This is a genomic window from Pseudoxanthomonas sp. (assembly GCF_035999195.1).
Lineage (GTDB): Bacteria > Pseudomonadota > Gammaproteobacteria > Xanthomonadales > Xanthomonadaceae > Pseudoxanthomonas_A.
This window is the reverse complement of sequence record NZ_DASYGY010000009.1, coordinates 570,672-626,731: the sequence shown is the minus strand read 5'-3', so window position 1 is coordinate 626,731 and position 56,060 is coordinate 570,672. Positions and strand designations below refer to the sequence as shown.

General features: G+C 68.8%; 53 protein-coding genes, 1 tRNA gene and 1 pseudogene (2 of these 55 cut by a window edge). 30 read left to right on the top strand and 25 right to left on the bottom strand.

What is annotated here, in order from left to right; genetic code table 11:
* The 7 genes from argC to VGN58_RS10050 form a co-directional block, all read left to right on the top strand.
* Nucleotides 1-569: the 3' portion of an N-acetyl-gamma-glutamyl-phosphate reductase gene (argC, locus tag VGN58_RS10080; protein ID WP_327483112.1), read on the top strand. It extends 397 nt beyond the left edge of the window; 569 of the gene's 966 nt are visible here — the last part of the coding sequence; the start codon falls outside the window, past its left edge; the stop codon is at nt 567-569.
* A gap of 155 nt (nt 570-724) precedes the next feature.
* Complete coding sequence (gene argH, locus VGN58_RS10075) at nt 725-2,017, top strand: argininosuccinate lyase (RefSeq protein ID WP_327483111.1); 1,293 nt, start codon at nt 725-727, stop codon at nt 2,015-2,017.
* Nucleotides 2,018-2,031: 14 nt separating this feature from the next.
* Nucleotides 2,032-2,271, top strand: a complete 240-nt coding sequence (locus tag VGN58_RS10070) for a YciI family protein (RefSeq protein WP_327483110.1) — start codon at nt 2,032-2,034, stop codon at nt 2,269-2,271.
* Between the two features lie 9 nt (nt 2,272-2,280).
* A complete protein-coding gene (proB, locus tag VGN58_RS10065; RefSeq protein ID WP_327483109.1) occupies nt 2,281-3,429 on the top strand; it encodes a glutamate 5-kinase in 1,149 nt (382 codons plus the stop codon).
* Between the two features lie 22 nt (nt 3,430-3,451).
* On the top strand, nt 3,452-4,738 hold the full coding sequence (locus VGN58_RS10060; protein WP_327483108.1) for a glutamate-5-semialdehyde dehydrogenase: 1,287 nt from the start codon (nt 3,452-3,454) through the stop codon (nt 4,736-4,738).
* A 120-nt stretch (nt 4,739-4,858) separates the two neighbouring features.
* Nucleotides 4,859-6,283, top strand: coding sequence for a glycosyltransferase (locus tag VGN58_RS10055; RefSeq protein WP_327483107.1), 1,425 nt, complete (start codon nt 4,859-4,861; stop codon nt 6,281-6,283).
* Entirely contained in the window at nt 6,283-7,209 is a 927-nt protein-coding gene (locus tag VGN58_RS10050; RefSeq protein ID WP_327483106.1) for a hypothetical protein, read from the top strand. Before VGN58_RS10055 ends, VGN58_RS10050 begins: the two co-directional genes overlap by 1 nt.
* Nucleotides 7,210-7,286: 77 nt before the next feature.
* Here the strand turns inward: VGN58_RS10050 and VGN58_RS10045 are convergent.
* Nucleotides 7,287-7,363 (bottom strand) — tRNA-Pro (locus tag VGN58_RS10045).
* Between the two features lie 149 nt (nt 7,364-7,512).
* Here VGN58_RS10045 and hisS point away from each other — a divergent pair.
* Nucleotides 7,513-8,895 (top strand): histidine--tRNA ligase, encoded by a 1,383-nt coding sequence (hisS, locus tag VGN58_RS10040; RefSeq protein ID WP_327483105.1) that lies wholly within the window; start codon nt 7,513-7,515, stop codon nt 8,893-8,895.
* 1 nt (nt 8,896) lies between these two features.
* Nucleotides 8,897-10,786 carry an aromatic amino acid ammonia-lyase gene (locus VGN58_RS10035; RefSeq protein WP_327483104.1) on the top strand — a complete coding sequence of 630 codons (1,890 nt, stop codon included), beginning with the start codon at nt 8,897-8,899 and terminating at the stop codon, nt 10,784-10,786.
* Nucleotides 10,787-10,884: 98 nt separating this feature from the next.
* Here VGN58_RS10035 and VGN58_RS10030 read toward each other — a convergent pair whose 3' ends face one another.
* Nucleotides 10,885-12,714: a diguanylate cyclase gene (locus tag VGN58_RS10030; protein WP_327483103.1), complete on the bottom strand. Its 1,830-nt coding sequence runs from the start codon at nt 12,712-12,714 to the stop codon at nt 10,885-10,887.
* Nucleotides 12,715-12,944: 230 nt separating this feature from the next.
* On the opposite strand from VGN58_RS10030, the gene VGN58_RS10025 reads away from it, so the two are divergent.
* The 11 genes and pseudogenes from VGN58_RS10025 to VGN58_RS09975 all read left to right on the top strand — a co-directional run bounded on the left by VGN58_RS10025 (nt 12,945) and on the right by VGN58_RS09975 (nt 22,782).
* Nucleotides 12,945-13,268 (top strand): YerC/YecD family TrpR-related protein, encoded by a 324-nt coding sequence (locus tag VGN58_RS10025; RefSeq protein WP_327483102.1) that lies wholly within the window; start codon nt 12,945-12,947, stop codon nt 13,266-13,268.
* A 7-nt stretch (nt 13,269-13,275) separates the two neighbouring features.
* A complete protein-coding gene (gene hisG, locus VGN58_RS10020; protein ID WP_327483101.1) occupies nt 13,276-14,190 on the top strand; it encodes an ATP phosphoribosyltransferase in 915 nt (304 codons plus the stop codon).
* A complete protein-coding gene (gene hisD, locus VGN58_RS10015) occupies nt 14,187-15,500 on the top strand; it encodes a histidinol dehydrogenase (RefSeq protein ID WP_327483100.1) in 1,314 nt (437 codons plus the stop codon). Before hisG ends, hisD begins: the two co-directional genes overlap by 4 nt.
* Nucleotides 15,497-16,558: pseudogene (gene hisC, locus VGN58_RS10010) on the top strand (histidinol-phosphate transaminase); the annotation flags it as partial. The gene hisD and the pseudogene hisC, both read left to right, overlap by 4 nt.
* 83 nt (nt 16,559-16,641) lie before the next feature.
* Complete coding sequence (hisB, locus tag VGN58_RS10005) at nt 16,642-17,715, top strand: bifunctional histidinol-phosphatase/imidazoleglycerol-phosphate dehydratase HisB (protein ID WP_327483099.1); 1,074 nt, start codon at nt 16,642-16,644, stop codon at nt 17,713-17,715.
* The gene (gene hisH, locus VGN58_RS10000; protein ID WP_327483098.1) at nt 17,712-18,314 is read left to right on the top strand and encodes an imidazole glycerol phosphate synthase subunit HisH; all 603 of its coding nucleotides are present in this window, start codon (nt 17,712-17,714) and stop codon (nt 18,312-18,314) included. Before hisB ends, hisH begins: the two co-directional genes overlap by 4 nt.
* A complete protein-coding gene (hisA, locus tag VGN58_RS09995) occupies nt 18,311-19,048 on the top strand; it encodes a 1-(5-phosphoribosyl)-5-[(5-phosphoribosylamino)methylideneamino]imidazole-4-carboxamide isomerase (RefSeq protein WP_327483097.1) in 738 nt (245 codons plus the stop codon). The genes hisH and hisA overlap by 4 nt, the downstream gene beginning before the upstream one ends.
* Nucleotides 19,042-19,818 (top strand): imidazole glycerol phosphate synthase subunit HisF, encoded by a 777-nt coding sequence (gene hisF / locus VGN58_RS09990; protein ID WP_327483096.1) that lies wholly within the window; start codon nt 19,042-19,044, stop codon nt 19,816-19,818. The genes hisA and hisF overlap by 7 nt, the downstream gene beginning before the upstream one ends.
* Nucleotides 19,808-20,434, top strand: coding sequence for a bifunctional phosphoribosyl-AMP cyclohydrolase/phosphoribosyl-ATP diphosphatase HisIE (gene hisIE / locus VGN58_RS09985; RefSeq protein WP_327483095.1), 627 nt, complete (start codon nt 19,808-19,810; stop codon nt 20,432-20,434). The genes hisF and hisIE overlap by 11 nt, the downstream gene beginning before the upstream one ends.
* A 189-nt stretch (nt 20,435-20,623) precedes the next feature.
* Nucleotides 20,624-22,204, top strand: a complete 1,581-nt coding sequence (locus VGN58_RS09980; RefSeq protein ID WP_327483094.1) for a calcineurin-like phosphoesterase C-terminal domain-containing protein — start codon at nt 20,624-20,626, stop codon at nt 22,202-22,204.
* A 2-nt stretch (nt 22,205-22,206) separates the two neighbouring features.
* The gene (locus VGN58_RS09975) at nt 22,207-22,782 is read left to right on the top strand and encodes a YdeI/OmpD-associated family protein (protein WP_327483093.1); all 576 of its coding nucleotides are present in this window, start codon (nt 22,207-22,209) and stop codon (nt 22,780-22,782) included.
* Nucleotides 22,783-23,104: 322 nt separating this feature from the next.
* Here the strand turns inward: VGN58_RS09975 and VGN58_RS09970 are convergent, their stop codons facing one another.
* From VGN58_RS09970 to VGN58_RS09945, 6 genes are all read right to left on the bottom strand, one after another.
* Entirely contained in the window at nt 23,105-23,977 is an 873-nt protein-coding gene (locus VGN58_RS09970) for a DMT family transporter (protein ID WP_327483092.1), read from the bottom strand.
* A gap of 8 nt (nt 23,978-23,985) precedes the next feature.
* On the bottom strand, nt 23,986-24,687 hold the full coding sequence (gene mtnC / locus VGN58_RS09965) for an acireductone synthase (RefSeq protein WP_327483091.1): 702 nt from the start codon (nt 24,685-24,687) through the stop codon (nt 23,986-23,988).
* 150 nt (nt 24,688-24,837) lie between these two features.
* Nucleotides 24,838-25,395: an acireductone dioxygenase gene (locus tag VGN58_RS09960; protein WP_327483090.1), complete on the bottom strand. Its 558-nt coding sequence runs from the start codon at nt 25,393-25,395 to the stop codon at nt 24,838-24,840.
* A 95-nt stretch (nt 25,396-25,490) separates the two neighbouring features.
* Nucleotides 25,491-26,132 carry a methylthioribulose 1-phosphate dehydratase gene (locus VGN58_RS09955; RefSeq protein ID WP_327483089.1) on the bottom strand — a complete coding sequence of 214 codons (642 nt, stop codon included), beginning with the start codon at nt 26,130-26,132 and terminating at the stop codon, nt 25,491-25,493.
* A gap of 43 nt (nt 26,133-26,175) precedes the next feature.
* Nucleotides 26,176-27,468: an amino acid permease gene (locus tag VGN58_RS09950; protein ID WP_327483088.1), complete on the bottom strand. Its 1,293-nt coding sequence runs from the start codon at nt 27,466-27,468 to the stop codon at nt 26,176-26,178.
* Between the two features lie 73 nt (nt 27,469-27,541).
* The gene (locus VGN58_RS09945) at nt 27,542-29,011 is read right to left on the bottom strand and encodes an amino acid permease (RefSeq protein WP_327483087.1); all 1,470 of its coding nucleotides are present in this window, start codon (nt 29,009-29,011) and stop codon (nt 27,542-27,544) included.
* 184 nt (nt 29,012-29,195) lie between these two features.
* Between VGN58_RS09945 and VGN58_RS09940 the strand changes: the two genes are divergently transcribed.
* Nucleotides 29,196-29,744 (top strand): NUDIX hydrolase, encoded by a 549-nt coding sequence (locus tag VGN58_RS09940; protein WP_327483086.1) that lies wholly within the window; start codon nt 29,196-29,198, stop codon nt 29,742-29,744.
* Nucleotides 29,745-29,774: 30 nt separating this feature from the next.
* On the opposite strand, the gene serA is transcribed toward VGN58_RS09940, so the two are convergent.
* Complete coding sequence (gene serA / locus VGN58_RS09935; RefSeq protein ID WP_327483085.1) at nt 29,775-31,016, bottom strand: phosphoglycerate dehydrogenase; 1,242 nt, start codon at nt 31,014-31,016, stop codon at nt 29,775-29,777.
* 193 nt (nt 31,017-31,209) lie between these two features.
* On the opposite strand from serA, the gene VGN58_RS09930 reads away from it, so the two are divergent.
* From VGN58_RS09930 to VGN58_RS09920, 3 genes are all read left to right on the top strand, one after another.
* Nucleotides 31,210-32,598, top strand: coding sequence for an FAD-binding oxidoreductase (locus tag VGN58_RS09930; protein ID WP_327483084.1), 1,389 nt, complete (start codon nt 31,210-31,212; stop codon nt 32,596-32,598).
* Nucleotides 32,599-32,687: 89 nt separating this feature from the next.
* On the top strand, nt 32,688-32,987 hold the full coding sequence (locus VGN58_RS09925) for a DUF2388 domain-containing protein (RefSeq protein WP_327483083.1): 300 nt from the start codon (nt 32,688-32,690) through the stop codon (nt 32,985-32,987).
* Between the two features lie 29 nt (nt 32,988-33,016).
* Complete coding sequence (locus VGN58_RS09920; protein ID WP_327483082.1) at nt 33,017-34,795, top strand: DUF4105 domain-containing protein; 1,779 nt, start codon at nt 33,017-33,019, stop codon at nt 34,793-34,795.
* A gap of 212 nt (nt 34,796-35,007) precedes the next feature.
* Here the strand turns inward: VGN58_RS09920 and yeiP are convergent, their stop codons facing one another.
* The 8 genes from yeiP to VGN58_RS09880 form a co-directional block, all read right to left on the bottom strand.
* Nucleotides 35,008-35,574 (bottom strand): elongation factor P-like protein YeiP, encoded by a 567-nt coding sequence (yeiP, locus tag VGN58_RS09915; RefSeq protein WP_327483081.1) that lies wholly within the window; start codon nt 35,572-35,574, stop codon nt 35,008-35,010.
* A gap of 114 nt (nt 35,575-35,688) precedes the next feature.
* Nucleotides 35,689-36,459: an SDR family NAD(P)-dependent oxidoreductase gene (locus VGN58_RS09910; protein WP_327483080.1), complete on the bottom strand. Its 771-nt coding sequence runs from the start codon at nt 36,457-36,459 to the stop codon at nt 35,689-35,691.
* Nucleotides 36,460-36,636: 177 nt separating this feature from the next.
* On the bottom strand, nt 36,637-39,186 hold the full coding sequence (locus tag VGN58_RS09905) for a sensor domain-containing protein (protein ID WP_327483079.1): 2,550 nt from the start codon (nt 39,184-39,186) through the stop codon (nt 36,637-36,639).
* Nucleotides 39,183-40,097 (bottom strand): hydroxymethylglutaryl-CoA lyase, encoded by a 915-nt coding sequence (locus tag VGN58_RS09900; RefSeq protein ID WP_327483078.1) that lies wholly within the window; start codon nt 40,095-40,097, stop codon nt 39,183-39,185. Before VGN58_RS09900 ends, VGN58_RS09905 begins: the two co-directional genes overlap by 4 nt.
* Complete coding sequence (locus VGN58_RS09895; protein WP_327483077.1) at nt 40,094-40,648, bottom strand: hypothetical protein; 555 nt, start codon at nt 40,646-40,648, stop codon at nt 40,094-40,096. The genes VGN58_RS09900 and VGN58_RS09895 overlap by 4 nt, the downstream gene beginning before the upstream one ends.
* Before the next feature lie 71 nt (nt 40,649-40,719).
* A complete protein-coding gene (locus VGN58_RS09890; RefSeq protein ID WP_327483076.1) occupies nt 40,720-42,711 on the bottom strand; it encodes an acetyl/propionyl/methylcrotonyl-CoA carboxylase subunit alpha in 1,992 nt (663 codons plus the stop codon).
* On the bottom strand, nt 42,711-43,112 hold the full coding sequence (locus VGN58_RS09885; protein WP_327483075.1) for a VOC family protein: 402 nt from the start codon (nt 43,110-43,112) through the stop codon (nt 42,711-42,713). The genes VGN58_RS09890 and VGN58_RS09885 overlap by 1 nt, the downstream gene beginning before the upstream one ends.
* A gap of 4 nt (nt 43,113-43,116) precedes the next feature.
* Entirely contained in the window at nt 43,117-43,920 is an 804-nt protein-coding gene (locus tag VGN58_RS09880) for an enoyl-CoA hydratase-related protein (RefSeq protein WP_327483074.1), read from the bottom strand.
* A gap of 108 nt (nt 43,921-44,028) precedes the next feature.
* On the opposite strand from VGN58_RS09880, the gene VGN58_RS09875 reads away from it, so the two are divergent.
* From VGN58_RS09875 to VGN58_RS09865, 3 genes are read left to right on the top strand one after another with little or no spacing between them, the layout of a single operon-like run.
* On the top strand, nt 44,029-44,274 hold the full coding sequence (locus VGN58_RS09875; protein WP_327483073.1) for a FeoA family protein: 246 nt from the start codon (nt 44,029-44,031) through the stop codon (nt 44,272-44,274).
* Nucleotides 44,271-46,133, top strand: coding sequence for a ferrous iron transporter B (gene feoB / locus VGN58_RS09870; protein WP_327483072.1), 1,863 nt, complete (start codon nt 44,271-44,273; stop codon nt 46,131-46,133). Before VGN58_RS09875 ends, feoB begins: the two co-directional genes overlap by 4 nt.
* A gap of 2 nt (nt 46,134-46,135) precedes the next feature.
* Nucleotides 46,136-46,384, top strand: a complete 249-nt coding sequence (locus tag VGN58_RS09865) for a DUF6587 family protein (RefSeq protein WP_327483071.1) — start codon at nt 46,136-46,138, stop codon at nt 46,382-46,384.
* Nucleotides 46,385-46,402: 18 nt separating this feature from the next.
* Here the strand turns inward: VGN58_RS09865 and VGN58_RS09860 are convergent, their stop codons facing one another.
* The 6 genes from VGN58_RS09860 to VGN58_RS09835 form a co-directional block, all read right to left on the bottom strand.
* Nucleotides 46,403-46,771: a hypothetical protein gene (locus tag VGN58_RS09860; protein ID WP_327483070.1), complete on the bottom strand. Its 369-nt coding sequence runs from the start codon at nt 46,769-46,771 to the stop codon at nt 46,403-46,405.
* Entirely contained in the window at nt 46,768-47,304 is a 537-nt protein-coding gene (locus tag VGN58_RS09855) for a polymer-forming cytoskeletal protein (protein WP_327483069.1), read from the bottom strand. Before VGN58_RS09855 ends, VGN58_RS09860 begins: the two co-directional genes overlap by 4 nt.
* Nucleotides 47,305-47,514: 210 nt before the next feature.
* The gene (locus VGN58_RS09850; protein ID WP_327483068.1) at nt 47,515-49,122 is read right to left on the bottom strand and encodes a carboxyl transferase domain-containing protein; all 1,608 of its coding nucleotides are present in this window, start codon (nt 49,120-49,122) and stop codon (nt 47,515-47,517) included.
* Between the two features lie 186 nt (nt 49,123-49,308).
* Nucleotides 49,309-49,686 (bottom strand): hypothetical protein, encoded by a 378-nt coding sequence (locus VGN58_RS09845; RefSeq protein WP_327483067.1) that lies wholly within the window; start codon nt 49,684-49,686, stop codon nt 49,309-49,311.
* 161 nt (nt 49,687-49,847) lie between these two features.
* Nucleotides 49,848-50,192: a hypothetical protein gene (locus VGN58_RS09840; protein ID WP_327483066.1), complete on the bottom strand. Its 345-nt coding sequence runs from the start codon at nt 50,190-50,192 to the stop codon at nt 49,848-49,850.
* A 172-nt stretch (nt 50,193-50,364) separates the two neighbouring features.
* Nucleotides 50,365-51,540 (bottom strand): thiolase family protein, encoded by a 1,176-nt coding sequence (locus VGN58_RS09835; protein ID WP_327483065.1) that lies wholly within the window; start codon nt 51,538-51,540, stop codon nt 50,365-50,367.
* A 125-nt stretch (nt 51,541-51,665) separates the two neighbouring features.
* Here VGN58_RS09835 and VGN58_RS09830 point away from each other — a divergent pair, with 125 nt between their 5' ends.
* Nucleotides 51,666-52,439, top strand: coding sequence for a DUF2189 domain-containing protein (locus VGN58_RS09830; RefSeq protein ID WP_327483064.1), 774 nt, complete (start codon nt 51,666-51,668; stop codon nt 52,437-52,439).
* Nucleotides 52,440-52,737: 298 nt separating this feature from the next.
* Here the strand turns inward: VGN58_RS09830 and VGN58_RS09825 are convergent, their stop codons facing one another.
* Both VGN58_RS09825 and VGN58_RS09820 read right to left on the bottom strand, forming a co-directional pair.
* A complete protein-coding gene (locus VGN58_RS09825; RefSeq protein ID WP_327483063.1) occupies nt 52,738-53,910 on the bottom strand; it encodes an isovaleryl-CoA dehydrogenase in 1,173 nt (390 codons plus the stop codon).
* 56 nt (nt 53,911-53,966) lie between these two features.
* The gene (locus VGN58_RS09820; protein WP_327483062.1) at nt 53,967-55,067 is read right to left on the bottom strand and encodes a Glu/Leu/Phe/Val dehydrogenase dimerization domain-containing protein; all 1,101 of its coding nucleotides are present in this window, start codon (nt 55,065-55,067) and stop codon (nt 53,967-53,969) included.
* Nucleotides 55,068-55,286: 219 nt separating this feature from the next.
* Here VGN58_RS09820 and VGN58_RS09815 point away from each other — a divergent pair, with 219 nt between their 5' ends.
* Both VGN58_RS09815 and VGN58_RS09810 read left to right on the top strand, forming a co-directional pair.
* A complete protein-coding gene (locus VGN58_RS09815) occupies nt 55,287-55,907 on the top strand; it encodes a TetR/AcrR family transcriptional regulator (protein WP_327483061.1) in 621 nt (206 codons plus the stop codon).
* A 69-nt stretch (nt 55,908-55,976) separates the two neighbouring features.
* On the top strand, nt 55,977-56,060 hold the 5' end (the start) of the coding sequence (locus VGN58_RS09810; RefSeq protein WP_327483060.1) for an alpha/beta hydrolase. It continues 798 nt past the right edge of the window; only the first 84 of its 882 coding nucleotides appear in the window; the start codon lies at nt 55,977-55,979; its stop codon lies beyond the right edge, outside the window.

The window sequence follows — 56,060 nt, the reverse complement described above, 5'->3', positions numbered from 1 at the left end:
CAGGCTGCTACGCCACCGCCATGCAGCTGGCCATCGCGCCGCTGCGGGATCGCCTGGCCGGGCCGCCGCAGTGCTTCGGCGTGTCGGGTTATTCCGGCGCGGGCACCACGCCGTCCGACAAGAACAACACCGAGCTGCTGCGCGACAATCTGATGCCGTACGCATTGACCGACCACATGCATGAGCGCGAAGTCAGCCGGCAGCTCGGCCTGCCGGTGGAGTTCATGCCGCACGTGGCCCCGCATTTCCGCGGCATCACCATGACGGTCAACCTGTGGCTGCAGCAGGCGATGAAGATCGACGAGGTCCGTGCGCTGTACCGCGAGCGCTATGCCGACGAACCGCTGATCCACATCCTCGATGAGGCGCCTTGGGTCAGCCGCATCGCTGGCCGGCATGGCGTGGAGATCGGCGGCTTCACCCTGGCACCCGGCGGCAAGCGGCTGGTCGTGGTGGCCACGCTGGACAACCTGCTCAAGGGCGCGGCGACGCAGGCGATGCAGAACCTCAATCTCGCTTTCGGCTTCGATGAGTTCACTGCTATCCCGGAGAATCCGGGACAGGTTTGAGAGCCCCTCTCCCTCCGGGAGAGGGGTTGGGGTGAGGGTACGGCGAAGCGGCAGGCATCGGGCGCGCCGCACCCTCATCCGGCCCTTCGGGCCACCTTCTCCCGGAGGGAGAAGGGAAAGAGCGACGGATCGGCAAATTTTGGCGGAGAGACACGATGTCTGACTTGTTGTGGCAAAAACCCGGCGTGGCGGTGGACGCAGAGATCCAGCGCTTCCTCGCAGGCGACGACGTGGTGCTGGATCGCGAGTTCCTCCTGCACGACATCCAGGCCAGCGCCGCGCATGCGGAAGGCCTGCAGCGCGCCGGCATCCTGTCGGGTGACGAACTGGCCGGGCTGAAGCGCGAACTGGCGACGCTGGCCGAGGATTTCCGCCGTGGTGATTTCGTCCTCGATGAGCGCTTCGAGGACGGCCATTCCGCCATCGAGGCCCGGCTGACCGAGCGCTTGGGCGATGCCGGCCGCAAGATCCACACCGGCCGCAGCCGCAACGACCAGATCCTGGTCGCCACGCGCCTGTGGCTGAAGGAAAAGCTCGCCCGCGTGGCCGTGCTGTCGCGCGAGATCGCCAAGGTCGCGCTGGACCGCGCGCAGGCCGAACGCGACCTGCCGATTCCTGGCTACACGCATATCCAGCGCGCCGTCGTGTCGTCGGCGGGCATGTGGTGGGCCGGCTGGGCGGAAGCCTTCATCGACAACGCCATCCGCGCACGCGACACATTGAAGTTGGTCGATGCCAATCCGCTCGGCACCGCTGCCGGTTACGGCGTCAACCTCAAGCTGGACCGCGAGCACACCACCGCCGCGCTCGGCTTCGCACGCATGCAGGTCAGTCCGATCTACGCGCAGCTCTCGCGCGGCAAGTTCGAGATGGCCGCGCTGGAAGCGCTGGGCGCCGCCACGCTGGACCTGCGCCGCATCGCCTGGGACCTGTCGCTGTTCACCAGCGCGGAGTTCGGCTTCGTCGCGCTGCCGGCGCAGTACACCACCGGCAGCTCCATCATGCCGAACAAGCGCAATCCCGACGTCATCGAACTGATGCGTGCGACCCATGCCAGCGTGTCGGCGGCGCGGTCCGAGATCGAGCAGCTGCTGTCGCTGCCGTCCGGGTACCACCGCGACCTGCAGGCCAGCAAGGGCGCCATCTTCCACGGCTTCGGCCGCGGCCTGCCGGCGCTGGAACTGCTGCCGGCGCTGCTGGCCAACCTGGAATGGCGCGAAGACAGGCTGCGTGCCGCGATCGATTCCGGCATGTACGCCACCGATGTCGCTGTCGAAGCGGCCGTTGCGGGTGTTCCGTTCCGCGAAGCCTACAAGGCCGCTGCGGCCTCCGCCGACAGCGCGGGGCAGGGACGCACGCCGGAAGGCAGCTTGGCCGCGCGCGTGTCGCCCGGTGCGGCCGCCGATCTGCGCCTGGATGAACTGCTCGCCCGCTGGGACGCGCTGTGATCCGATACCTCGTCATGGCAATGCGTCGTCCCTCGTTCGATGACGCGGTGATCGCGCCGCATCTTGCCTTCCTCGACGAACTGCGTGCTGCCGGGCAACTCGAGATGACGGGTGGCTTCAGCGACAGGAGCGGCGGCGCCTACGTGCTGGTCAATGTCGCCTCGCTGGACGAGGCCAAGGCGATCATCGCGCGCGATCCCCTCGCGCTGTCCGGCACGTCCGACCTCACCGTCCACGAATGGAACACCCGCTGAGTTGACCCGATGACCCACGCCACGCCGCCGCCGTTCTCCGAACACCCGTTGCCGGCCTGGCGTCGCGCTGTGCTCAAGGTGGGCAGCAGCCTGCTGGCGGCAGAAGGCGAGGGACTCAGTCCGCGCCATGCGCTGAACCTGGCGCAGTTCGTGTCGTCCAGCATCGCCGCTGGTCGCGAAGTTGTGATCGTCTCGTCCGGTGCGGTGGCCGCGGGCCGCGGCCTGCTGCATCGCAAGCCGCAGGCCGGCGTGGCGATGGCGGAACGGCAGGCGCTCGCGGCGCTGGGGCAGGCGCAGCTGATCGGGCTGTGGCAGCGCTTCTTCGACCGTCCCGTCGCGCAGGTGCTGCTGACGCATGACGACCTGCGCAACCGCCGCCGCTACCTCAACGCACGCGCCACGCTACAGGAACTGCTGGCGCTGGGCGCCTTGCCGGTGGTCAACGAGAACGACACCGTGTCGGTCGACGAGCTCAAGCTCGGCGACAACGACAACCTCGCCGCAGTGGTCGCCGCGCTGATCGACGCCGATGCGCTGTTCATCGCCACCGACATCGACGGTTTCTACACCGCCAACCCGCGCACGCACGCGGATGCGCAGCCGATTCTCGACGTGGAAGCGCTGACCCCCGAGTTCTTCGCCATGGCCGGCGGTGCCGGCAGCGGCGTGGGCACCGGCGGTATGCATACCAAGCTGGAAGCGGCGGCCAAGGCGGCGGCGGCCGGCATCGAGACCTTCCTGTTCAACGGCACGCAGGCCACCACCGTGTCGGCGCTGTCGCGCGGCGCGTTGCTGGGCACGCGGTTCCGTCCCGCGCAGAACCGGCTGGCCGCCCGCAAGTACTGGCTGCGCAACGTGCCGGTGGAGAGCGGCGCCATCGTCGTCGATGCGGGCGCGGCGAACGCCATGGGCCAGAAGGGCGCCTCGCTGCTGCCGGGCGGCGTGAGTACGGCCGAGGGCGATTTCCGCCGCGGCGACATGGTCGAGCTGGTGCTGCGCGACGAGGCCGGCGACCGGCGCATTGCCCGCGGCGTCAGCCAGTATTCGGCGGTCGACATCCGCCGCATCGCACGGCGCCATTCGCGCGAGATCGAAGCCATCCTCGGTTACACCTACGGCGAAAACGTCGTCCATCGCGACGATCTGGTGCTGCTGTGACTATGCTGGGCAAGGAGTTCGCATGACCGACATCAGGACGCTGGCGCTGCAATGCCGCGACGCGGCCACCGCTATCGCGTGCTTGCCGACGGAGGCGAAGAACACCCTGCTGCGCGAGATGGCCGATGCGCTGCTGGCCGACGAGGCCGCGATCCTGGCGGCCAATGCGCGTGATCTGGAAGCGGCGGCAGCGAAAGGCATCGGCACTGCCATGCTGGACCGCCTGCGGCTGGATGTGGCGCGTCTGCACGGCATCGCGGCCGCGGTGCGCGAGGTGGCGGAATTGCCTGACCCGGTGGGGCAGGTGACCCGCGCCTACGACCGTCCCAACGGCATCCATGTCGAGCGCGTGCGCGTGCCGCTGGGCGTGATCGCGATGATCTACGAGGCGCGGCCGAACGTCACCGCCGATGCGGCGGCGCTGTGCCTGAAGGCCGGCAACGCGGTGATCCTGCGCGGCGGCTCGGAGGCGATCCATTCCAACACCGCGATCGCGGCATCGTTGAAACGCGCCCTGCGAGAAGCCGGTCTGCCGGACGCGGTGCTGACGCTGGTCGAGGACCTGCGCCGCGAGACCATCCTGGAGCTGATCCAGCTCAGCGACATCGTCGACCTGGTGATCCCGCGCGGGGGCGAGGGGCTGATCCGCTTCGTTGCCGAATACGCGCGGGTGCCGGTCATCAAGCACTACAAGGGCGTCTGCCACCAGTACGTGGACGCGGGTGCGGACGAAGACCTGGCACTGGCCCTGCTGCTCGACGGCAAAGTGTCGCGGCCGTCGGCCTGTAATTCGCTGGAGACGCTGCTGGTCCATCGCGACATCGCGCCGACGTTCCTGCCGCGTGCAGCCGAGGCGCTGCGTGCGCGCGGCGTCGAGATCCGGGCGGATGAGGCGGCCCGGGCGCTGATGCCGGGCGCGGTCGCCGCAACGGAAGAGGATTTCGCCGCCGAGTTCCTCGATCTGGTGATCGCGATCGGCGTGGTGGACGACCTGGATGCGGCCATCGCGCATATCCGTCGTTACACGTCCGACCATACGGAAGTCATCGTCACACGCGATCCCGCGCATGCGGAGACTTTCCTCAACGCGCTGCGGTCGGCCGTGGTGATGGTCAATGCCTCATCGCGCTTCTCCGATGGCGGCGAGCTGGGGTTGGGGGCGGAGATCGGCATTTCCACGACGCGTCTGCATTCGTACGGCCCAATGGGGCTGGAGGCGCTGACGGTGGAACGGTTCGTGGTGCGTGGCACCGGCCAGGTGCGGAATCGTGAATGGGCGGCGGGCGGGACACTGGATGGCAGAAAGTGACCCATAGCGTCACCTATTTGTGATGGACGTCAAAAATGTGAGTTAAGAAGTCGTAATGGACGGGACAGTAGCGTGGCATGGGTTTTGCAGGCCACGGATCAGGTTCTGTCGATGCGGCACATGTACGACTCCACATCCCTCCTCGCGCCGGCTGAGCGCGAGCCGGATCGTCCCGACTCCGTCTTCAATCCCGCTCCCGACGCCGCCGCCACCGCGTTGCCGTGGCGGCGCTTCTATGTGCCGGTGCGGCTGAAGTACACGCTGGTCCTGCTGGTATCCCTGGCGTGGGCGGCGCTGTCGGTCAAGCTCTCGCAGCCCTGGCTTTCCGAACTCTCGAAGCCGCTGGGATTCGCGCTGGCGGTGTTCGTCATCGCCTTCATCGCCTACGTGCCGGGCTTCATGAACGCCTTCCTGATCGGTTCCATCCTGTCGGACCGACGCCCGGTGCTGCGCAAGTACGATCGCCTGCCCGATGTCTGCGTGCTGGTGGCCTGCTACAACGAAAGCGAGAACATCGCCGACACGCTCACCAGTCTGGCGCGCCAGGACTACCACGGCGACGTGGAGGTGGTGGTCATCGACGATGGCTCCACCGACGACAGTCTCGCCATCGCGCGCACGATGGCGGCGCAGCTCGCGCGCCCCGGACTTCAGGTGCGGGTGCTGGCGCAGTCCCGGAACGGCGGCAAGTCGAAGGCCCTGAACCGCGGTCTGGCCGAGACGCGCCAGGCGCTGGTGGTGACGGTGGATGGCGACTCGTACCTGCGCGCCGACGCGCTGCGCAAGCTGGTGGAACGATTCCTGTCCGATCCGCCCGGCACCGTGGCCGTGGCCGGCGCCGTGCTGGTGCGCAATTCGCGCGAGAACTGGCTGACGCGCAGCCAGGAATGGGACTACTTCCATGGCATCGCCGCGGTGAAACGCATGCAGAGCATGTATCACGGCACGCTGGTGGCGCAGGGCGCGTTCTCGCTGTACACGCGTGCGTCGCTGGAAGGCGTCGGCGGCTGGCCGGAGTGCGTCGGCGAGGACATCGTGGTGTCGTGGGCGCTGCTGGAAACCGGCGCGCGCATCGGCTACTGCGAGGAAGCCTGCCTGTTCACCAAGGTGCCCACGAAGGTGGGCCAGTTCGCCCGCCAGCGCCAGCGCTGGTCGCGCGGCCTGATGGAGGCCTTCGCCCGACATGGCAAGCTGCTGGTGAAGCCTCGCATGACCACCTTGTTCATCTGGTGGAACCTGCTGTTCCTGCCGCTGGACCTGGTGTACACCTTCGCCTTCATTCCCGGCATCGTGCTGGCGCTGTTCGGCTACTACTGGATCGCCGGCATCATGACGCTGCTGGTGCTGCCGCTGGCGGCGTTGTGGAACATCGTGATCTTCCGCGTGCAGTCGCACATGTTCAAACGGCAGGAGCTGCGCGTACGCCGCAATCTGTCCGGCTTCGTGTTCTACACGCTGGCCTACACCATGATCCTGCAGCCGGTCTGCGTGATGGGCTACGCCGCGGAACTGCTGCGCCTGCGCAAGACCTGGGGTACCAAGTGATGAAGCCATATCTCCTGAGCACCGCGCTGGCCCTGGCCGCCACGGCACCCGCTGCGCTGGCGCAGACGAAAGCCGAAGGCGACAAGCAGGCCGTGCGCACCGATCTGTGGGTGGGCTCGGATGCGGACGGCAACGAGACCCGCAAGCTCGCGCTGGGCTGGGACGTGGACCATCGCGACATCGAGCACTGGTGGGGCGTGAAGGTGGAACGCGCGCGTTTCGCCGGCCGTGGCTGGCGCGACGAGCAGGACCGCGTCTTCGTCAGCGGCGCGGGCGATGCAGGCGAGCGGTGGCGCTGGGATGGCGATGTCGGCACGAACGGGGACGACCTGGTCGGCCGCGCCTCCCTCCACAGCCGCGATGCGCGCCGCAAGGAGTTCTTCGTCGAGCGCGACGTGCTGGAAACGCGCAACGGCGTGGCGCAGGGTTGGGTGCAGACGTTCGCCGGCGCCACCCTCGACGTGCCAATGGGCGAGCGCTGGTCGGCCAGCGGCGTCGCCGGGCTGCAGGACTTCGGCGTGGGTGACAACCTGCGCACGCACCTGCGCGGCAACCTGGTGTTCGCGCTGGCGCCGGAGCAGGGCATCAGTCTGCAGCTGAGGACGCGCTACTACCGCAACAGCGAACCGCGCGAGGCGGACTACTACTCGCCGCGCTGGTATGGCGAGGCGCTGGGCGTGGTGGGTTGGCGCCGGCATGTGGGCGGTTACCAGTACACGGCGCGCGCGGGCCTCGGGCGTCAGCGCAGCGCGGGCGACATGTCCAAGCGGGCGCGGATGCTGGAAGTGGGCGTGGAAACGCCACGCTGGAAGGACGCATGGCTGCGGCTGGATGCGGGATACACCGATACCCCGGTGCTGACGGATACGGGAACGGACAGCTATTCGTACCGGTACCTGCGGTTGCAGGCGTTTGTGGCGTTCTGACCGCGATTTCCTGTTCCCGGCCGCATTGCGCGACCGGGCAGACACAAAAAAGCCGGCGCAAGGCCGGCTTTTTCAATTGGTCGGGGAGACAGGATTCGAACCTGCGACCTCTACGTCCCGAACGTAGCGCTCTACCAGACTGAGCTACACCCCGACTGAGCGCGCCATTGTAGTGAACGACTCCGTTCCCGGCAAGACCCGGCGCCCACTTTCCGCCGCGGCACGGGCTGCCGGTCCGGCAGGCTGCGACCGATGGCTCGGGACACGTAAAATGCGCGGTCTACGCATGCCGGAGTTGCCCGCTTGATCAAGCCCCGTACCCCGCCCGGAGTGATGGAACTGCTCCCGCGCGAGCAGATCGCCTTCCAGCGCATGCTGGACACCATCCGCCGGAACTACGAGCGCTTCGGCTTCCTGCCGGTGGAAACGCCGGTCTTCGAGCTGTCCGAGACCCTGCTGACCAAGTCCGGCGGCGAGACCGAGCGGCAGGTCTACTTCGTCCAGTCCACGGGTGCGCTGGCCAAGGAAGACGAAGGCCTGCCCGAGCTGGCCCTGCGTTTCGACCTGACCGTGCCGCTGGCCCGCTACGTGGCCGAGCACGAACACGAACTGACCTTCCCGTTCCGCCGCTACCAGATCCAGCGCGTCTACCGCGGCGAACGCCAGCAGCGTGGCCGCTTCCGCGAGTTCTACCAGTGCGACATCGACGTGATCGGCAAGGACGCACTGAGCGTGCGCTTCGATGCCGAGATCCTGGCGGTGATCCACGCCGTCTTCAGCGACCTGGGCATCGGCGACTTCACCATCCAGCTGAACAACCGCAAGCTGATGCGCGGCTTCTTCGAAGCGCAGGGCGTCACCGACGGCGACCAGCAGGCGCTGGTGCTGCGCGAAGTGGACAAGCTGGACAAGCGCGGCGCCGATTACGTGCGCGAGACGCTGACCGGTGAAGGTTTCGGCATGTCGGCCGAGGGCGTCGACCGCATCCTCGATTTCGTCGCCGTGCGCAGCACCGGCCACGCCGATGCGCTCGCGAAGCTCGACGCGCTGGGAGAGGGCAGCGACACCTTCAACCAGGGCATCGCCGAACTGCGCGAAGTGCTGGACCTGGTCAAGGCGCTGGGCGTGCCGGAGAGCGCGTACTGCCTGAACTTCTCCATCGCCCGCGGCCTGGACTACTACACCGGCACCGTCTACGAGACCCAGCTGGACGGCTACCCGCAGATCGGCTCGATCTGCTCCGGCGGCCGCTACGAGGACCTCGCCAGCCATTACACCAAGTCGAAGCTGCCCGGCGTGGGCATCTCGATCGGCCTGACCCGCCTATTCTGGCAGCTGCGTGAGGCCGGCCTGGTCGCCGGCAGCGACGAGAGCAGCGTGCAGGCCATGGTCGCCCTGATGGACGACGGCCAGCTGGCCGAATCGCTCGACATCGCGCGCCGCCTGCGCGCGGCCGGCATCAATACCGAAGTGCAGATGGAAGGCCGCAAGCTGGCCAAGCAGTTCCAGTACGCCTCGCGCGCGGGCATCCGCTTCGTGGTGCTGGTGGGCGAGGACGAGCGCGCGCGCGGCGTGGTGACCGTCAAGGACCTGCAGCGCGAGCAGCAGTTCGAGGTGGCCCGCGAGGAACTGGCCAGCAGTCTGAGAGTGGAGCTGGAACAGGCCCGCGCACTGGCGGGGCGCTGACATGAAGCCGATCCTGCTGGATGGCGCATCGCTTACCCGCGACCGGCTGGTCGAGATCGCGTTCGGCGCCAGCGTCGAGCTGGACAAGGGCGCGCTGAAAGCGGTCGCACGCGCGGCCGACTTCCTGGCCGAACAGGTCCGCCGCGAAGAGCCGATCTACGGCGTGTCCACCGGCTTCGGCAGCAACGCCGACAAACTGCTCGGCGCGCATCCGCTGCGGGATGAGCTGCCCGGCGCGGTGGCGTCCGGGCGTTCGCTGCACGAGGAGCTGCAGTACAACCTGATCGTCACCCATGCCGTCTGCGTGGGTGAGCCGATGGCGCCGGAGATCGTGCGCGCCATGCTCGGCATCCGCATCAACACGCTGCTGAAAGGCCACTCCGGCATCCGCGTGGAGACGCTGCAGGCCATGGCGGCCATGCTCAACGCCGGCATCGTGCCGGTGGTGCCGTCGCTGGGCTCAGTCGGTGCCTCGGGCGACCTGGCGCCGCTGTCGCACCTGGCCATCGTGCTGCTGGGCGGTGGCGAGGCCTTCTTCCAGGGCCAGCGCATGCGTGGTGCGGAGGCGCTGGAGCGCGCCGGCCTGTCGCCGGTCACGCTGTCGTACAAGGAAGGTCTGGCACTCAACAACGGTACGGCGCAGATGCTGGCCATGGGCGTGCTGGCCATCTACCGGCTGGACCAGCTGCTGGATACCGCGGACATCGCCGCCGCGATGACCATCGACGCCTTCGCCGGCCGCCTGGGCGCGTTCGCCGAGGAAGTGCATGCGCTGCGCCCGCATCCGGGCCAGGTGCATGTGGCCGCGCGCCTGCGCGACCTGCTGGACGGCTCGACGCTGGCCGACATCCCGTACCACCTGGTGCCGAAGTTCCGCCCGTGGCTGCCGCGCAGCTGGGACACCGCCGAGGCGCAGGCGCTGCGCTTCGACATCGGCTGGGACTGGGTGCCGACCGACCAGCGCCATGGTCGAGAGAAGTTCTACCGGCGCTTCATGCCGTTCCGCGGCGGCAAGAAGCACCAGCCGCAGGACAGCTATTCGCTGCGTTGCATTCCGCAGGTGCATGGCGCGGTGCGCGATGCGGTGGAGCAGGCCAAGCGCGTGCTGGAGATCGAGCTCAACGCCGTCACCGACAACCCGCTGGTGTTCCCTGACCGGCAGGCCGAGCACGTCGAAGAGCATGTGATCTCGGCCGGCCATTTCCACGGCATGCCGCTGGCGCTGGCGATGAGCTACGTGAAGGCGGCCATCCCGACGCTGGCGTCCATCTCCGAACGCCGCCTCAACAAGCTGGTCGATCCGGCCACCAACGACGGCCTGCCGGCGTTCCTGATCGGCAACGAGGACGGCACCGAATCGGGCCACATGATCGTGCAGTACACCGCTGCCGCCATCGTCAACGATCTGGCCAGCCGCGCGCATCCGGCCAGCGTGTTCTCGGTGCCGACCAGCGCCAACGCCGAAGACCATGTGTCGATGGGCGCCAACGAAGCGCGTCATGTGCTGGCCATGGTGCAGGACCTGGGCAAGGTGCTGGCGCTGGAGCTGTACACCGCCGCGCAGGCGCTGGACCTGCGCCGCGACATGATCAACGCGGCGCGTGCGCTGTCCGCCCGCACGGATGCGGAGGGCCTGGCGGTGAAGGTGGCCGGCGGACCGTCGCCGGGCACCGAAGGACGCGAGACGTTCCTGGCGGAAGTCGACGCGTTGCGCGCGGCGCTGGCGTCCAGCGAGGCCTTCCATCCCGGCCACGCGGTGGCGGCCGCCCATGCGGCGATTCGCGCGAAGATCCCGTTCCTCGAGCGCGACCGCGCCCTGGATGGCGAAGTCGCCACCGCCGTGCGGCTGGTGGAGTCGGGAGAGATCCTGGCGGCGGTGCGGAGCCGCTGAGCCGGCTGCGCAGGCGGGTGGTTGTGGGAGCGACGTGAGTCGCGAGCTTTTTGCAGAAAGCATCGCGACTCACGTCGCTCCCACAACAGCAGAAGATCCTACAGCGTCCGCACGCAATCCCGCCCTTCGGCCTTGGCGGCGTACAGCGCCTGGTCGGCCACCTGCAGGGCGGATTCCAGGCTGTCGCGGGCGTCCAGGTCGACGCAGTGCACACCGATGCTGGCGGACACGGCGATTTCCAGCGTGCCGCTGCGGCAGGGCGCGGCACGCAGCGCTTGGCGCAGTTCCTCGGCCACCACGCTGGCTTCGCCCAGGCCCATGCCGGGCAGGGCGGCGATGAACTCCTCGCCGCCGAACCGCGCCAGCAGCGCGCCGTGCGGCCGCAGCGTCTCGGCCAGCGTGTTCGACGTGCAGCGCAGGCAGTCGTCGCCGACCAGGTGGCCGTAGTTGTCGTTGATGCGCTTGAAATGGTCCAAGTCGATCATCAGCAGCGAGATCGGACGCTGCGAGTTGCGCGACTGCGACAGCAGGTGCTCGAACGCTTCGCGGAAATGCGTGCGGTTGTAGAGGTCGGTCAGGCCGTCGAGGCGGCTGGATTCGCGCAGCCGGTGGTGCGCCGTCTGCAGTTCCGACATCGCCTGCCGCAGCTCGCCGGTGCGGACGACGATCTGCTCCTCCAGCAGGTTCTTCGCATCGCGCACGATCCGCTCGTTCTCGTTGCGCAGCGCGGCGTACCGGTAGCCCAGCGCCACCGACAGCAGCAGCATCTCCAGCGCCGAGCCGATCTGCACGCCGTACTCGGTCAGGAAGGTCTTGGGCAGCAGGCCGAACGCCAGCGCCACGAAGATGCCGGTGCCCAGCAGGAACATCGCCCACGCCAGCAGGAATACCTTCGCCGGGCGATAACCGCTGCGCACCACCACCAGTGCGACCACCGCGATCCAAACGATGCTGGGGAACACGGCCGCCGAGGCGATCGGCGTGGCCACGTGGTAGGGCAGTTGCGTGGCGGCGATGCCGAGCAGCACGAAGAACGCGATGATCGCCTTGCTGATGCGGTCGCCCCAGCGCCATCGGGTGTTGAGGTCAAGGAAGGTCCGCGAGAACTGCTGCATGCCGATCTGGGCCAGGCACACCGACAGCGGCACCGACTTGTCCGCCAGCCAGGTGGAATGCGGCCACAGGTACTCGAACCCCAGCCCGTTGAGGGTGAACAGCACCAGGCCGAACGCACTGATGTGGAACAGGTACCAGAAGTAGCTGCCGTCGCGCAGCACCAGCCACAGCACCAGGTTGTAGAAGAACAGCGCCAGCAGGATGCCGTAGTAGATGCCGATGCCGAGCTGGCCGTCGCGCGACAGTTCGGCGAAGGCGGCCGGCGTGTACAGGAACAGCGGCACCTGCATCGAGCTCTGGCTCTGCACGCGGACCAGCAGGTCCACCCGTTCGCCGGTCGGCAGGTCGAGCCAGAAGTTGGGGTGGCGGTAGCGCACGCTGCGCTGCTCGAACGGGAAGGTGTCGCCGCCGATGTGGTGGATCGTGCGCCCATCGGGGTACCGGGCGTAGATGTCGATGCGGTCGCTCAGCGCGTACTGCTGCACCAGCAACCAGCGTTGCTCGCGCGGGTTCTGGTTGGTGACGGCGACATGGAACCAGAACGCGCCGGTCTGGAAACCGAAGGAGGCATCGCCGTCGGGCAGGGGAGCGAAGCGGCCGGCGGTGAACTGCCGCGCGGCTTCCTCGACACTGATGCCACCGGCCGTATCGTGCAGGTACGTGGTTTGCGGGGCGAGCGGAAGATAGCTGGCGTCGGGCGAGATGCGTGCGGCAGGGGCCGCGGTAGCCAGCAGGGGCAGCCACGCCAGGCAGAGCACCAGCCAGAAAGTGGCCCGGTGGCCGGTGGAGCGCCTGTCGCGTTGTCGCTGCATGCCCGTCCCCCCCGGGTTTCCGGCCGGAACGGAGTCTATCTCCGTCCGGCCATCAGGCGTCCATGGCAGTGTACTCATCGTCCGTGTCCGCTCCAGTCCATCGAGGTTCCTGTCGCTGTCTTGTCCGGGACAACGCGGATTGCGGCCGTTTCCAGACAGCACGGCTTGACGCTCCGCAACAATCGCATTAATGTACTAACGCATTAGTACATTGGAATGTCCTCCAGCCCATGAAACGCCGCGTGTCCCCCGATGACGTTGCCGATGCCCCCGTGCGCGCCCTGTGCGACGCCCTGGCGGCGCTGGCCGATGCCGACGAGGTGCGGGCCTTCCTGGAGGATCTCTGCACGCCGGCCGAGCTGGAAGCCATGTCGGACCGCTGGCGGGTCGTGCCGCTGCTGCTCAAGGGCGTGCCCTACCGCGAGATCCACGACCTGACCCAGGTCAGCGTGACCACCATCGGCCGTGTCGCGCGCACGCTGGAGCGGGGGGCCGGCGGTTACGCCACCGCTGTCCAGCGCCAGCAGGCCGCGACCGCCACCGCTTCCCACTGAGTACCCCATGAGTCCCTCCCCGACCCCTGCGACGCGCGAGCGTCTGCGCATCGCCATCCAGAAGAGCGGGCGGCTGGCCGAGCCGGCGCGCACGCTGCTGGCCGCCTGCGGCCTGAGCTGGCGCGAGAGCCGCGACAAGCTGTTCTGCTACGGCGAATCCCTGCCGGTCGACCTGCTGCTGGTACGCGACGACGACATTCCCGGCCTGATCGCCGACGGCGTCTGCGATTTCGGCATCGTCGGCCGCAACGAACTGGACGAGCAGGCCGGTGAGCGCACGCTCAACGGCCTGCCGGCCGCCTACCGCGAACTGCGCCCGCTCGGCTTCGGCAGCTGCCGGCTGATGCTGGCCGTACCCGACAGCTGGGAATGGACCGGGCCGCAGCAGCTGCAGGGCCTGCGCATCGCCACCAGCTATCCGTCCATCCTGCGGCAATGGCTGCAGGCGCGCGGGATTGACGCGGCCGTGGTCGAGCTGTCCGGCTCGGTGGAGATCGCGCCGAAGCTGGGCACCGCGGACCTGATCTGCGATCTGGTCTCCAGCGGTGCCACGCTGGCCGCTAACCAGTTGAAGCCGGTGGAGACGTTGCTGGACAGCGAAGCGGTGCTCGCCGGTCCGGCGCGTGAGTTCGACGATGCCCGCGCCGGCTTGGCCGACATGCTGCTGCGCCGGCTCGATGGCGTGCTGAAGCTCAAGGACAGCAAGCTGCTGATGTTCCGCGCCGAGCGCGACACCGTGCCCGCGCTGTCGCGGCTGCTGACCGACAGCGAAGGCCTGGTCACGCTGCCGGGCGGCGAGGACGGCCCGCTTTCGTTGCAGGCGATGTGCCACGGCGCGGTCACCTGGCAGCGGTTGGAGGAGCTGCAGCGCGCCGGCGCGCAGGGCCTGATGGTGCTGTCGGTCGAGAGGTCGCTGGCATGACCGCGTCGCCTGCTCTCGTGTACGACTGGAATTCCCTGGATGACGCCGCGCGCGCCTCGCTGCTCGCCCGGCCCGCGCAGACCGTCGCGCAGCGCACCCATGATGCCGTCGCCGGTCTGCTGGCCGAGGTGCAGGCGCGCGGCGACGCGGCCCTGCGCGAGGTCACCGCGCGCTTCGACGGCGTGGAACTGGCCGCCTTCGAGGTCAGCGAAGAGGAATTCGCGGCCGCGCACACCGCCGTGCCTGCCGACCTGCGCCAGGCGATGCAGGACGCCGCCGAGCGCATCGAGGCGTTCCACCGCGCCGGCATGGCGCAGCCCTATGCGGTGGAAACCGCGCCGGGCGTGGTCTGCGAGCGGATGATCCTGCCGATCCCGCGCGTGGGCCTGTACGTACCCGCCGGCAGCGCACCGTTGCCGTCCACGGCGTTGATGCTGGGCGTGCCGTCGCGCCTGGCCGGCTGCCGCGACGTGGTGCTGTGCACGCCGCCGCGCAAGGACGGTACCGCCGATCCTGCGGTGCTGGTGGCCGCCCAGCTGACCGGTGTACGCCGCGTGTTCAAGCTCGGTGGCGCGCAGGCGATCGCCGCGATGGCGTTCGGCACCGAGAGCGTGCCGGCCTGCGACAAGCTGTTCGGTCCTGGGAATAGCTACGTGACCGAAGCCAAGCGGCAGGTCGCGCAGGCCGGTGCCGCGGCCATCGACATGCCGGCCGGACCGTCGGAAGTGCTGGTGATCGCCGATGCCGGCGCGGATGCTGCCTTCGTCGCCGCCGACCTGCTGTCGCAGGCCGAGCACGGCCCGGATTCGCAGGTGCTGCTGCTGTCCGACGACGACGGCCTGATCGGGCGCGTACAGGCCGAACTGGCGACGCAGCTCGCCGCGCTGGACCGTGCCGACATCGCGCGTCAGGCGCTGTCGGCGTCGCGGCTGGTCAAGGTCGCGACGCTCGATGACGCCTTCGCCATCAGCAACCGCTATGCGCCGGAGCACCTGATCGTCGCCCTGCGCGAACCGCGCGCATGGCTGCCCAGGGTGGAGGCGGCCGGTTCGGTGTTCCTGGGCGATTACACCCCGGAAGCGCTGGGCGACTACTGCAGCGGCACCAACCATGTGCTGCCCACCAGCGGCGCCGCGCGCGCGTACAGCGGCGTCAGCGTGGCCAGTTTCCAGAATTTCGTCAGCGTGCAGTCGGCCAGCCGCGCCGGCATTGCCGCCATCGGCGACTGCGCACTGACGCTGGCGCGCGCCGAAGGCCTGGATGCGCACGCCAACGCCGTCGCGCTGCGCCTGCGCAAGGCGGCCGCATGAGCGCGGTCCTGTCCCTCGTGCGCCCTGACCTGCGCGACTTCGCCGGCTACAAGTCCGCACGCAGCGAAGCCTTGCGCGGCGATGTGTGGTTGAACGCCAACGAATCCGCGTGGGCGAATCCGGCCGATGCGCAGGGCCGCAGCCGCCGTTATCCCGATCCGCAGCCGCCGGCATTGCGCGAACGGCTGGCGCAGCTCTACGGCGTGGCGCCGGAACAGGTGCTGGTCGGACGCGGCAGCGACGAAGCCATCGACCTGCTCGTGCGTGCGTTGTGCGTCCCGGGACAGGACGCGATCGTGGTGACGCCGCCGGTGTTCGGCATGTATGCCGTCTGCGCACGTCTGCAGGGCGCACGCATCATCGACGTGCCGCTGGTGGACGGCGAAGCGGGCCTGGTCGCCGATCTCGACGCCATCCGCGAGGCCGCACTGGCGCAGGGCGCGAAGCTGGTGTTCCTGTGCTCGCCATCGAATCCGGCGGGCTCGGCCATTCCGCTCGACGCCATCGCAGGCCTCGCGCGTGCGCTGGAAGGCAAGGCGCTGGTGGTCGTGGACGAAGCCTATGGCGAGTTCGCCGACGCCGGTTCCGCGACCACGCTGGTCGGCGCGCACGCCAACATCGCCGTGCTGCGTACGCTGTCCAAGGCGCACGCCCTGGCCGCAGCGCGCATCGGTGCGGTGATCGGCGAAGCGGACCTGATCGCGGTGCTGCAGCGCTGCCAGGCGCCGTATCCGGTGCCCACGCCTTCCGCCGACCTGGCCCTGGAAGGCCTGTCCGACGCCGCACTCGCGCAGACGCGTGAACGGGTGGCCACGGTGCGTCGCGAGCGCGAGCGCCTGCAGTACGCGTTGGCGCGCGTGCCCGGCGTAAGACGTGTCTATCCCTCGCAGGGCAACTATCTGCTCGCGCGCTTCGACGATGCCGAGCGTGCCTTCCGCGCGCTGCTCGCCGCCGGCGTGGTGGTACGCGACCAGCGCGCTGCGCCGCAGCTCGATGATGCGCTGCGCATCACCGTCGGCTCGCCAGAGCAGAACGACCGCGTGCTGTCGGCATTGAACACGGATGCCTCCTTCGCCGGCACGGCGTCAGCCCCGGCCGTCTCTCCCAAGGGGGCGGAAGCCCCTCCTGCAGAAACCGTCCCATGACGCCCATCCTCTTCATCGACCGCGACGGCACCCTGATCGAGGAGCCCGAGGATTTCCAGATCGATGCCTACGAGAAGGTGCGCTTCGTCGCCGGCGTCGTTCCCGCACTACTGAAGCTGCGCGACGCCGGCTACGAGTTCGTCATCGTCAGCAACCAGGACGGGCTGGGCAGCGAGCAGTACCCGCGTGCCAGCTTCGACGGCCCGCAGGCCCTGATGATGCAGGTGTTCGAGAGCCAGGGCATCCGCTTCCGCGACGTGCTGATCGACGAGAGCTGGCCGCACGAGAACAAGCCCACGCGCAAGCCGGGTATCGGCCTGATGGTGCCGTACCTGCAGGACCGGAGCATCGACTGGGCGCGCTCGGGCATGGTCGGCGACCGGCCGACCGACATCCAGTTCGCCGAGAATCTGAAGATCCGCGGCTTCCAGCTGAAGACCGCGCAGTTCGGCGGCGAGTGGGACTGGGCCGGCATCGCGCACGAGCTGGCGGATGCGCCGCGGCGTGCCGTCGTCCAGCGCAACACGAAGGAAACCAGGATCCGCGTCGAGGTGGATCTCGACCGTGTCGCCGAGCCGGTCGCGAAGACCGGCCTGCCGTTCTTCGACCACATGCTGGAACAGATCGGCAAGCACGGCGGCTTCGCGCTGGACGTCCGCGCCGACGGCGACCTGCACATCGACGAGCACCACACCGTCGAGGACACCGGTCTCGCGCTGGGGCAGGCGCTGAAGGAAGCGCTGGGCGACAAGCGCGGCATCGGGCGCTACGGCTTCACCCTGCCGATGGACGAGACGCTGGCCAGCGCTGCGCTGGATTTCAGTGGACGTCCGTACTTCGTCTTCAGCGGCGAGTTCAAGCGCGAACGCGTCGGCGACCTGCCGACGGAACTGGTGCCGCATTTCTTCCGCTCGCTCTGCGACGCCTCCGGCCTGAACCTCAACCTGAAGGTCGAAGGCGACAACGACCACCACAAGGTCGAGGCCAGCTTCAAGGCGCTGGCGCGTGCGCTGCGCCAGGCGGTCAAGCGCGAAGGCGCCGAACTGCCGTCGACCAAGGGGGCGCTGTGACGAAGGTCGTGCTGGTCGACGCCGGTGGCTCCAACATCGGCTCGGTGCGCTATGCCTTGCAGCGGCTGGGTGTGGACGCGGAACTGACCGGCGATTCCGCAACGATCCGCAATGCGGACCGGGTGATCCTGCCCGGCGTCGGTGCGGCGGCGGTGTGCATGACGCGGCTACGGGAACTGGATCTGGTCGATACCCTGCGCACGCTGGACAAGCCGCTGCTGGGCGTCTGCGTCGGCGTGCAGCTGCTGTTCGCGCATTCCCAGGAAGACGACACGCCCTGCCTTGGCCTGCTGCCGGGTCGCGTGCGCAAGCTGTCGGCCGCGCCCGGCATCCGCGTGCCGCACATGGGCTGGAACACCCTGCGCCGCACCCGCGATGCGTCGTTGCTGGACGGTATCGCCGACGGCGACCACGCCTACTTCGTGCACAGCTATGCGGCGCCGGTCGACGACGATTGCCTGTGCAGCAGCGAGCATGGCCAGCGCTTCGCCGCCGTGGTACAGCGGGGCAACGTGGCCGGTGCGCAATTCCATCCCGAGCGTTCGGGCGCCGTCGGCGCGCGGCTGCTGAAGAACTTCATCGAGTACGGACTGCAATGACCGGTTTCACCGTCTATCCCGCCATCGACGTGCGCGATGGTCGTGTCGTGCGCCTGGCGCAGGGCGACTACGCGCGCGAGACCCGCTATGAAGGCGCGCCGCTCGACGTGGCGCGGCGCTATGCCGAACAGGGCGCGGAGTGGCTGCACCTGGTCGATCTGGATGCGGCCCGTGCCGGCGGCTACACGCTGGCCCCGCTGCTGGCCGACATCGCCCGTGAGACCGCGCTGAAGGTGCAGACCGGCGGCGGCGTGCGTCGGCGCGACGACGTGGCCCGCATCCTCGACGCCGGGGCGCAGCGCGTGGTGGTCGGTTCGCTGGCCGTGCGAGAACCGGAGACCGTGCTGTCGTGGCTGGCCGAATTCGGCAGCGAGCGCATCACCGTGGCGCTCGACACGCGGTGCGACCCGAACGGCGTCTGGCGCCTGCCGGTCCATGGCTGGACCGAGACGGCCTCGGAGACGCTGGACGAGCTGGCGACGCGGTACGCCGCGGCCGGCCTGCGTCACCTGCTGTGCACCGACATCGCCCGCGACGGCATGCTGACGGGACCCAACCTGGCGCTGTACGCCTACCTGCACGACACCGTGCCGGCACTGGCGGTGCAGGCCTCGGGCGGCGTCAGCGCGGTCACCGATGTCGAAGGTGCGCGACAGGCGGGTTGCGCCGGCATCGTGCTGGGGCGCGCGTTGCTGGAAGGACGCTTCGCGCTGCCGGAGGCGCTGGCATGCTGAGCCGGCGCATCATTCCGTGCCTGGACGTGCGCGAAGGTCGGGTGGTCAAGGGCGTGAAGTTCCGCGACCACGTGGACATGGGCGATATCGCCGAACTGGCGTTGCGCTACCGCGACGAGGGCGCGGACGAACTGGTGTTCTACGACATCGGCGCCAGCCCCGAGGGGCGCTCGGTCGACTATGCCTGGATCGAACGGGTGTCGCGCCTGCTCGATATCCCGTTCTGTGTCGCGGGCGGCATCCGCGATGTCGAGACGGCGCGGCGCGTGCTCTACAGCGGTGCCGACAAGGTGTCGGTGAATACGCCGGCACTGGAACGTCCCGCGCTGATCGGCGAACTGGCCGACGCCTTCGGCGTGCAATGCGTGGTGGTCGGCGTCGACTCGATCCTCGAAGCGGACGGCGAGTGGCGCGTGCGCCGCTATACCGGCGATCCGTCGAAGATGCAGGGCGCCGGCCTGCGCACGCTCGACTGGGTGGTGCAGGCACAGCAGCTGGGCGCCGGCGAGATCGTGCTCAACTGCATGGACCAGGACGGCGTGCGGCGGGGTTACGATCTGGTGCAACTCAAGGCGGTGCGCGCACTGTGCGATGTGCCCTTGATCGCGTCCGGTGGCGCGGGCGAGGTCGAACACTTCACGGAGGTGTTCGCCGAGGCGGACGTGGATGGCGCGTTGGCGGCCAGCGTGTTCCATAGCGGTCATATCCGGATTCCCGCGCTGAAGTGCGCGCTGGCGGAGCAGGGCATCGAGGTGCGGCGTGGCGACTGACGATCCATCATCCGGTTTCGATCCTTCCCGCCTGGACTGGGCCAAGGGCGATGGCCTGCTGCCGGTCGTGGTGCAGGATGCATCGAACCTGCGCGTCCTGATGCTGGGTTACATGAACCGCGAAGCGCTGGACGCCACCCTGGCCAGCCGGCGCGTGACGTTCTTCAGCCGCAGCAAGCAGCGCCTGTGGACCAAGGGCGAAAGCTCGGGCCATGTGCTGGAACTGGTGTCGATCGATGTGGACTGCGACGACGACACGCTGCTGGTGCTCGCGCATCCGCACGGGCCGACCTGCCACCTGCAGCGGGCCAGTTGCTTCCCGTCGGCACCCTCGGCCTTCCTGTCGGAGCTCGACGCACTGATCGCGAAGCGCGAGCGTGAACGGCCGGCCGACAGCTACACCACGCGGCTGTTCGAGTCCGGCGTGCGGCGGATCGCGCAGAAGGTGGGCGAGGAGGGGGTGGAGACCGCGCTGGCCGCAGTGGCGCAGGATGAAACCGCGTTGTTGGGCGAGAGCGCCGACCTGCTGTACCACCTGACGGTGCTGCTGCGTTCGCGCGGGCTGGCGCTGGCCGATGCGGTCGAGGTTTTGCGCCTAAGGCACGAAGCCAAATAGGGCAATGCCTGTCCGTTGTAGGAGCGACGTGAGTCGCGACCGCAGATCCTGATTGGACGCAACCGCATGTCGTCCGCATCGCCATCAACCGCATGCATGTCGGGTCGGTCGTGCGGTCGCGACTGACGTCGCTCCTACAGGTGAACCTTCCTGCGCCATAATTTGCCGGTCGCCCCCGCTGGAGTCGCCGTGCGCGCCTCGCTGACCGCCTTGCTGCTGGCCTGTCTGGCCGTCCCTGCCCACGCCTTGCCACCCCCCTGCAGCAGCGGCCAGGTCTTCGAGGACCGCAACGGCAATGGCGTTCGCGATACGGGCGAGTCCGGCATCCCGGGCGTCAAGGTGTCCGACGGCGTGCACCTGTCCACGACCGATGCGAGCGGCCAGTACGACGTACCGTACGTGGACGGGCGCACGCTGTTCGTCATCAAGCCGGCCGGTTACGACGTGTCGCTACGGGCCGACGGCATGCCGGCGTTCTGGCGCAACCGCCAGTACCATGCCGGCCCGGCGCTGAAGTACGGCGGCGTGCCGTCGCGGCAACCGGACTGCACGCACTTCGCGCTGCGGAAGAAGTCGCCGGGCGAAAGTCCGGCCCTGGATGCGCTTCTGCTGGCCGACAGCCAGACCGCCTCGGTCACCGACGTGGACTATTACTGGCGCGACATCGTGCAGCCCCTGGTCGGCCGGCATGGCGCATCGCTGGGGCTGACGCTGGGCGACATCGTCAACGACGACCTGTCGCTGTATCCGCAGATCCTGCGCACCACCATGCGCCTGCAGGTGCCGTGGCTGTTCATTCCGGGCAATCACGATCTCGATTTCGATGCGGCAAGCGATGAGGAATCGCTGCGCACCTTCCGCCACCATCTTGGTCCGGACACGTTCGCCTGGGAAGAGGACGCGCTGACCTTCATCGGCCTCGACGACATCATCTATCAGCCAGGAAAATCGCCGTCCTACTTCGGCGGACTGCGCGAGGAGCAGTTCGCGTTCCTGCAGGCCTACCTCCCCACCGTCCGCAAGGACCGGCTGCTGGTGATCGGCGTGCACATCCCGTTCTTCGAGGAAGGCGCGCGCGGGTTCCGTGCGGCGGACCGCCAGCGGCTGTTCGCCCTGCTGAAGGATTTTCCGCACCTGCTGCTGCTCAGCGGTCACACCCACACGCAACGCCACTGGTACCACGACGCCGCCACCGGCTGGCATGGCATGAAGCCGCTGCACGAATACAACGTCGGCGCGGCCTGCGGCGCGTACTGGTCGGGTACCAAGGATGCGCAGGGCATCCCGGATGCCACCATGGCCGACGGCACGCCGAATGGCTACGCACGGTTGCGCGTGGAGGCCGGTGGCGAATACGCGTTGTCGTGGCACCCGGCCCGCGCGCCCGACGACAGCGGCATCGGCCTGCATGCGCCCAACGTGCTGCGCAAGGGTGCGTATCCGGCATGGGGGGTTTACGCCAACGTCTACATGGGCGACGCGGACACGCGGGTGGAATACCGCATCGACGGTGGCGAGTGGAAGGCGATGAAGCGCGTGGAACAGCCCGATCCGTCGCTGCTGGTCGAGAACATGCGCGACGACCTGGCCGATACGCTGCGTGGCTACGACCGCTCGCCCGAAGCCGAACCCTCGCACCATCTGTGGCGTGGCGCACTGCCCACCGATCTGGCCGAAGGCGAGCATCGCGTGGAGGTTCGTGCCTTCGACCGCTGGCGCGGCGAGATCACCGCGCGCACCACCTACCGGCTGCAGACGGCGGAGCCCTGAGCATGGCCGCCCCCGAACTCCCGGTGGAACATTTCGCGGACGCTTCCGCGTGGGAGCATTGGCTGGAGCGGCATTCGCAATCGCCCGGCGTCTGGCTGAAGATCGCCAAGAAGGATGCCGGCATCCCGTCGGTGACCTATACCGAAGCGCTGGACGTCGCGCTCTGCCATGGCTGGATCGACGGGCAGAAGAAGGCCTTCGATGCCCGGTTCTTCCTGCAGCGCTTCACCCCGCGTCGCGCGCGCAGCACCTGGTCGAAGATCAATGTCGCCAGGATCGAGGCGCTGGTAGCGGCCGGCCGCATGCGTCCTGCCGGTCTGCGCGAGGTGGATGCAGCGAAGGCGGACGGGCGCTGGGAGGCGGCCTACGACGGGTCGAGTTCGATGGCCGTGCCCCCGGAACTGGAGACGGCGCTGGCGAAGAACCGCAAGGCCAGGGCGTGGTTCGACGCGCTGGACCGGACCAACCGCTACGCCGTCTGCTGGCGCGTGCAGACGGCGGTGAAGCCGGAGACCAAGCGAGCGAGGGTGGAAAAGCTGGTGGCCATGCTGGCGCGGGGCGAGAAGATCCACGACTGAGCCGCTGTTCGGAGGCCGTGTTGGGTGGCGCATGTGATCCTGACGTTGCGGTGGGCGCTGGAACGCGTTCCCCATGCGAACCTCATCACTGGTCGCAGGCGCAAACGGGCCCCCGCGCTCGCAGGGAACAGAATGCGGATGCCGTCATCCCGGCGCAGGCCGGGACCCAGCGCCTTTCGCTTTCGGTGCATGGCCACCACCCCGGTCGCCGGGATGACGGCAGGACGCCACTCCATCGTCCCATCGAATGCGGGAATCCCATTCGCCTTCCGAGTTCCGCTCTGTCAGGCGAACGCGCGCAGCAATGAGGTGCGAAACGCGCTCAGCGCTGCGGCCGGCTCGCCCTGACGCTGAGCCACGCGCCGGCCAGCAACAGCGCGATGGCGACCGCCTGGATCGGGTGCGCCTGCGCGCGGCCCGACGCGACCAGCAACAGCGTGGACAGCAGGGGCGCCAGATACGACAGGCTGCCCAGCAGGGCGATGTCGCCATGCTTGGTGCCGTGGTCCCACAGCCAGAAGGCGGCGCCGACCGGACCCATGCCCATCACCACGAGCACGGCCCATTGCAGCGTCGTAGGCGCGACGGTGTGTTCGTACAGCAGGTGGCACAGCGCACCCAGTAGCGCCACGCCGGCACAGCCGACGGTGATGGCGGCGGTCGGTACGTCGGCGAAGCGGCGGTTGAGGACCGAATACGCCGCCCAGATCACCGCCGCGCCCAGCGCCGCCAGATAGCCGGGAAGATGCGCCGGGTCCACCTGCAGCCAGTTGCCGCGCGTGACCAGCAGCGCCGCCGCAAGCATCCCCAACCAGGTTCCGATCCACTGGCCCCGGCGCACGCTCACGCCGCCCAGCAGGCCGGCAAACACCACGATCAGCAGCGGCCATAAGTAGTTGAGCAGGTTCGCTTCCACCGCAGGCGCGCGTTTCAACGCGATGAAGTACAGCGCGTGGTAGCCGAACAGGGCGAGCGTGGACAGGGCCAGCGCGGCAACAGGCTGGCGCAGTTCGCGAAGTCCGCTGCGCCCTCGCATGACGGCACGCAGCAGTCCCAGGATGGCCGCCACACCGAAACCGATCGCCAGCACCTGGAACGGCGGCAGGTCGCCAGTGGCGGTGGTCAGCACCGCCAGCGACGCCCACAGCAGGATCGCGGCCAGCCCGGTCAGCGTGGCCGTACGCTGCGATGCCATGGGGGGCCTCAGCGCGGAAGCGCGATGTCGGCGAACGAGGCGACGCGCGCGTGGCCGTGGGCGGCGTCGCCTTCGCGCGGCGTCGGATAGTCGTCCCGCCGGTCGATCAGGCAGGTCTGCAGGCCGACCTCGCGGGCGGCATCCAGTTCTTCGACCACATCGGAGAGGAACAGGATCGTGTCCGCCGGCTGCCCGATACGCGCGGCGATCGCGCGATAGCTGTCCGCCTCGCGCTTGCCGCCGACTTCGGTATCGAACCAGTCGGAAAACAGCGGCGTCAGGTCGCCGGCATCGCTGTGGCCGAAGAACAGCTTCTGCGCCGCCACCGAGCCGGACGAGTAGACATACAGCGGATACCCCTGCGCATGCCAGTCGCGCAGCGCGGGTGCGGCGTCCGGATAGATGTGGGCGGTGAAGTCGGCGTCGCGGTAGCCGGCCTGCCAGATCATGCCCTGCAGCGCCTTCAGCGCCGTGTGCTTGCGGTCCTGGTCGATCCAGCCCTGCAGCGTTTCCACGATGACGTCGTCGCTGCAGATGCTGCCATGCTCGGTGGCCACCACGTCGAGCCAGCGTCGCACATCCGGATCCTGCCCGTGTTCGCGCACGAAGCCGGGCAGGGCACGGCGCGCATACGGGAACAGCACGTCCTTCACGAACGAGATGCTGCTGGTGGTGCCTTCGATGTCGGTGAGGATGGCGGAAACGGGCATGGTGATCTTCGAGGTGGCTGTAGAGCGGAGCTTGCTCCGCTGCGCTGTTCATGGGGAACGATGGGAGAGCAGCAGGCGCCGATCCTTGGCGCGACGGTTCATCGCCGTCGAGTCGCCGGACCCTCACCCCAACCCCAGGGGAGAGGGGGCTCAGCGTTCGGTCGGGCCGTCGTAGCGCGGGAACTGCTGCGCCAGCGTAGTGCCGGTGAAGTGGCCCACCCAGCCGTCCGGCTCGGTGAAGAAGCGGATGGCGACGAAGCTCGGCTCCGGTCCCATGTCGAACCAGTGCAGGGTGCTGTCGGGCACGGCGATCAGGTCGTCCTTCACGCATTCCACTTCATAGACCTTGTCGCCCACGTGCAGGGTGAACAGGCCCGAGCCGGCGACGAAGAAACGCACTTCGTCTTCCTTGTGGTAATGCTCGTCCAGGAACTTGGCGCGCATCGCCTCGCGCTGCGGGTTGTCCGGCGCGATGCTGACCACGTCCACGGTCTTGAAGCCGCGCTCGGCCACCAGCCGGTCGATGTCGGCGCGATAGGCGTCGATCACGTCCTCGGCGGGCGCGCCCGGCTCGATGGCCTTGTTCGCCTTCCATCGCTCGAAGGTCACGCCGATCTTCTTCAGTTCGGCGGCGATGAAATCGGGGTCGTAGCTGGCGAACTCCGGCGTGGCCGGGTCGGATTCGCTGAAGATGCGCAGTCGGCTCATGGCGGTGGCGTCAGGCGGCGGGGGGATGCCAAGGGTAGCAAACCCGGTCGCCCGGCCCTGTTGCGGAAACGGAACGCAACGATAACGGCAGGCTATCAGCGCCGGCAGCCGAGCTTGCGCAGCTCCAGTTCCGCCGCGAACAGGAACTCGAACGCTTCCAGATGGCGCCGCGCCTCGGCCATCGTGCGGCCCCAGGCGTACAGGCCGTGGCCGTCGATCAGGTAGCCCCACAACGGCTGGTTGTCGAGCAGGGCGTCCACCTGCGCCGCGAGCGTGGGCATGTCCTGGGTGTTGGCGAACACCGGCACGTCGATCGCCATTTCATGCGTGCTGTTGCCATGGAAGGCCTTCAGCAGCTCGAAGCCCTCCAGGCGGACGTGGCCGGCGCCCGCGAACAGGCGCGAGGCCACCGTCTGCACCAGCGAATGGGTGTGCAGGACGCAGCCGATCTCCGGGTAGCGCCGGTACAGCTGCGTGTGCAGCAGCGTTTCCGCCGACGGGCGATGGTCGCTGCCGAAGGCCTTGCCATCGAAGTCGACCACCATGATGTCCGCCTCCACGAGCCGACCCTTGTCGCGGCCGGAGACCGTGATCGCCGCATGGCGCTCGTCCAGGCGTTCGGAGAAGTTGCTGCTGGTGGCCGGCGTCCAGCCGAGCTGCGACAGCTCGCGGACATTGGCGATGATGGAGTGCGCGCGCGCGCGCAGCCGTTCGGCGTCGTAGGGGAGTGCGCTCATGCGCGCATTCTAGCCTGCGGGGTGTGGACCGGACCGCCGGGCCTCAGGGCTTGCCGCGCCGCGCGAACCCGCGATAGGCCGCCAGCGCGAGCAGGGCGATGACCATGCCGCCGACCAGCGTGCTCACCGGCGTGGAATAGACCAGCAGGCCGCAGGCCACCAGGGCGCCCATGCCGATCACGCGGTCGCGCGCGCTCGGGCGTCGTCCCGGTGCACCCAGCAGCAGGCTCAGGCCGGCGGTGGCATAGGCCATCACCACCAGCACCACCACCATCTCGATAAGCGTCTCGAACTGGCCCGACACGGTGGGCGACAGGGTCAGGATCGCCAGCGCCGTCATCGACAGCGCCACCAGCAGCAGTCCCCAGCCGGCCGACCCGTTCGCCCGCAGGCGTCCGAAAATCGCCGGCAGGTAGCCGCGGTGCGCGGCGCGCGCGCCCGACTCGCCGGTGACCAGCATCCAGCCGCCGAGCGTGCCGGTGGCCTTGAGCGCCGCCGCCGCCGCGATGACCGGGATCGCCCATGCGCCGAACATCTGTCCGGCCACCAGCGCGAACGGTGCGCTGGAGCTGGCCAGCTGGTCCACCGGCACGATGCCCATCATCAGCACCGACGACACCAGGTACACCAGGCCGGCGATGACGATGCCGCCCAGCGTGGCGAGCGGCACGTTGCGTGCCGGATTGCGGACCACGCCGGCGACCATCGCCCCGGTTTCCAGGCCCACGAAGGCCCAGAAGATCGGCGCCAGCGAGCTGAACACCACGGCCGCGTCGGAGGTGCCGGACACGTTCCAGGCCGCACGGTAGAGCGCCGGGTCGAAGCTGCCCCAGCCCCAGATCAGGATCGCCGCCACCGGCAGCAGGCCCAGCACCACGCACAGCGACTGGAATCGCGCGATCTGGCGCGGACCCAGCAGGTTGAGTGCGAACATCAGCCAGATCAGCACCAGCTGCCCGCCCAGGCGGGTCCACTGGCCGTCGCCCAGCGGCAGCAGGATCACCAGGTAGCCGAACGCCGCCACCGCGATGGCGTTGTTGCCGATCCACGAGGAAATCCAGTACAGCGTGGTGGCCAGGAAGCCCATGTCGCGGCCGAGCGACGGGCGCACGTAATCGTCTGGCGATTCCAGGTTGGGATAGTCGCGCGCCAGCCGTGCGAACGCGCTGCCCAGGATCACCGCCAGCACCGTGCCCAGCAGCCAGGCCAGCGCGGTGACGCCGCCGGACTTGGCCAGCGTGGCCGGCAGCAGGAAGAACCCCGACCCGATCATGTTGTTGGCCACCACGAAGGTCGCCAGGACGGGGCCAATCTGACGCGCGCTGCCGGTGGTCATCGGGAGAGCCTGGAAGGGGAGGACGATGGAATGGAAACGGCCGGCCTCCCGGCCGGCCGTCGTCGGGCGTGGCTCAGGCCTGCTGCCTGAGCTTGCTGTGGCGGAAGCCGTAGACGAAATAGATCACCAGGCCGAGCAGCGTCCAGCCGACGAACAGCTTCCAGTGCTCCATGAAGGGCTGCACGAACAGGTAGAGGCAGGCCAGCACGCCGAGCGGGCAGACGACGATCGCCAGCGGCACCCGGAACGGGCGCGGGATCTCCGGCCGCGTGTAGCGCAGGATCAGCACGCCGGCGCAGACGGTCGCGAAGGCGAGCAGGGTGCCCATCGACACCATTTCGCCCAGCAGGCCGATCGGCAGGAAGCCGGCCAGCGCCGCCGCGATCACGCCCACGATGATCGTGCCCACGTACGGCGTCTGGTACTTCGCGTGCACCTTGCCGAAGACCTTCGGCAGCAGGCCGTCCTTCGCCATGCTGTAGAAGATGCGCGGCTGCGCCATCAGCATCACCAGGATCACCGAGGTCAGGCCGGCGATGGCGCCGATCTCGATCAGCGTCTTCAGCCACAGCAGCTTGGGGTACGCCTCCAGCGCGGTCGCCACCGGCTTGGCGGTGCCCAGCTGGGTGTAGGACATCATGCCGGTCAGCACCGCGCAGACGATGATGTAGATGACCGTGCAGATCGCCAGCGAGCCCAGGATGCCGATCGGCATGTCGCGCTGCGGGTTCTTGGCCTCGCCGGCGGCGGTGGAGACCGCATCGAAGCCGATGTAGGCGAAGAACACGATGGCGGCGGCACGGGTGACGCCCTCGAAGCCGAACTTGCCAGGGCCCTCGTTCGCCGGAATGAAGGGCTGCCAGTTGGCCGGGTCCACGTACTGCAGGCCGAAGGCCACGAACAGCAGGATCACCGTGACCTTGATGGCCACCACGATGGCGTTGACGAACGCCGACTGGGTGATGCCCACGTAGCAGAGGCCGCTCACCGCCGCCACGATGAACACCGCCGGCAGGTTGAGGATGGCGCCGGAACGGATGAACTCGCCATTGGCCACGGTGAACGTGGCGTTGGCCAGCGCGTCGGGGATCGGCACGCCGAGCGTGCCTAGGAAGCTGTTGAGGTAGCCGGACCAGCCGACCGCCACCGTCGAGGCCGCGAACAGGTACTCCAGCACCAGGCACCAGCCGATGAACCAGGCCACGAACTCGCCCAGCGTCGCGTACGAATACGAATACGCGCTGCCGGAGACCGGCATCAGCGCGGAGAACTCCGCATAGCACAGGCCGGCCAGCGCACAGGCGATGCCGGCCAGCACGAAGCTCAGCATGATCGCCGGGCCGGCGTGGTTGGCCGCGGCCTGGCCGGTCAGCACGAAGATGCCCGCGCCGATCACCGCACCCACGCCCAGCATCACCAGGTGGCGTGCGGTCAGTGTCCGTTTGAATCCGCTCTCCCCGTCCAGACTGCCTTCGAAAGGTTCACCGGCATCGACGTGGCCTGCCGGTGCGACCGGCTTGACCCTGAACAGAGCTTTGAGCATTCGCAGCGTCCCCTTGGAAGACTTCATGCCGACGAAGCGTTTCGCCGGGCGGTGGCAACGGGTCATGGGGCGGCCCCATGGAAGGCCGTACCTTGCCAAAGCGGGCCGGGGATCACAAGCGCAGGTGCAGCATGGCCGGCGATAATCGCGGCCCGATCACCCACGCCCAAAGAGAAAGCGCCTCGTGCCAGCCGTCCATGCCGCCCTCCGCGAACACCTGGCCGCCTACGCCCGACGCTGGCCTGCCGAAGGAGACGTGGTGGGCCAGTTCCTCGCCCTGCTTGACGATCCCGCCGATCCCTTCCTCCGCGAGAGGCTGGAAGGGCATCTGACCGGTGGCGCCTGGCTGGTCAGCGGCGATGGCGAACGCGTGCTGATGACCCATCACCGCAAGCTCGGCCGCTGGCTGCAGCTGGGCGGGCATGCCGATGGCGATACCGACATGGCGCGCGTGGCATTGAAGGAGGCCGAAGAGGAGTCGGGGCTGTCCGACCTGTCCGTCGAGGACGACATCTTCGACCTGGACCGGCACTGGATTCCCGAGCGCAAGGACGTGCCGGGCCACTGGCATTACGACGTGCGCTACGTGGTGCGCGCCAACGGCAGCGAGGCGTACGTGGTCAGCGACGAGTCGCTGGACCTGGCCTGGCGCGGGATCGCCCCGCTCGCCGACGATGCGGACCCGTCGATCCGCCGCATGGCCCGCAAATGGCTGGCGCGGAGTACTGCGTAGGGTGGGCCTGGGCCTACCGTCCCGACCGCATCAGTACAGCACGCGCACCCGCAACGTGCCGTCGATCGCCGCCATCGCCTCGCGCAGGCTGGCGGTCTGTTCCTCGTCGGCGGTGACGTCGATGACCACGTAGCCGACTTTCGGATCGGTGCGCAGGAACTGGCCGTCGATGTTGATGCCGCGGTCGCGGAAGATGTCGTTGATCTGCGACAGCACGCCGGGCACGTTGCGGTGGATGTGCAGGATCCGGCGGCTGCCGTCGTGGCCGGGCAGGGTGACCTCGGGGAAGTTCACCGACGACAGCGTGCTGCCGTTGTCGCTGTACCGCACCAGCTTGGCCGCCACCTCGATGCCGATGTTGTCCTGCGCCTCCAGCGTGCTGCCGCCCACATGCGGGGTGAGGATGACGTTGTCCAGGCCCCGCAGCGGGGACTCGAAGGATTCGGCGTTGCCTTTCGGTTCCACCGGGAACACGTCCACCGCGGCGCCGCCGACGTGGCCGGACTTCAGTGCATCGGCCAGTGCGTCGATGTCGACCACGGTTCCGCGCGAGGCGTTGATCAGATGCGCGCCCGGCTTCATCGCCGCGATCTGGGCCTGGCCGAACATGCCCTGGGTCGCCGGGGTTTCAGGCACGTGCAGCGTCACCACGTCGCTCTGCGCCAGCAGGTCGTCCAGGCTGACGGCGGCACGGGCGTTGCCCAGCGACAGTTTGGTCTCGATGTCGTGGAACAGCACGTGCATGCCCAGCGCCTCGGCCAGCACGCCGACCTGGGTGCCGATGTGGCCGTAGCCGATGATGCCCAGCGTCTTGCCGCGCACTTCATGGCTGCCGGCGGCCGACTTGCTCCAGCCGCCGCGGTGGCATTCGGCGTTCTTCTGCGGAATGCCGCGCATCAGCAGGATGGCCTGCGCGATGACCAGTTCGGCCACGCTGCGGGTGTTGGAGTAGGGTGCGTTGAAGACCGGGATGCCGGCCAGTTCCGCCGCGTCCAGGTCCACCTGGTTGGTGCCGATGCAGAAGCAGCCCACCGCGATCAGGCGTCGCGCCTGCGCCAGCACGTCCTCGCTCAGGTGCGTGCGCGAGCGGATGCCGACGATGTGCGCTTCGGCGATGCGGCGTTTCAGTTCGTCTTCCGGCAGCGACTTCTCGTGGAACTCGATCTGCGAATAGCCCGCGGCACGGAACGTCTCGACGGCCGTCTGGCTGACCCCTTCCAGCAACAGCACGCGGATGTCCTGCTTCGGGTACGAGGTCTTCTTGATCGACATTGCCGGAAAGGTCGCCGCGGAGAGGGAAGGGGCGTCACTATGCCAGATGGATGCCGGCGATGGTGCGGCGCGCCATGGAAAGCTCGGTTGCGGTTTTCCCGGCTTGGTTGCCGCTGAAACGAAGCCCTGCATCGGCTGGACGCCACCCGGCATCGCTGGCACGCTGGGCGCCCCCGAAAATGCTGCCCCCGCAATGAGCGATCCGCGCCTGGAAGCCCTGCTGCACGCCGCCCCGGCGCTGCGCCTGAAGACCGATCCCGCCGACCTGGAGCACTACGGCCGCGACTGGACCCGGCGCTGGACGCCATCGCCGCTGGCCGTCGCGTTGCCGGCCACCGTCGACGACGTGCAGGCCGTCGTGCGCTGGGCGAATGAACATCGCGTGGCGGTCGTGCCGTCGGGCGGACGCACCGGCCTGTCCGGCGGCGCCGTGGCGGCGAACGGCGAACTGGTGCTCAGCCTGGAGCGCATGAACCAGGCGCTGGACTTCAATGCGGTGGACCGCACGCTGACCGTGCAGGCCGGCATGCCGCTGGAGGCCGTGCACAACGCGGCGCGCGAGCATGGGCTGGTCTATCCGGTGGACTTCGCCGCGCGCGGTTCCTGTGCGATCGGCGGCAACATCGCCACCAATGCCGGCGGCATCCGCGTGATCCGTTACGGCAACACGCGCGAGTGGATCGCGGGCCTGAAAGTCGTCACCGGTGCCGGCGACGTGCTGGAGCTCAACAAGGCGCTGATCAAGAACTCCAGCGGCTACGACCTGCGCCACCTGTTCATCGGTTCCGAGGGCACGCTGGGCGTCGTCGTCGAGGCCACCGTGCGGCTGACCGATCCGCCACCGCCGACCAATGTCATGCTGCTGGCGCTGCCGTCGTTCGAGGTGCTGATGCAGGTGTTCGCGGCATTCCGCGAGCGCCTGCAGCTGGAGGCGTTCGAGTTCTTCACCGATCGCGCACTGCGGCACGTGCTGGCGCATGGCGCGCAGAAGCCGTTCGACGAGATCCATCCTTATTACGTGGTCACCGAGTTCGCGATCGGCGACGAGGCGAAGGAAGCGGCGGCGATGGCGGCGTTCGAGGCCTGCATGGACCAGGGCTGGGTCAGCGACGGCGTGATCAGCCAGTCCGACGCGCAGGCCGCGCAGCTCTGGCGGCTGCGCGAGGGCATCACCGAGGCGCTGGCGCGCTACGTACCCTACAAGAACGACGTGTCGGTGCGCATTTCCGCCATGCCGGCCTTCCTGGCAGAAACGCAGGCGCTGCTCGGGGAGGCCTATCCGCAGTTCGAGGTGGTGTGGTTCGGCCATATCGGCGACGGCAACCTGCACATCAACGTGCTGAAACCGGACGGCATGGAGAACGCGGACTTCGTCACCCAGTGCGAGCAGGTCACCAAGCTGCTGGCGGCGTCGCTGAAGCGCCACGACGGCAGCATCTCGGCCGAGCACGGCATTGGCCTGGTCAAGAAGGGCTACCTGGAAAGCACGCGCAGCACCGGCGAAATCGCGGTGATGCGCGGCATCAAGCAGGTGCTGGACCCGAACGGCCTGATGAATCCCGGCAAGCTGTTCGACAGCTGATACCGCCACCGGATTCAGCCGCGCGGCACCGATTGCAGGTAGTCTTTGCGCACCGTGCCGACTGCGGCGCTCCCCCGTCTGGAAACTCCATGTCCCGATTGATCCTGGCCGGCGTGTTGCTGGCGTTTTCCCTGCCGGTGCTGGCCGGCAGCTTTGCCGGGTCTTCCGCCGGCGCATCGTCGGCCGGCTCGTCGGCCTCCTCGGGCAGTTCGTCCGGCGACGACAAAGTCGTCGTGCAGGCGCGCGAGGACGCGGCCAGTTTCGTCGCCACCGAGGGCCGCATCCGTGGCGCGCAGCTCGAAGCCGCGCTGCGTCACCTGCGCGAGAAGGATGAAGCCGCACGCAAGGCCAGCGACATGCAGCTGGCGCAGGCCATCCTAGCCCGCTGATGCACGCGCGTCGGCCCCTTGGCCGGCGCTTGGCCGCGCGCCTGCTGGGGGCCTGGCTCGCTGCGGTCGCCACATCGGCGGCCGCGCTCGATATCGATCCGACCGGGGTTTCGCCCGACGAGATCGCCGCCACGCAGGCGCTGGTCGACGACGTGCTGCCGCGACTGCCTTTGGCGTGGCGTGATGCCCTGCCATCGGGCCTTGTCCTGCAATGGCGCGATGACCTGCCGACGCATGTCGCGGGACGGCGCGTGGGCGACCATGTACGGCTGCCGCGCCGGCTGCTGGAAGCGTGGAAGACGCGCGACTCCCTGCCGTCGGACGATGCGTCCCTGCTCGCCGTCCGCCAGGCGCTGGTGCACGAACTCGCCCACAGCTACGACCGCGCACGGCGCAACGCGCTGTCGGGCGATCCGCGCCTGCGCGATCTGGCCGGATGGCAGCGCAGCGTGTTCCCGCTGGCGGGCCGCCGCTCGCGCAACGACTTCGTCGCGCGCACGCCCGATCCGTACGAACTGGAGCGACCCTCCGAATTCGTGGCGGTGAATCTCGAGCATTTCGTGCTCGATCCGGACTACGCATGCCGGCGTCCGGCACTGCATCGCCATTTCGCCGCGCACTTCGCCATGCCGTCCGTGGCGGACGGGTGCGCGCCGGGCCTGCCGTTCCTGGAGGCCGATGCGGAGGCAGGCGATGCCTCGCTGCTCGCCCTGGATCCATCGCGCGTCTATGCGATCGACTACCTGCTGGCCGAAGGCAACACGCAGGCGATGAGCCGCTGGGGCCACAGCATGCTGCGGCTGGTGATCTGCGCGCCCGGCCGGACACCGGGCCCGGACTGCCGGCTCGACCTGTCCCATCACCGCGTCCTCTCGTTCCGTGCCTTCGTCGGCGATGTCCAGATCTCCGGCTGGCGGGGATTGACCGGTTCCTATCCGTCGCGCCTGTTCCTGCTGCCGCTGGACCAGGTGATCGAGGAATACACCCGGGTCGAACTGCGTGGCCTGCAGTCGATTCCGCTGCGGTTGCAGCGCGAAGAGATGGCATCGCTACTCGAGCGTGCCGCGCAGTTGCACTGGAGCTACGACGGGCGCTACTACTTCATCAGCAACAACTGTGCCGTCGAGACCTGGAAGCTGCTGCACGACGGCGTGCCACGGTTGGCCGGGGAATCACTCGCGAGCATCACGCCGACCGGCTTGCTGAAGAAGCTCGAGCGTCGTGGCGTCGCCGATGCCGGCGTGCTCGACGATGCCGCAGAGGCGCGACGGCTCGGTTACTACTTCGAGCCGATGAGCGCGCGCTACGACGCCCTGTTCGCGGTGGTGCGGCAGGCGCTGGGGGTGCCGCAGCAGGATGCGCAGGCATGGCTGGCGCTGCCGCCCGCCGAACGCGCGGCGTGGTTGCCGCGGGCCGACCTGCGCACGAACGCGGCGCTGCTGGTACTGGAGAACGCGGCGCTCCGTCGCCAGCAACTGCGGCTGCGCGATGAACTGAAACGGCGCTACCTGGGGCGTGACGCACCTGCCGGCCTTGAGCCGGCGCTGCAGGCCCTGCGTGCCTGGCTGGGCGATACCGGCTTCATCAGTCGCCCCTCGGAGTTGCTGCCTCAGGGCTACGGACTGCCGCAGGCGGACGAGCGCGAGCGCATTGAAGAGGAAGCCCGCCTGCGTTTGACCCGCCTGCGCGACCAGGACGGGCGCCTACGCGGGGAACTCGAACGCTGGCTACCCGCCGATCAGCGTGACGCCCTGCGGGGCATCGAAGCGAACCTCGACACCATCGGCACCCGCCTGCGCACCCCGTAGCGTGCGCCGCGCGCACGACCGCAGGATCTGTCGCCATCGCGTCCGTCGCGAGACGAAGGAAGGTTTCAGGGGGCGTACGCATAGCGCACGCTACGAGGCCTCGTGCCCGCCGCGCTGTGGGCATCCACGTAGCCTGCGCCACGCAAACGACCGCAGCATGCTTCATCGCGCAGCGGGAGCTTCAGCGGGTCGTGCGCAGCGCGTACCCGACCTCAATCCGCGCGGCCGCCGAACTCGCCGGTGGTCGTGTTGACCAGGATGCGCTCGCCGTTGGTGATGTACTCGGGCACCATGATCTCGATGCCGGTGCTCAGCTTCGCCGGCTTCGGACGCTTGGTGGCGGTGCCGCCCTTCAGTTCCGGCGGCGTTTCCACCACTTCCAGCGTCACGTGCTGCGGCAACTGCAGCGCCACCGGCATCTCATCGATCACCTGCACGTAGCAGCCCGTCAGTCCGTCGGTGATGTAGCCGGCGTCGTCGCCGATCACGTTCGCATCCAGCGTGTACGGCGTGTAGTCCTCGTCATCGAGGAACACGAAGGCGTCGCCGTCCTTGTAGGAATACGTCGCCTGGCGGCGCAGCAGCTCCACTTCGCTGAGGGTGTCGTCGGCATCGAAGCTGGCGTCCAGCTTGTTGCCGCCCGGCACGCTGTACATGATGAAACGGAAGCGCACGTTGCCGCCGCGGCCCTGCGGCGAGCTGCGCTCGATGTCGCGGATCTGGTACACGCCGCCGTTGTGTTCGACGACGTTGCCTTTCTTGATGTCGAAAGCTTTCATGGTGAGGAGCCGGGATTGGGGAGTGGAGATTCGGGATTCGTTGGAGCAGGGCCGGCACCGACGGAGTCGGGTCCGCCTGTTGCGAATCCCGAATCCCGAATGCCGAATCCCGGCTTACTTCGGTGCCAGCCGCACGGCGCCATCCAGCCGGATGGTTTCGCCGTTGAGGTAGGGATTGCCGAGGATGTAGGCGACCAGGTCGGCGAACTCCTCCGGCCTGCCGAGGCGGGACGGGAACGGGATCGAGGCGCTGAGCGACTGCTGCACGGCGTCCGGCATGCCATCGACCATCGGCGTCCAGAAGATGCCCGGTGCCACCGTCATCACGCGGATGCCGAAGCGCGACAGCTCGCGCGCCATCGGCAGCGTCATGCCGACCACGCCGCCTTTCGATGCCGAGTACGCGGCCTGGCCGATCTGGCCCTCGTACGCCGCCACGCTGGCGGTATTGACGATCACGCCGCGCTCGCCGTCGGCATTCGGCGCGTTGTGCTGCATCTGGTCGGCCGCGGCCTTGGCCACGTTGAAGCTGCCGACCAGGTTGACCATCACCGTGGCCTGGAAGGTCGACAGCGGCATCGGTGCTTCCTTGCCCAGCACGCGGCCGGCACCGAGGATGCCGGCGCAGTTGATCGCCGCATTCAGCCCGCCCAGGAAATCCTTCGCCGCCGCCACGTTCGCCGCCACGCCGGCTTCGTCGGTCACGTCGGTGCGGAAGTAGCGGACATGTGCCTCGCCCAGTTCGGCGACGGCTGCGGCGCCCTTGTCGTCGTTGACGTCGAACAGCGCGGCCTTGCCTCCCTGGGCGACCAGATGGCGGGCGACGGCCAGGCCCAGGCCGGAAACGCCACCGGTGATGACGGCGCGGGTGTCGGAAAGCTGCATGCGGTGAACCTGGTGCGGAAAGGCCGGCATTTTAACGCGATGGCGGGTGACGGGCGTCGCGCCAGTGATCCTGAGGGGGGGCTGTGGGAGCGACGTCAGTCGCGATGGGGCTTCACAAGGAAGGCTTCTTCGCGACTGACGTCGCTCCCACACCGGCCGGACCAAGTATCCCGCCGCTCAGGCGTGCACGCGTTCCAGCGGCGCATCGGCGAGGCGCCGCGCGAATTCGTCCGGCGACAGGCCGGGGGCGAACAGGAAGCCCTGGCCGACCGGCACGCCGAGGTTGAGCAGGAACTGGCGCTGCGCTTCCGATTCCACGCCTTCGGCCACCAGGCCCAGGCCCAGGCTGCGGGCGATGGCCGAGACCGCCTGGCAGACCGCCACGTCGGAGCGGTTGTTCGGCACGCCTTCGGTGAACAGCGGGCTCAGTTTCAGGCCGTGGATCGGCAGGCGGCGCAGGTAGTTGAGCGCGCTGTAGCCCTCGCCGAAATCGTCGATGGTCAGCAACACGCCCAGCTGGCGCAGGTCGGCGAAGGTGCGCAGCGTGGCCGGCGCGTCCTCGATCAGCACGCGTTCGGTGAACTCGAGCTCCAGTGCGCTGCCGGGCAGGTCGAACTCGGCGAGGATGGCGCGTACCCGGTCGGCGAGATCGTCGCCGGCGAACTGCCGGTACGACACGTTGACCGCCACCCGCACGATGCCCAGGCCCATGTCGCGCCACGCGGCCACCTGGCGGCAGGCTTCGCGCAGCACCCAGCTGCCGATGCGCACGATGTCGCCGGTGGTTTCGGCGTGGCTGATGAACACGTCCGGCCGCAGTTCGCCCAGCTGATGGTTCTGCCAGCGGATCAGCGCCTCGCCGGCGATGATGCGGCCGTTGCGCAGGTCGACCTGCGGCTGGTAGACGAGGCGGAACTCCTCGTTGTCCACGGCACGCCGCAGCTGCGTCTCGATCTGCAGCCGGTCCTGCTGCCGCTGCGCCAGTTCCTGGGTGAAGCTCTGCCAGCCGTTGCGCGCGCGATGCTTGCTGTCGTACATCGCGATGTCGGCATTCTGGATCAGCTGCTGCGGCCGGGTGCCATCTTCCGGCGCCACTGCCAGGCCGATGCTGGCGGTGATGGCGAACTCGTCCTTGCCGAAGCGGAAGGCGTCGGCGAACGCGCCCAGCACCGCATGCGCCATCGCTTCGGGCAGGTGCGGATCCTGGCCGGCGTCGCAGATCACCAGGAATTCGTCGCCGCCGAAACGGGCGATCATGCCGTCGGTACCCACCGCGCCGCGGATGCGGTCCGACGCCTGCACCAGCAACTCGTCGCCGGCGTTGTGGCCCAGTACGTCGTTGACCATCTTGAAACGGTCCAGGTCGATGTAGAGCACGGCGACGCGCGCGCGCTCGGGGTCGGCCAGCCGCGCGCCGAGCTCGGTCAGCACGGCGTCGCGGTTCATCAGCCCGGTCAGCGGGTCGGTGCGCGCCTGGATGCGCAGCATCTCCTCGGCCTGCTTGTCCTGCGAGATGTCCTGCATGGTGCCCGTGATCCGCGAGGCGCCGGGATCGCCGGGTTCGGCATCGCCGATCACGCGGATCCAGAACGGATGGCCGTCGGCCTGGGTGCCCTGCAGTTCCATGTCGAAGCCCTGGCCACCGGCGGTGATCAGGTCCAGCGCGCCGCGCAGGCGGCGGCGGTCGGTCTCGCGCAGGCACGACAGCATGTCGTCCATGGTGACCAGCGCCCGCGCCGCGCCGAGGATGCGCTGGGCCTCGTCGGTCAGGTACATGCGGTCGCGCCCCAGGTCCCATTCCCAGCCGCCGATGTGCGCCAGCGACTGCGCGCGGTCGAACAGCGCGCTGTCGCGCTTGAGTTCGGTGACGTCGCTGAACAGCGTGGTGACCTGCGATGGCGTACTGGCGCCGGGGGCGAACTGCGGCACCGAGGTGGCGGTGAGCCACAGCAGCTGTTTCTTCTCGCGGTGGTACAGGCCGAGCAGCACGCTTTCGATCATGTGCCCGCTGTCGAGCGCGCGCTGGGCGGGCAGTTCGTGGCGCGCCATCTCGCGCCCGTGCTCGTCGACGATATGCCAGCGGCCCATCGCCAGCTCCTGGTCGGCCCGCTGGTCCTCGCGGATGCCGAAGATGCGCATCGCCGCGCCATTGCAGTACTGCACTTCCAGATCGCGGTTGTGCACCACGATGCCCTTGTCGATGGTCTCCATCAGTTCGCGGTAACGCAGCTCCGCCAGGCGGCGGCTGCTGATGTCGCGGGCCACGGCGACGATCGCCTTGCGGCCATCGAAGCTGATGTTGGCCGAGTGCACTTCCACCGGGAAGCGGGTGCCGTCGCCGCGCATGTTGGTGACCTCGATCACGTAGGTCTCGCCGCGGTTGAGCGTTTCCCACACCGGCACCAGGTGGTCGCGCGGCAGGTCGGGGTTAAGCACGTTGATGTTGCGGCCGACGATTTCCTCGCGAGGCCGCTTGTAGGCCAGCATACCGGCCTTGTTGAGGTCCAGGATGGTGCCGTCCTCGGCGATGATGCTGACCGGGTCGGGCACGGCGTCGAACAGGTTGCGGTAGCGCGAACGCTCGGTGTCCGCCTCGTGCTGCTTGGCCAGCAGTGCCTCGCGTGCCTGGCGGAGCAGGTCGGCGTGGGGGCCATCGGCCGTGCCCGCGCGTTCGAGCGCGGCGACCAGCGCCATCACCTCGATGTCGCTGGCCGGCCTCTGGCTCATGCGGCCGCCAGCGCCTTGCCGACCCGGCTGCCGGTCTCGCGCCCGAGCCGGGTCGACAGCCAGCGGCCGGTATCCGCCAGCAGGTCCAGATCCACGCCGGTGCGCAGTCCGAGGCCGTGCAGCAGGTAGACGACGTCCTCGCTGGCGACGTTGCCGCTGGCCCCCTTGGCGTACGGGCAACCGCCTGCGCCGGAGACGGCCGAGTCCACCACGCGCACGCCGACGTCGAGACAGGCCAGGATGTTCGCCAGGGCCTGCCCGTAGGTGTCGTGGAAATGCACGGCCAGCGCGGGCATCGGCACCTCGGCGGCGACCGCCGACAGCATGTCGGCCGCCTTGCGTGGCGTGCCGACGCCGATGGTGTCGCCCAGCGAGATTTCGTAGCAGCCCATCGCATGCAGCTGACGCGCCACGCGCACCACGTCGGCGACGGGCACCTCCCCCTGGTAGGGACAGCCGAGCACGGTGGAGACGTAGCCGCGTACCTTCACGCCATCGGCGGCGGCGCGCTCGAGTACCGGGCGGAACCGTTCGATGGATTCGTCGATGGAGGCGTTGATGTTCTTGCGGTTGAACGCCTCGGACGCGGCCGTGAACACCGCCACTTCCTCGACGCCGACGGCGCGCGCACGGTCGTAGCCGGTCTCATTCGGCACCAGCACGGGATAGGCCGTGCCGGGCCGTCGCTGGATGGCCGCGAACACCTCGGCGGCGTCGGCCAGCTGCGGCACCCACTTGGGGCTGACGAAGCTGGTGGCCTCGATGCTGAGCAGGCCGGTGCGCGACAGCCGGTCGATCAGTTCCACCTTGTCGGCGGTGGCGACGAGGGTCTTCTCGTTCTGCAGGCCGTCGCGCGGCCCCACCTCGACGATGCGGACGAAATCGGCGGTGGAGGAGGGCAGGGCGTTCATGACCGTTTCCCGTCCTTGGCGCGGCGCATGCGCAGCGTCCTGTCGCGGCCATCGAAGGCGTCGAACAGCGCGGGCTCGGACCGCAGCAACCGGCGCAGCTGCTCGGGCCTGCCTTCGAACACGTAGGTACTGGCGTCGGCCTCGCGCGCCTTCAAGGTTCCCTGCTGCACGCGTTGCATGATGTCCACCGTGTCGAGCATCGCGATCTGCAGCGTATCGTCGCGAATGCGGTATTTCAGCAGTGTGACCGCGCCGGCCGGCATGCCTTTCGGGATGGGCGGCGCGCCGGCCTGGCCGGTGGCGAACAGGCCCTCCAGCTCCTTGAAGCCCAAGGCCAGGTAGCGTTCGCCGTCCAGCTCGAATCCCAGCGCGTCGAACTCCGGCGCCTGGGCGCGCGCACCGTCGCGCAGGCGCACCCGGCAGGCGGCATCCACGTCCGCATGATCGTCCTTGCCCAGCGGCACGCGGTCCTGCGGGCTGTCGGGCAGCGGGATCCAGCGTCCGACCAGGGCGGGGTCGCAAGTCAGCGGTGCCGGCGGTTGTTCGAACATGACGCAACCGCCCAGGGTGCAGGCCACCAGCAGGACCGCCGCCACACGCCACGAGGTCCGCGCTGCAGACCTCACTCGAGCGCTACCAGGACGGTGTCGGCCTCGACGAAATCCCCGGCCGCGGCGCGCAGTTCGGCCACCACGCCGGCGCGGGGGGCCCTGATGGCGAGTTCCATCTTCATCGCCTCCATCACCAGCAATTCCTGTCCTGCGTCCACACTGTCCCCCGCTCGTGTCTTCACCACCACCACGCGACCGGGCATCGGCGCGATGATGCGCCCGTCGCCGACGCTGTCGCCGCCCGCCGTACGCTGGTACGCAGGCAGGACCTCCAGCGTTGCGCGCCGTTCGCCGTCGTGAAGGGTCAGCCGACGGCCACGGCGGTGGATGCGCAAGCGGCGTGCCTGATCATGGATACGCAACTCGAGCAGGCCAGCGGTCAGGCGGGCGCCGTCGACCGGATGCGCCGTGCCCTCGATCTCGACGACGTAACGGCCCGCATGGCCGTGCCCGAGCGTCTCCCAGCGCTGGTCGCGGTGCTGGAAGGCCAGCGGCCGGCGTCCGGCATGGCCCAGGCGCCAGCCATCGGCGGCCGCCCAGGGCGAGCCGGGATCACCGGAGGCCGCGGCGTCGCGCCGGGCCGACGTTTCCTGTTCCAGCAGCACCGCAACCGACGCGGCCACCTGCAGGTCCGGGGTCAGCGACGGCGCCGGCATGAACTCGTCCAGGTGCCGGTCGAGGTAGCCGGTGTCGATGCGGCCCTCCACCACGGCCGGATGCCGGACCAGCTGTTCGAGGAAGCCGATGTTCGACTTGGGCCCGACGATGTCGCAGTCGGCCAGCGCCTCGCGCAGCCGCGCCAGCGCGTTGGGACGATCCTCGCCCCAGACGATCAGCTTGGCGATCATCGGGTCGTAGAAGATGGTCACCACGTCGCCTTCGATCACGCCGCCATCGAGGCGGACGTCGGCGGACGGCGTGGGCAGCACCAGCGATTCGAGCCGTCCGGAGCCGGGCAGGAAGCCGGCTTCCGGATCTTCCGCGTACAGGCGCACCTCGATGGCATGGCCGCGCTGCGCGATGGCGTCCTGCGTCAGCGGCAACGGCTCGCCCGCCGCCACGCGCAGTTGCCATTCCACCAGGTCCAGTCCGGTGACCATTTCGGTGACCGGATGCTCCACCTGCAGGCGGGTGTTGATCTCCATGAAGTAGAACCGGCCTTCTGGATCGACGATGAACTCCACCGTGCCCGCATTGGCGTAGTCGATGGCCTGCGCCGCCTTCACCGCGGCATCGCCCATGGCGGTGCGCAGCGCGGGCGTGAGGAACGGCGATGGCGACTCCTCCAGCACCTTCTGGTAGCGGCGCTGGGCCGAGCACTCGCGTTCGTTGAGGTGCAGCGTGTGGCCGTGCGTGTCGGCGAACACTTGGATCTCGATGTGGCGCGGCGACTGCACGTAACGCTCCAGCAGCACGCGGTCGCGGCCGAAGGCATTGGCCGCTTCGCGCTGGCAGCTTTCCAGCTGGCCGATGAAGTCCTCCAGCCGGTGCACCACGCGCATGCCCTTGCCGCCGCCGCCGTGCGCAGCCTTGATCATCAGCGGGAAGCCGATGCGGGCGGCTTCGCGCGACAGCGTGTTCGGCGACTGGTCCTCGCCGGTGTAGCCGGGCACGACCGGCACACCGGCGGCGTCCATCAGTTCCTTGGCGCCAGCCTTGCTGCCCATCTTGCGCATCGACGTGCCGGACGGGCCGATGAACACCATGCCGGCGGCCACGACGGCATCGGCGAAGTCGGCGTTCTCGGACAGGAAGCCGTACCCCGGATGGATGGCCTGGGCACCGGTCCGCTTCGCGGCATCGAGAATGACGTCGCCGCGCAGGTAACTGTCGGCCGGGCGCGGACCGCCGATCAGCACCGCTTCGTCCGCCTGGCGCACTTGCTGCGCATCGGCATCGGCCTCGGAATAGACGGCGACCGTACGGATGCCCAGCCGGCGACAGGTACGGATGACACGGCAGGCGATTTCGCCGCGGTTGGCGATCAGGATCTTGGAGAACATTAGGGCTCGATTTCCGCGGGAAGGTGGCAGACGGCCTCGATGTTGTGGCCGTCCGGATCGATGGCGAAGGCGCCGTAGTAATTCGGGTGGTAATGCGGGCGCAGGCCGGGCGCGCCGTTGTCGCGTGCGCCGGCAGACAGTGCCGCCGTGTGGAAGGCGTCCACCTGGGCACGGGTCTGCGCGCTGAAGGCGATATGGGATCCGCTGCCGGGCTTGCCGCTTCCCTTGCCGACCCAGAACTGCGGGCGTCCCGGCGGGCCGAAGCCGCAGCCTTCATAGCCGCCACTCATCTCGCGCGTCACCTCCATGACGACGCCATGGCCGAGCGTGGCCAGCACACGTTCGTAGAAAGCGCGGCTGCGTGCGTAATCGGCGACTTCGATGCCCAGATGGTCGATCATCGGCTTACTCCTTGGTGGTCCATGCCGGTGCGCGCTTGTCGAGGAAGGCCGACAGCCCTTCCTGGCCTTCCGGCGATACGCGCAGGCTGGCGATCAGGTCGGCGTTGTCGGCGTCCACGCGATCGCGGTCGGCACCGGCGGCCACGCGCGCCACCAGTCGCTTCGCACCGGCCGCCGCGTGCGGCCCGGCCTTCAGCAGCAGCGCGATCTGCCGCTCGATCGCGGCGTCGAGGGCGTCCGCGGCGACCACGTCGTGCAGCAGTCCGATCCGCAGCGCGGTGGCGGCGTCGAAGATCTCGGCGGTGGCGAACCAGCGACGCGCCTCGCGCGGCCCGATGGCGGCGATGACGTACGGCGAGATCACCGCCGGCAGCAGGCCCAGCTTGCTCTCGGTCAGGCCGAACTTCGCCTCGGGCACGCCGATGGCGATGTCGCAGCAGGCCACCAGACCCACGCCGCCGCCGAATGCGGCGCCATGGACGCGGGCGATCGTGGGCTTGGGCAGTTCGTCCAGCGTGCGCATCAGGCGGGCCAGGGCGAGGGCGTCGTCGCGGTTGGCCGCTTCGCTGGCCGAGGCCATGCCGCGCATCCAGTTGAGGTCGGCCCCGGCCGAGAACGAGGCGCCGCTGCCTTCCAGCACGACGACACGGACGCCGTCATCGGCGCCGACCTGCTCGAGCGTGGACGTCAGCGCCGCGATGAGGGCGGCGTCGAAGGCGTTGTGGAGGGTAGGGCGATCCAGGCGCAGGCGCGCCACGGCGCCCGACCGGGTCAGCGAGAGGGGATGTTCCTGCGGGGGGGCCGCCATGCCTGCCGTTTCCTGCGAAGTCGCCGAATGATAGCGGCACGGTGCGTTGCGGCCGTCGTGCAGTGCGGCGATGCTACAATGAGAACAATTCGCATTTGAGGCCTGCGCGTGATCCTGACCGAACTTCCCTGGCGTACCCCCGCCATCGTCGAGAGTGTCGAAGACCACGGTCCGCAGGACACCATCGCCCGTCGCCTGCGCGAACTGGGCTTCGTCAATGGCGAGGAGGTCGAAGTGGTGGCCAAGGGGCCGCTGGGCGCCGAGCCGCTGCTGGTGCAGGTCGGCTTCACCCGGTTCGCGCTGCGCCGCTCCGAAGCGGCCCGCGTGCGTCTGCGCAACGGAGCGGTGGCATGAGCGCGGCCGAGGCAGCGACACTGCGCTTGGCGCTGGTCGGCAATCCGAATTGCGGCAAGACCGCGCTGTTCAACCAGTTGACCGGCAGCCGGCAGAAAGTGGCCAACTACGCCGGCGTCACGGTCGAACGCAAGGAAGGCCGGCTGCATTCGTCGGCGTCCGGGCGCCACTACGCCGTGCTCGATCTGCCGGGGGCCTATAGCCTGCACGCCGCCAGCCTGGACGAGGCGGTCACCCGCGACGTCTGCCGCGGCTTCTATCCGGGTGAATCCGCGCCGGACGTGCTGGTCTGCGTGGTGGATGCCACCAACCTGCGCCTGCACCTGCGGTTCGCGCTGGAAGTGCGCCAGCTCGGCAAGCCGATGATCCTGGCGGTCAACATGATGGATGCGGCCCAGCGTCGCGGCATCACCATCGACCTGGCCGCGCTGGAGCGCGAACTGGGCGTGCCGGTGGTCGAGACCATCGCGGTGAAGCATGGCGGCGCGCGTGCGCTGGTCGAACGCATCGACGCGGTCGCTGCGCATCCGCGCGAACCGCGTGCGCACCTGGCCGAAGGCGCCGACCTGCATGCGGAAACCCGTCGCCTGTTGTCGCTGGCGGTCACCATGCCCACGCGCACGGCGAAGATCGACGATGCGCTGGACCGCTGGCTGCTGCATCCGGTGTTCGGATTGCTGGCGCTGGCGGTGGTGATGTTCCTGATCTTCCAGGCGGTCTATGCCTGGGCCACCCCGCTGATGGATCTGATCGACGCCGGCACCGGTGCGCTGGGCGAGTGGGCGGGCGGTGCGTTGCCGGAAGGTCCGCTCGCCAGCCTGCTGGTCGACGGCATCATCGCCGGCCTCGGCGGCGTGGTCATCTTCCTGCCGCAGATCCTGATCCTGTTCGCCTTCATCCTGGCGTTGGAAGAGAGCGGCTACCTGCCGCGTGCGGCCTTCCTGCTGGACCGCATGATGGCATCGGCCGGCCTGTCGGGCCGTTCGTTCATCCCGCTGCTGTCGAGCTTCGCCTGCGCCATCCCCGGCATCATGGCCACGCGCAGCATCCAGGATCCGCGCGACCGGCTGGCGACGATTCTGGTGGCGCCGCTCATGACCTGCTCGGCGCGCCTGCCGGTGTATGCGCTGCTGATCGGCGCCTTCGTGCCGAACGAGAAGGTCGGCATCTTCAACCAGCAGGGACTGGTGCTGTTCGGCCTGTATGCGGCCGGGATCCTCAGCGCGCTGCTGGTGTCCTGGGTGATGAAGAAGTGGCGCCGGGACAAGGGCGAGCACGCGCTGCTGCTGGAACTGCCGTCGTACCGCATCCCGCACCCGCGCGACCTGCTGATCGGCCTGTACGAGCGCGCGATGATCTTCCTCAAGCGCGTCGGCGGCATCATCCTGGCGCTGACCATCCTGCTGTGGTTCCTTCTGAACTTTCCGGCGCCGCCGGCGGACGCGGCGGGTCCAGCGATCGACTACAGCTTCGCCGGTCGCATCGGCCATGCCATGGCGGTGTTCTTCGCGCCGCTCGGCTTCAACTGGCAGATCTGCATCGCGTTGATTCCCGGCCTTGCCGCGCGCGAAGTGGCGGTCGCCTCGCTGGCGACGATCTACGCGCTCTCCGCCGCGGACGATGACGCCGCCATCCAGGCGCTGACCCCGGTCATCAGCGACGGCTGGTCGCTGGCCACCGCGCTATCGCTGCTCGTCTGGTTCATCTATGCGCCGATGTGCATCTCCACGCTGGCCACCATCAAGCGCGAGACCAACTCGTGGAAGCAGATGGGCTTCGCGGCGTTCTATCTGTTCGCACTGGCCTACCTGGCTTCGCTGGTGACCTACCAGGTCGCCCGCGCATTGGGCGCGGGCTGAGCATGGAGCCGTCGCTCGCCCTGCAGTACGCCATCATCGCGGTCGCGGTGCTGGTCAGCGCCTGGGTGGTGGTGAAGAAGCAGCTCCCCGGTCCGCTGCGCAAGCTGCGCGGTACGCTGGCGCTGCCGCTGTTGCGCGAGGGAAACGCAGGATGGCGTCGCCGCCTCGGACGCTGGATCGCGCCGCCTGCCACGGGGACGGATGGCGCTTGCGGTGGCTGCAGCAACTGCGGCCCCGAGAAGAAAGCGTAGGCCGCCCTCGCGCCGGCGTCAGTGCCGGGTGCGCCGGGCCCCCGCCTTGCCGGTGGCGGGATTGAGCTCCACCGACAGCACGAAGCTGCGCTGCTCGTGCGGCTGCATGGCGCCGACGCCGACGACCTGACGGGTCACTTCCTCGCCACGGTCGTTGCGGATCGACAGCACCACGCTGTATTCCCACGCCGCACCTTCGGCGGGCGGCTGCAGCGTGCCTTCGATCCGCAGTGGCGTGAGCGCGGGCGCCGCGTTGGCGCCCGCTCCCGGTTCGAAGCGCAGGTGATGGCGGCAGCCCGGACAGACCGCCGCGCTTTCCAGGATGGTCGCCTTGCAGTGCGGGCAGGTGCGGGTGGCGCCGGCACTGCCGGGGCGGGGTTGGCTCATGCGGCGGCGCCGGGCTCCGTGCCGGTGGACTTGCCGCCCTTGGCGGGCGCTTCATCCCAGCCGAAATCCGCATTGCCCCGCATGCGCGAACCCGCAGCCACGGTCAGTGCGCCGGCCTTCACGTCGCCGACCAGCACGCCGGAAGACAACAGCTCCACCCGGGACGCCGACTCGATGTTGCCCTCGAGTTCGCCGGCGATGGTGACCTTCTTCGCCCGCACGCCGCCGTTGAGCTTCGCGCCGGTCTCGATGGTCAGGTCGCCCTGGACATTGACGTCGCCCTTGAACTTGCCGGCGATGCGGATGTGCCCGGTACCCTCGATCTTGCCTTCGATCGTCAGGTCGGCGGCGATCAGCGATTCCTTCAGGGCCTCTTGGGGCGCAGGGCGTTCGATCTGACGCGTGCCCGGCGGGGCGGTGACGGCCGGCGAAAAATCCGCGGGCGCCGAAGTGTCGCGCAGGGTGGCGACGGCGGGCTCGGGCGGGGTGGGGGCGTCCTTCTTGGCGGGCGCTTGGTCTTTCCAGATGGACATGCAGGGGATGCTCCAGCGTGGCAGGGCTCCCGACTATCGCCAATCCGCGCGGCATCACGCTGTGATCACGCCTGCCAAACAGGAACTGCGATGCCGCCGCGCCACTGCGGTTCACGTCCCAGACGGGGTTGTCGACGCCGCACTCACATGCCTGAAGAGAGGGCGCGCAATGAATCCCGTTGCTGGCAAGCCCATTGCGTGCACCGCGCCCTACATCCGGAACACGCCGAACTTCGCCGGTTCGATCGGCGCGTTGAGCGACGCCGAAATGCCCAGCCCCAGTACGCGGCGGGTGTCGGCAGGATCGATGATGCCGTCGTCCCACAGTCGTGCGGTCGCATACCACGGGCTGCCTTGCGACTCGTACTGCTCGCGGATAGGGGACTTGAACGCCTCCTCCTCCTGCGCGCTCCACGTCTTGCCGGACGCTTCGATGCCGTCGCGCCTGACCGTCGCCAGTACGCTGGCGGCCTGCTCGCCGCCCATCACGCTGATGCGCGCGTTCGGCCACATCCACAGGAAGCGCGCGCCGTAGGCCCGGCCGCACATGGCGTAGTTGCCGGCGCCGAAGCTGCCGCCGATCACCACGGTGAACTTGGGCACGCTGGAGCACGCCACGGCGGTGACCATCTTCGCGCCGTCCTTCGCGATGCCGGCGTTCTCGTACTTGCGGCCGACCATGAAGCCGGTGATGTTCTGCAGGAACACCAGCGGGATGCCGCGCTGGTTGCACAGCTCGATGAAGTGCGCGCCCTTGAGCGCGCTCTCGCCGAACAGGATGCCGTTGTTGGCGACGATGCCGACCGGATAGCCGTGCAGGTGGGCGAACCCGGTGACGAGCGTCTTGCCGTAGCGCGCCTTGAACTCGTCCAGTTCGCTGCCGTCGGTGATGCGCGCGATCACTTCGCGGATATCGAACGGCCGGCGCGTGTCCTTCGGCACGATGCCGTACAGCTCTTCGGCCGCGTACAACGGCTCGCGCGCCTCGCGCACGGCCACCGGCAGCACCTTGCGGCGGTTGAGGTGGCCGACGATGCCGCGGGCGATCTCCAGCGCATGGCGGTCGTCCTCGGCGAAATGGTCGGCCACGCCGGACACACCGGTGTGCACGTCGGCGCCGCCAAGCGCTTCGGCATCGACCACTTCGCCGGTCGCCGCCTTCACCAGCGGCGGGCCGCCGAGGAAGATCGTGCCCTGTTCCTTGACGATGATCGATTCGTCGCACATGGCGGGCACGTAGGCGCCGCCGGCGGTGCAACTGCCCATCACCACCGCGATCTGCGGGATGTTCTCGGCGCTCAGTCGCGCCTGGTTGTAGAAGATGCGGCCGAAGTGCTCGCGGTCGGGGAACACCTCGTCCTGCAGCGGCAGGAACGCGCCGCCGGAATCGACCAGGTAGACGCAGGGCAGCCGGTTCTCGCGCGCGATTTCCTGCGCACGCAGGTGCTTCTTCACCGTCATCGGGAAATAGGTGCCGCCCTTGACGGTGGCATCGTTGGCGACGATGACGACTTCGTTGCCCATCACCCGGCCGATGCCGCAGACCATGCCGGCGGCGGGAGCCGCGCCGTCGTACATGTCCTCGGCGGCCAGCGGCGCGATCTCGAGGAACGGTGAACCCGGGTCGAGCAGGGCGGTGATGCGGTCGCGCGCCAGCAGCTTGCCGCGCTCGGTGTGCTTGTTGCGGGCCTTTTCGCCACCACCGTCGGCCGCGTGCGCCAGGCGGCGGTCCAGTTCCTGCACCAGCACGCGATGGTAGGCCGCGTTGGCGATGAAATCGGGAGAGCGCGGATCGAGTTGCGAGGCGATGGCGGGCATGCGGCACGAGGATGCAGGAAAGGCGGCATCACACCACAAAGCCCGGCATGCGCCAAACGGCACTGCAAAAAAAAGCCGGCAATCGTGTCGGCATGGCGTGTCGTCGTCCGATGGCCATCACGGCACGCCCGAAACAACAAGGCCCGCTTTCGCGGGCCTTGTCCGAATCGCGATGAGGCGAGTCGATTACTGCTTGGCTTCTTCGGCCTTGGCTTCGGCCTTGTCGGCGACTTCAGCGGCCTTGTCGGCGGTGGCTTGGGCGGCGTCGGCGGTGGCCGAGGCAGCGGCGGCGGTCGCGTCGGACGCGGCGGCTTCGGTGGCGGCAGCAGCGTCGGCGGCGGCGGCCGTGGCGGCGGCGGCAGCGTCGGCGGTCGCGGCAACGGCAGCGTCGCCAGCGGCGGCAGCGGCGTCGCCGGCGGCCGAGGCGGCATCACCGGCAGCGGCAGCAGCCTGGTCGGCGGACGCGGCGGCGTCGGCGGCAGCGGCGTCGGTGTTCTCGCTCTTGGTGCAGGCGCTCAGGGCCAGGACGGCGGCGGCCAGCAGGACGGTGGTCTTGATCTTCATGTGGATCCCCAAATCGGTGTGTGGAAGAAGAAGGCGTCGGGATGGCGTCCGTCCGTCCTCGGAACGAGGCGAATGGGATGCCCGGACGCGGATACAGAAAAAGCCGCCAGCGAACTGGCGGCTTTCTCAGTGTAACGCCAAATCAGGCGGCTACCAGCAGATTACTGCTTGGTGGCTTCCTTGGCAGCGTCGGTCGCGGCTTCGGCGGTGTCGGCAGCTTGGGCAGCGGCGTCGGCAGCAGCGTCGGCGGCTTCCGTCGTGGTGGCGGCGGCAGCGTCGGTCGCGGCGGTGGCAGCGGCGTCGGCGGCGGTCGCAGCGGCGTCGGCCGACTGCTGGGCGGCGTCGGCGGTCACTTCGCCAGCGGCGGCAGCGGCGTCAGCAGCGGCCTGGGCTTCGGTCGCGGTGGCAGCGGCGTCGGCAGCGGCGTCGGCAGCCTGGTCCTGGTTCGAGCACGCAGCCAGGGCGAAACCCAGAGCCAGCGCGATCAGAGCCTTGTTCATGGTCATCGTTGAATTTCCTCGTCGTTAGTTAGGCAACGCGCAATTGCGCGCCTGCAACATGATGACAAGCCCATTACGGCTGTCAAGCGGTTGGCCGGTTATCTTTGTCAATCCGTTGTTAAGGCTCATGGGGCAGGCGAAACCGGGCCGCTTCGCCCCCCTTAACTGCGCAAAATCCTCAGAGCATTTCGACCGCGATCGCGGTCGCTTCGCCGCCGCCGATGCACAGCGTCGCGACACCGCGCTTGAGCCCGCGCGCGCGCAAGGCGTTGAGCAGGGTCACCACCAGGCGGGCGCCGGACGCGCCGATCGGGTGGCCCAGCGCGCAGGCACCACCGTTGACGTTGACCTTGGCGTGCGGGATGCCCAGTTCCTTGATCGGCGCCATGGCCACGACGGCGAAGGCCTCGTTGACCTCGAACAGGTCCACCTGGTCCACCGTCCAGCCGACCTGCTTGAGCAGCTTGTCGATGGCGGCGACCGGCGCGGTGGTGAACCATTCCGGCGCCTGCGAGTAGGTGGCATGGCCGACGATCTTCGCCAGCGGCTGCAGGCCGCGCCTGGCCGCTTCGTCGGCGCTCAGCAGGACCGTCGCGGCGGCGCCGTCGGAGATGCTGGACGAACTGGCGGCGGTGACACTGCCGTCCTTCTTGAAGGCGGGCTTCAGCGTGGGGATCTTGGCGATGTCGGACTTGCCCGGCTGTTCGTCGGCGGCGACCTCGACGTCACCCTTGCGGGTGGCGACCTTCACCGGGACGATCTCGTCGTTGAAGGCGCCGGACGCCTGCGCGGCCTGCGCGCGCGTCACCGATTCGATCGCATACGCGTCCTGCTCCTCGCGGGTGAAGCCGAACTTGGCCACGGTGGCCTCGGCGAACACGCCCATCGCCTGTCCGTCGTACGGGCTGGTGAGGCCGTCCCATGCCATGTGGTCCACCGCCTGGAAGTTGCCGTAGCGGTTGCCGGTGCGCGAGTTGGGGATCATGTGCGGGGCATTGCTCATGGACTCCATGCCGCCGGCGACCACGATGCTGGCCGAGCCCGCCTTGATCAGGTCGTGCCCCAGCATGATGGCCTTCATGCCCGAGCCGCAGACCTTGTTGATGGTCGTGGCGCCTGCGGCGTCCGGGATACCGGCCGCGCGCGAGGCCTGGCGCGCCGGCGCCTGGCCCAGGTTGGCCGGCAGCACGCAGCCCATGATGACCTCGGACACATCGGCGGCCGGAATGCCGGACTGCTCCAGCGCGGCGGCGATGGCGGCGGCACCGAGCGTCGGCGTGGGCACGCCGTTGAACTGGCCGAGGAACGAACCGATGGCAGTGCGCTTGGCGGCGGCGATGACGATGTCGGACATGGAGGCTTCCCGCGTGGAGTGAGATCCCGATTATCCCGCCCCGGCACGACGCGCGGCAAATCGGCCGTTGGTACAGGGTCGCATGCCCCGACGCGGCGTATGCTCGGGCCGGAGGTGAGTGCCATATGCCGAAACAGCCGTCCGCAAACGGGGTGCCGCGTGCCTTCGTCGTTCCCTGCGCCACCCTGGATGCGGGCGCTCCGTGGCGCTGGCTGCGCGCCGGCTGGCAGGACCTGCGCCGCGCACCGGGCCTGTCGCTGCTGTTTGGCGGGGTGATCGTGCTGGTGAGCGCCGGCATTTCCTGGCTGGCCTTCGCGCTGGGCCGCTTCGCGCTGCTGGCGACCCTGCTGTCGGGGTTCGTGTTCGTCGCGCCGCTGATCTGCGTGGGCCTGTATTGCGTGAGCCGCGCGCTGGAGCAGGGGCGCACGCCGCGCCTGCGCGATTCGTTCGTGCTGGCGCGTCGTGTGCTGGGGCAGGCGGGGGTGTTCGCGCTGGGGCAGGGCGTCATCATCCTGCTCTGGTCGCGCGCCGGGATGATGGTCAGCGCGTTCTTCCCGTTCGATGGGAGCGATCCGGGTGCGTTGTGGGAGTTCCTGGTGCTCGGTTCGGCCGTCGGCGCGGTCTTCGCCACGCTGACCTTCGCGGTGACCGCGTTTTCGCTGCCGATGATCGCCGACCGCGACGTCGACATGGTCACGGCTGCCGTGTCCAGCGTGCATGCGGTGATGCGCAACCGGGGCGTGATGGCCATCTGGGGCCTGGTGCTGGTCACGCTGACCGTCCTCGGATTCGCCACGGCGTTCCTCGGGCTGGCGATCCTGATGCCCTGGCTGGCCTACGCCGCGTGGCATGGGTACCGGGAAACGCTGGATGCGTCCGCGTGGCCTGCACTGAAGTAGATGACGCGCCAGCGAGGAAGGGGGCCTCAGGCCGCCATCGCCATCCATGAACCAGACGGTGGGCCAAGGCCCACCCTACGGCGGCGGGTGTATCAGCCGCGTTCGTCGAGCGGCGAGGTAGGCGGGCTTCGGCCCGCCATCGCCATCCGCGAACCTAGGCGGTGGGCCAAGGCCCACCCTACGGCGGCGGGTGGATCAGCCGCGTTCGTCGAGCGGCGAGGTAGGGCGGGCTTCGGCCCGCCATTGCCATCCATGAACCAGGCGGTGGGCCGGGGCCCACCCTACGACGATCGGACGATCAACCGCGGCCGTCGAACAGTTCCCGGCCGATCAGCATGCGGCGGATTTCGTTCGTGCCGGCACCGATCGCGTAGAGCTTGGCGTCGCGCAGCAGGCGGCCGGCCGGATACTCGTTGATGTAGCCGTTGCCGCCCAGGGACTGGATGGCTTCCAGCGTGACCTGCACCGCCGCTTCGGATGCGTGCAGCAGGCAACCTGCTGCCGCAGCGCGCGAACCCTGGCCTTCGTCGAAGCCGCGCGCCACCTGGTAGGCGAAGGCGCGGCTGGACTGCAGCGCGGTGTACATGTCGGCCAGCTTGCCCTGCATCAGGCCGAACGTGCCGATGGCGGCGTCGAACTGCTTGCGCTCGCGCACGTAGGGCAGGGTGATGTCGAGTGCCGCCTGCATCAGGCCGATGGGTCCGCCGCTGAGCACCAGCCGCTCGGTGTTCAGGCCACTCATCAGCACGCGCACGCCCTGGTTGACCTCGCCCAGCACGTTCTCGGCCGGGATCTCGCAGTTCTCGAACACCAGCTCGCAGGTGTTGCTGCCGCGCATGCCCAGCTTGTCCAGCTTCTGCGCGGTGGAGAAGCCCTTCATGCCGCGCTCCACGATGAAGGCGGTCATGCACTTGCTGCCCGCGTCCTTCCCGGCGGTGCGCATGTAGACCAGCAGCACGTCGGCTTCCGGTCCGTTGGTGATCCACATCTTGTTGCCGTTGGCGACCCAGACGCCGTCGCGAAGTTCGGCACGGCAGCTCATCGAGCCGACCACGTCGGAACCGGCGCCCGGTTCGCTCATCGCCAGCGCGCCTTTCCACTCGCCGCTGCACAGCTTGGGCAGGTACTTCGCGCGCTGTTCGGCATTGCCGTTGAGGTAGAGGTTGGACACGCACAGGTTAGAGTGCGCGCCGTAACTCAGGCCGACCGAGCCCGAGGCGCGCGAGATCTCCTCCATCGCCACCAGGTGGGCCAGGTAGCCCATGCCGCTGCCGCCGAACTCGGGGTCCACGGTGATGCCCAGCAACCCCAGTTCGCCCAGCTTGGGCCACAGGTCCTGCGGGAACGCGTTGTCGTGGTCGATCTGCGCCGCCCGCGGCGCGATCTCGGTCTGCGCGAACCGCTGCACGGCCTCGCGCAGCGCATCCAACTCTTCGCCCAGCGGAAACCCGCTGACGGTATCCGGTCGCATTCGGTCCTCCCTCCTCCGCGGCCCAACTTCCAGTTTTTTCTGTACGTCGTTTTACGTCAGTGTTCGCCGCGCAGATGCCCCATGAAGCGCGGTGCGGTGCGGCCCAGCGGCAGCTTGAGCTTGCCGATCGCGGTCATGCGCGCTTCGGCGATGCGGTCGGCTGCATACTGCGGCGCGATGTTTTCCTTCTCCGCCAGGTCGAAGATCCTGCCGACGGTGTGGTAGATGGTCCGCATCATGCGCATGGCGCGCTCGCGATTGTAGCCGTCGATCTCCAGCGAGACGTTCATCACGCCGCCCGCGTTGACCGCGTAGTCGGGCGCGTACAGGATGCCGCGCTTGGCCGCTTCGACGCCGGTGACATGCGACATCTGGTTGTTGGCGGTGCCGCAGATGACCTTGGCCTTCAGGCGGGGCAGGGTCTGTTCGTTGATGGCGTACTCCAGCGCGCACGGGCTGAACACGTCCACCGGCAGGTCGTAGATCTCGTCCGGCTTGACCGCCTCGGCGCCGTATTCCTCCACCGCGTGCTCCACCAGCGCCGGATTGAGGTCGGTGACGAACAGCTTGGCACCGCGTTCCTTCAGCAGCTTCACGTACTCCATGCCGATGTGGCCCAGGCCCTGCACGGCGATGCTGTACTTGCCGATCTCCTCGTTGCCGAACTTGCGGTTCAGCGTGGCCATCAGGCCCTGCAGCGCACCGTAGGCGGTGAACGGCGCCGGGTCGCCGGAACCGCCATGGACCTGGTGCACGCCGACCACGTACTCGGTCTCGCGGTAGACGTTCTCCATGTCGTTGACGTCGGTGCCGACGTCCTCGGCGGTGATGTAGCGGCCGCCCAGCGAATCGACATAGCGTCCAAAGCTGCGGAACAGCACCTCGGTCTTGTCCACGCTGCTGTCGCCGATGATCACCGCCTTGCCGCCGCCCACGTTCAGGCCGGCCAGCGCGTTCTTGTAGGTCATCGTGCGGCTCAGCCGCAGCGCATCGGTCAGCGCCAGCCCGCTGTCGGCGTAGGGACGCATGCGCACACCGCCCAGCGCGGGGCCCAGCACGGTGCTGTGGATGGCGATGATGGCCTTCAGCCCGGCGTCCGGGTTGTGGCAGAAGACGACCTGTTCGTGGCCGGACGTGTCGAGGGTTTCGAAGATCATGGGTGGCTCCGGTGCGCGGGTGGGGACCGGCGCGGGCTTGCCTGTGGGCGGCTAACGGGTTGTCAGAAAAGAAAAAAGCGACGTTTCCGGATCACGCCGTGGTCGTCGCAGGGCGTCAGTCTAATCCAATCGGTCCGCGGCGAGATGACAGGGTGGGGCGACCGGCCGACGGGATCCGTGCCCTTGCGGGAATAGAACGGTCGTGCTATTTCATGGCCCATGACGCCGCACGCTGCCACCCACAAGGGGAATGCCACCCGCGAGATGATCGTCGCGCGGGCCTACGACATCGCCGCCAGGCACGGACTGGAGGGGCTGTCGATCGGTGAGCTGGCCACGGCCGCCGGCATGTCGAAGAGCGGCGTGTTCGCCCACTTCGGCTCGCGCGAGGACCTGCAGCTGACCGTGCTGGAGTGGACCGCCGAACGCTATGCGCGCGCGGTCATTGCGCCTGCAGTGGGTTTGCCGCGTGGTCTGCCGCGGCTGCGCGCGATCATGGAGAACTGGTTCGGCTGGGTCTGCGACAACCCGGACGGCTGCGTCATCCTCGCCGCCGCCCACGAGTACGACGCCCGCCCGGGCCTGCTGCACGACCGCATCGTCGACTGGCTGCGCCAGCTGCGCCTGCAGCTGATGAAAGCGATCGGCATGTGCATCGAGACCGGCGAACTGTCGCGCGACACCGACCCGGTACTGCTGGCGTTCGAGCTGTTCGCCATCGCCCAGGGCCTGCACGACGCCCGCCTTTACGACGCCGACCAGGCGCCGCACCTCGCCCGCCGTTCCCTGGACCGCCTGCTGGCGTCCTACGGCGCCCCCGCCGTCTCCACCCCCGCCTGACGCCCCCGAGGGCCCACCGCCATGGCCGCTGTCACTGCACCTCGAAATAGCACGACCGTTCGCAAACCCGTGGCCCTGCGCCTGCTCAGCGTCCGCCTCGCCGTCGGCAGCTGGATCGCGCCGCGCAGCACGCTGGCCCGCGCCTTCCAGCTG

Bases quoted from the DNA above. Each gene is read 5' to 3' on its own strand.
- argH (WP_327483111.1), top strand. From the start codon at position 725: ATGTCTGACTTGTTGTGGCAAAAACCCGGCGTGGCGGTGGACGCAGAG.
- VGN58_RS10070 (WP_327483110.1), top strand. From the start codon at position 2,032: ATGGCAATGCGTCGTCCCTCGTTCGATGACGCGGTGATCGCGCCGCAT.
- proB (WP_327483109.1), top strand. From the start codon at position 2,281: ATGACCCACGCCACGCCGCCGCCGTTCTCCGAACACCCGTTGCCGGCC.
- VGN58_RS10060 (WP_327483108.1), top strand. From the start codon at position 3,452: ATGACCGACATCAGGACGCTGGCGCTGCAATGCCGCGACGCGGCCACC.
- VGN58_RS10055 (WP_327483107.1), top strand. From the start codon at position 4,859: ATGTACGACTCCACATCCCTCCTCGCGCCGGCTGAGCGCGAGCCGGAT.
- VGN58_RS10050 (WP_327483106.1), top strand. From the start codon at position 6,283: ATGAAGCCATATCTCCTGAGCACCGCGCTGGCCCTGGCCGCCACGGCA.
- VGN58_RS10035 (WP_327483104.1), top strand. From the start codon at position 8,897: ATGAAGCCGATCCTGCTGGATGGCGCATCGCTTACCCGCGACCGGCTG.
- VGN58_RS10030 (WP_327483103.1), bottom strand. From the start codon at position 12,714: ATGCAGCGACAACGCGACAGGCGCTCCACCGGCCACCGGGCCACTTTC.
- VGN58_RS10025 (WP_327483102.1), top strand. From the start codon at position 12,945: ATGAAACGCCGCGTGTCCCCCGATGACGTTGCCGATGCCCCCGTGCGC.
- hisG (WP_327483101.1), top strand. From the start codon at position 13,276: ATGAGTCCCTCCCCGACCCCTGCGACGCGCGAGCGTCTGCGCATCGCC.
- hisD (WP_327483100.1), top strand. From the start codon at position 14,187: ATGACCGCGTCGCCTGCTCTCGTGTACGACTGGAATTCCCTGGATGAC.
- hisB (WP_327483099.1), top strand. From the start codon at position 16,642: ATGACGCCCATCCTCTTCATCGACCGCGACGGCACCCTGATCGAGGAG.
- hisA (WP_327483097.1), top strand. From the start codon at position 18,311: ATGACCGGTTTCACCGTCTATCCCGCCATCGACGTGCGCGATGGTCGT.
- hisF (WP_327483096.1), top strand. From the start codon at position 19,042: ATGCTGAGCCGGCGCATCATTCCGTGCCTGGACGTGCGCGAAGGTCGG.
- VGN58_RS09975 (WP_327483093.1), top strand. From the start codon at position 22,207: ATGGCCGCCCCCGAACTCCCGGTGGAACATTTCGCGGACGCTTCCGCG.
- VGN58_RS09970 (WP_327483092.1), bottom strand. From the start codon at position 23,977: ATGGCATCGCAGCGTACGGCCACGCTGACCGGGCTGGCCGCGATCCTG.
- mtnC (WP_327483091.1), bottom strand. From the start codon at position 24,687: ATGCCCGTTTCCGCCATCCTCACCGACATCGAAGGCACCACCAGCAGC.
- VGN58_RS09960 (WP_327483090.1), bottom strand. From the start codon at position 25,395: ATGAGCCGACTGCGCATCTTCAGCGAATCCGACCCGGCCACGCCGGAG.
- VGN58_RS09955 (WP_327483089.1), bottom strand. From the start codon at position 26,132: ATGAGCGCACTCCCCTACGACGCCGAACGGCTGCGCGCGCGCGCGCAC.
- VGN58_RS09950 (WP_327483088.1), bottom strand. From the start codon at position 27,468: ATGACCACCGGCAGCGCGCGTCAGATTGGCCCCGTCCTGGCGACCTTC.
- VGN58_RS09945 (WP_327483087.1), bottom strand. From the start codon at position 29,011: ATGCTCAAAGCTCTGTTCAGGGTCAAGCCGGTCGCACCGGCAGGCCAC.
- serA (WP_327483085.1), bottom strand. From the start codon at position 31,016: ATGTCGATCAAGAAGACCTCGTACCCGAAGCAGGACATCCGCGTGCTG.
- VGN58_RS09930 (WP_327483084.1), top strand. From the start codon at position 31,210: ATGAGCGATCCGCGCCTGGAAGCCCTGCTGCACGCCGCCCCGGCGCTG.
- VGN58_RS09925 (WP_327483083.1), top strand. From the start codon at position 32,688: ATGTCCCGATTGATCCTGGCCGGCGTGTTGCTGGCGTTTTCCCTGCCG.
- yeiP (WP_327483081.1), bottom strand. From the start codon at position 35,574: ATGAAAGCTTTCGACATCAAGAAAGGCAACGTCGTCGAACACAACGGC.
- VGN58_RS09910 (WP_327483080.1), bottom strand. From the start codon at position 36,459: ATGCAGCTTTCCGACACCCGCGCCGTCATCACCGGTGGCGTTTCCGGC.
- VGN58_RS09905 (WP_327483079.1), bottom strand. From the start codon at position 39,186: ATGAGCCAGAGGCCGGCCAGCGACATCGAGGTGATGGCGCTGGTCGCC.
- VGN58_RS09900 (WP_327483078.1), bottom strand. From the start codon at position 40,097: ATGAACGCCCTGCCCTCCTCCACCGCCGATTTCGTCCGCATCGTCGAG.
- VGN58_RS09895 (WP_327483077.1), bottom strand. From the start codon at position 40,648: ATGTTCGAACAACCGCCGGCACCGCTGACTTGCGACCCCGCCCTGGTC.
- VGN58_RS09890 (WP_327483076.1), bottom strand. From the start codon at position 42,711: ATGTTCTCCAAGATCCTGATCGCCAACCGCGGCGAAATCGCCTGCCGT.
- VGN58_RS09885 (WP_327483075.1), bottom strand. From the start codon at position 43,112: ATGATCGACCATCTGGGCATCGAAGTCGCCGATTACGCACGCAGCCGC.
- VGN58_RS09880 (WP_327483074.1), bottom strand. From the start codon at position 43,920: ATGGCGGCCCCCCCGCAGGAACATCCCCTCTCGCTGACCCGGTCGGGC.
- feoB (WP_327483072.1), top strand. From the start codon at position 44,271: ATGAGCGCGGCCGAGGCAGCGACACTGCGCTTGGCGCTGGTCGGCAAT.
- VGN58_RS09865 (WP_327483071.1), top strand. From the start codon at position 46,136: ATGGAGCCGTCGCTCGCCCTGCAGTACGCCATCATCGCGGTCGCGGTG.
- VGN58_RS09860 (WP_327483070.1), bottom strand. From the start codon at position 46,771: ATGAGCCAACCCCGCCCCGGCAGTGCCGGCGCCACCCGCACCTGCCCG.
- VGN58_RS09855 (WP_327483069.1), bottom strand. From the start codon at position 47,304: ATGTCCATCTGGAAAGACCAAGCGCCCGCCAAGAAGGACGCCCCCACC.
- VGN58_RS09850 (WP_327483068.1), bottom strand. From the start codon at position 49,122: ATGCCCGCCATCGCCTCGCAACTCGATCCGCGCTCTCCCGATTTCATC.
- VGN58_RS09845 (WP_327483067.1), bottom strand. From the start codon at position 49,686: ATGAAGATCAAGACCACCGTCCTGCTGGCCGCCGCCGTCCTGGCCCTG.
- VGN58_RS09840 (WP_327483066.1), bottom strand. From the start codon at position 50,192: ATGACCATGAACAAGGCTCTGATCGCGCTGGCTCTGGGTTTCGCCCTG.
- VGN58_RS09835 (WP_327483065.1), bottom strand. From the start codon at position 51,540: ATGTCCGACATCGTCATCGCCGCCGCCAAGCGCACTGCCATCGGTTCG.
- VGN58_RS09830 (WP_327483064.1), top strand. From the start codon at position 51,666: ATGCCGAAACAGCCGTCCGCAAACGGGGTGCCGCGTGCCTTCGTCGTT.
- VGN58_RS09825 (WP_327483063.1), bottom strand. From the start codon at position 53,910: ATGCGACCGGATACCGTCAGCGGGTTTCCGCTGGGCGAAGAGTTGGAT.
- VGN58_RS09820 (WP_327483062.1), bottom strand. From the start codon at position 55,067: ATGATCTTCGAAACCCTCGACACGTCCGGCCACGAACAGGTCGTCTTC.
- VGN58_RS09815 (WP_327483061.1), top strand. From the start codon at position 55,287: ATGACGCCGCACGCTGCCACCCACAAGGGGAATGCCACCCGCGAGATG.